Raw genomic sequence first — 57,671 nt, 5'->3', positions numbered from 1 at the left:
CATCCTCTTCAACAGAAACGATACCATCCTTAACTTTTTTGTAAGGTGTTTCGATGAATCCTAATGTATTGATCTTCGCATGTACACAAAGAGAAGAAATCAAACCAATGTTTGGTCCCTCTGGTGTTTCAATTGTACACAACCTACCGTAGTGGGTATAGTGAACGTCACGCACCTCAAAACCTGCTCTCTCACGTGAAAGACCACCCGGACCTAAGGCTGACAGACGACGCTTGTGCGTAATCTCTGCCAGAGGATTGGTTTGGTCCATGAACTGCGACAACTGGTTTGTTCCAAAGAATGAATTAATCACCGACGATAAAGTACGGGCATTAATCAGGTCTGTAGGTGTGAAAACCTCATTGTCACGGATGTTCATCCGCTCACGGATTGTACGGGCCATACGCGCCAGACCTACACCAAACTGAGCATATAACTGCTCACCTACTGTACGTACACGACGGTTTGACAAGTGGTCAATATCATCGACCTCTTCTTTGGAGTTGATCAGTTTAATCAGGTATTTAACAATCGCAATGATATCCGCTTTTGTCAATACTTTTACGTGATCAGGCGTATCCATTTTCAACTTACGGTTGATTCTGTAACGTCCTACATCTCCAAGGTCATAACGTTTGTCCGAGAAGAACAGACGCTCAATGATACCTCTTGCAGTTTCCTCATCAGGTGGTTCTGCGTTACGCAAAGCACGGTAGATGTTCTCCACAGCCTCTTTTTCAGAGTTTGAAGTATCTTTTTGTAATGTATTATATATAATTGTATAATCAGCCTGGCTTGCACCGTCATCTTTAGACAAGATAATCGTTTTCACACCAGCATCAATGATCATATCAATGTGCTCATCTTCTAAAACAGTATCCCTGTCAAGGATCACCTCGTTACGGTCAATAGATACAACCTCACCAGTGTCCTCATCCACAAAATCTTCTACCCATTTTCTGAGTACCCTTGCAGCAAGTTTACGTCCGATATATTTTTTCAAACCAGATTTGCTCACCTTTACTTCATCAGCAAGGTCGAACAGCTCCAGAATGTCTTTATCAGAATCGTAACCAATTGCACGAAGCAGTGTCGTTACCGGGAACTTTTTCTTACGGTCAATGTAGGCATACATGACGTTATTTACGTCAGTTGCAAACTCAATCCATGATCCTTTGAAAGGAATTACACGGGCAGAGTAAAGCTTGGTACCGTTAGTGTGACGGCTCTGGCCGAAAAACACACCTGGTGACCTGTGTAGTTGAGAAACAATTACACGCTCAGCGCCATTGATCACGAAAGTACCTTTAGGAGTCATATATGGAATAGTTCCCAGATATACATCCTGAATAATAGTTTCAAAATCTTCGTGTTCCGCATCATTACAAGACAATTTCAACTTTGCCTTTAAGGGAACACTATAAGTTAACCCACGGTCGATACACTCAGGTATATCATAACGCGGCGGGTCAATAAAATAATCAAGGAATTCCAGAACGAAAATGTTCCGGGAGTCGGTGATTGGAAAGTTTTCAGCAAATACTTTAAACAAGCCTTCAGTGTGACGGTTGTCTGATGTAGTTTCTATCTGGAAAAATTCTCTGAATGATTGCAACTGTACATCAAGAAAATCTGGGTAATCTATGATGTGCTTACTACGTGCAAAATTTACTCTTTGGTCGACTTTATTTGCCAAGGTACTAAAGTTAAATTTAGTTTAAGAATAAACTATTTGTTTGGTTTGCCGTGAACATCCCACCAACCAAACTTAGATGAAATGTATATAAACAGGTATAGACTCCGACTGTACAGTCGGAGTCTATGTTTGAAGTTATATTAAAATTAAGTGATTACTTAATCTCAACTACAGCTCCAGCTTCTTCTAATTGAGTTTTCAAAGCATTAGCTTCGTCTTTAGAAACACCAGCTTTAACTTCTTTTGGTGCACCATCAACTAAATCTTTAGCTTCTTTCAAACCTAATCCAGTTAAGTCTTTAACCAACTTAACAACTGCTAATTTAGAACCACCAGCTTCTTTCAGGATTACATCAAAAGTTGATTTTTCTTCAGCTGCAGGAGCAGCATCACCAGCAGGACCTGCAACAGCAACTGCAGCAGCAGCTGGTTCGATACCATACTCGTCTTTAAGGATTTGAGCTAATTCGTTAACTTCTTTAACTGTTAAGTTTACCAATTGCTCAGCAAACGCTTTTAAATCTGCCATTTTATAGAGTTTTAAATATTTTACGTAAATGAATTTATTAATATAGAACTTTTAAGGTGTTCCTTAACCTTCTCTTTCCTGAAGAGTTTTAACAATTCCTGCGATTTTACCACCACTTGATTTAAGGGCAGAAATAACATTTTTAGCTGGTGATTGTAACAAGCCAACGATGTCTCCAATAAGCTCTTCTCTTGATTTCAAGCTTACTAATGCATCTAAATGATTATCTCCAACAAAGATCGCTGTGTCAATAAATGCTGCTTTTAATACTGGTTTATCAGAACCTGCTTTTCTAAGGGCTTTGATCAGCTTAGCCGGACCATTACCTGTTTTGGAAAATAAGATCGCTGACTGGCCTTTTAAAGCTGCGAAAATATCTGAGTTATCGCCTTCCAATCCTTCGATCGCTTTTCTGATCAAAGTATTTTTAGCAACCTGCATTTCAATACCGCTTTCGAAACATTTGCGACGGATGTTGTTAACTTTCTCAACAGATAAGCTTGATGTGTCGGCAATATAGAAATTACCAAATTCCTGCATCTTCTCTTGAAGAGCCGAAACTACTTCGTTTTTTTCTTCTCTGTTCATAATTAGATACCCGCTACTGATTTAGTTTCGATTGCAATTCCAGGGCTCATTGTAGAAGACACGTGAATGCTTTTAAAATAAGTTCCTTTTGCAGCAGATGGTTTAAGCTTAGAAATTACCTGAAGTACTTCTAATGCATTTTCATATATTTTTTCCGCTGGGAATGATACTTTTCCTACTGAAGCATGAATGATACCACTTTTGTCAACTTTAAAATCAATTTTACCGCCTTTTACGTCAGTAACTGCTTTTCCAACTTCGTTGGTAACAGTTCCTGATTTAGGGTTTGGCATCAGGTTACGTGGACCTAAAACGCGGCCCAGTTTACCTACTTTTGCCATACAAGCAGGAGTAGTGATAATAATGTCAACATCAGTCCATCCACCTTCAATCTTGGCTACATATTCGTCTAAACCTACGAAATCTGCACCTGCTGCTTTAGCTTCTTCTTCCTTGTCAGGATTACAGAGAACCAATACACGTACAGTTTTACCTGTACCGTGTGGTAAAGTAGCGATACCACGAACCATTTGATTCGCTTTACGCGGATCAACACCCAAAGATACGTCGATATCAACCGAAGCATCAAATTTGGTAGTTGTGATTTCTTTTACCAAAGCAGCCGCATCCTTTAAAGAATACGTTTTACCGATTTCTAGTTTAGCATGTGCCTTTTTTTGATTTTTTGTTAATTTAGCCACTGTTGTAAACTGTTTTTTGTTAATTAATTTGTCCAGGGTGCATCGCCGCTAACGGTGATTCCCATACTGCGTGCTGTACCGGCAACCATACTCATTGCCGATTCGATAGTGAAAGCATTTAAATCAGTCATTTTATCTTCAGCAATTGACTTAACCTGATCCCAAGTCACCGAACCAACTTTCTTACGGTTGGGCTCAGCAGAACCACTCGCTAATTTAGTAGCATCCTTTAACTGGATAGCAACCGGAGGGGTTTTGATGATAAATTCGAAAGACTTGTCAGCATAAACAGTAATTACAACGGGTAATACTTTACCAGGCTTATCTTGGGTACGAGCATTGAATTGCTTGCAAAACTCCATAATGTTCACCCCTTTAGCACCTAACGCAGGTCCTACCGGTGGCGATGGATTTGCAGCTCCACCCTTGATTTGTAATTTAACAAGCGCACTGACTTCTTTTGCCATTTTCTGTTTTGTTAATTGTAATACTCAATGTTAAAATGTTGGAAGCATGTAACATTTAAGATCTTTATAATAGTATTCTATTCTTTTTCTACCTGCATATAGTTCAGTTCCAGCGGAGTCTTACGTCCAAAGATCTTCACCATAACTTTCAGTTTCTTTTTCTCTTCGTTCACTTCTTCAATCACCCCGGTAAATCCGTTGAAAGGCCCGTCCATTACTTTGACGTTCTCTCCAACATAATAAGCCACGTTCATGGTTTCACCCTGCTGACTCATTTCATCTACCTTACCAAGGATACGGTTAACCTCTGCCTGACGCATAGGAACCGGATTGCCTCCTTTATCACCTAAGAAACCGATAACACTGTTTACATTCTTAATAATGTGTTCCAGCTCACCATCCAATGTCGCTTCAATCAAAACGTATCCAGGATAAAAATTGCGTTCTTTTGCAATCTTCTTTCCTTCTTTCATTTGGTAGTATTTTTCCATTGGGATCAATACCTGAGGAACGAGATGAGAAAAACCTAAACGACTGATTTCAGAATCAATGTATTGTTTTACTTTCTTCTCTTTTCCGCTTACCGCCCTAACTACATACCATTTTAGCTGATCGTTCATTTAGCAATATTAATTAGAAAGTGATTTATAAAAAGTATCCAAAACAAACATAGACCCTTTGTCCATTGCAAAGATAACTATTGCAATAATCAAAGAAGCTACCAGTACCAGCACAGCAGAGCTTTGCAGCTCTCCCCATGTAGGCCAGGTAACCTTCTGGGTCATTTCCTCATATGATTCTTTAATAAATTGAACTACGCTAGCCATATATAAGTTTTTGCACGGGAACAAGGATTCGAACCCTGATCAAAGGTTTTGGAGACCTCTATTCTACCGTTGAACTATTCCCGTGTATATGATCAACCCGAAGGTTAATACAGACATTTTTAGAACAAAGTACCCAGGCATAATCCCGGGTACTTTGTAGTATTATTCATTTCAATCCCCGGAGGGTTTGAAATTATTTTACAATTTCAGTTACCTGACCAGCTCCTACTGTTCTACCACCTTCACGGATAGCGAAACGAAGACCTTTTTCCATTGCGATTGCGTTGATCAATTTAACATTGATAGTAACGTTATCACCTGGCATTACCATTTCAGTTCCTTCAGCAAGGGTGATTTCACCTGTTACGTCTGTGGTACGGAAATAGAATTGTGGACGGTATTTGTTAAAGAATGGAGTGTGACGTCCACCTTCTGCTTTTGATAATACATAGATCTCAGCTTTGAAATCTGTGTGAGGAGTTACTGAACCTGGTTTACAGATTACCATACCACGACGGATATCAGTTTTCTCAATACCACGTAACAACAGACCTACGTTATCACCAGCTTCACCATAATCAAGGATCTTACGGAACATCTCAACACCTGTTACAGTTGATTTAAGATTTTCAGCACCCATACCCAGGATCTCAACAGGATCACCAGAGTTGATTACACCACGCTCGATACGACCAGTTGCAACAGTACCACGACCAGTGATCGAGAATACGTCCTCAACAGGCATCAGGAATGGAAGGTCAGTCAAACGTGGAGGAATTGGAATGTAGCTATCTACAGCATCCATTAATTCCATGATTTTAGCAACCCATTTAGCATCACCGTTCAGACCACCTAAGGCAGAACCTTGAATAACTGGAATGTCATCACCTGGGAAATCATAGAAAGATAATAATTCACGAACTTCCATCTCTACTAACTCAAGTAATTCAGGATCGTCAACCATATCCACTTTGTTCATGAAAACAACCAGTGAAGGTACACCTACCTGACGAGCCAATAGAATGTGCTCACGAGTTTGTGGCATAGGACCGTCTGTAGCAGCTACAACGATAATCGCTCCATCCATTTGTGCAGCTCCAGTAACCATGTTTTTCACGTAATCCGCGTGACCTGGACAGTCAACGTGTGCGTAGTGACGGTTAGCTGTTGAATACTCAACGTGTGCAGTGTTAATCGTGATACCTCTTTCTTTTTCCTCTGGTGCAGAGTCAATTGAATCAAATGAACGCGCCTCAGATAAACCAGCATCAGATAACACTTTAGTGATAGCTGCTGTTAAGGTTGTTTTACCGTGGTCAACGTGACCGATTGTGCCGATGTTTAAGTGCGGCTTGCTGCGGTCAAACTTTTCTTTTGCCATGTTTTTATACTTATTAGTAGGTTAACTTTTATTTTTAATTATTGTTATAATACAATTTCAATACAAAAAACCTTGTTGATTCTGTCCATACTAACAGAGTTAACAAAGCCTCGTTTATTTTTATTCCTGAGCCAACGATGGGACTTGAACCCATGACCTCTTCCTTACCAAGGAAGTGCTCTACCGCTGAGCTACGTCGGCTTTTTATTCGCTTCACAATCCCATACCGGTCCGGCATTTTAACTGTGACCATTCTGCCGACTGCCCTTTGAACGAAGAGCGAAAGACGAGGTTCGAACTCGCGACCTATAGCTTGGAAGGCTATCGCTCTACCAACTGAGCTACTTTCGCTATTATAATGTGGGGGGAGAAGGATTCGAACCTTCGAAGTCTTGCGACAACAGAGTTACAGTCTGTCCCATTTGGCCACTCTGGTATCCCCCCATTCTAATAAACCGTCTCATCACAGATGCAGGTTTAAAAGAGCCTCCTATCGGGATCGAACCAATGACCTACTGATTACAAGTCAGTTGCTCTACCAGCTGAGCTAAGGAGGCTTTTATTATTTTTTACTAAACATTCACAGAACAAACCAGCTCTTTAAGGGTTAACCCCTGTTCCGAATTGGAATGCAAATCTACAAGAATAATTGTTACTTGCAAAACTATTTTCAAAAAAAAACCAGCAGTTAAGTTGCCGCTGGTTTTTTCCTCAAAAGTTCTGAAAATAGTACCCTAATAATCAGTCACTTCATTCGCATTCAGCAAAGCCTTATGCTCTGAAAGTTTTGCTCTTGTTTTATCTTTATGTTTAGTGATTTGTTTTTTTAGCGATTCAATAGATAAATCTGTCGCCTCTTCAAAGCTCTTGCATTGTTCCTTTGCAAACAATACCCCACCCGGGACACTCAGTTTTATCTCACTTATTTTATTAGCCTCATCTTCTACATTCTCTAATTTCAAATAGACTTCACCATTTATAATCTGATCGTGGAACTGCTCCAGTTTGTCAACTTTCTTCTGAATAAAATCTAACAATTTGTGGTCTGCATTGAAATGGATCGATTGAACTGTAATTTTCATGTTTTCCTCCTTTTTTATGCCTTTGGATGGGCTTGTTTATATATTGTTTTTAATCTTTCAATAGCATTGTGGGTGTATACCTGTGTGGCCGCCAGACTGGCATGCCCAAGCAACTCCTTTATCGCATTCAGGTCTGCCCCCCTGTTCAGCAGACTTGTGGCATAGGAATGCCGCAATACGTGGGGGCTTTTTTTGTCCTGTGTAGAAATATACGTCAAATAACTCTTTACAATCTTATAAATAAACAGCGGATAAACAGCCGTTCCTTTATTAGTAACGAACAAGTCTTCAATTTTGTTATCAAAATTTTGTGATGCTTTGAAGTCAATATACGTTTTTAGCTGAAGTACAAGCTGTTTGGTCACCGGAATTATTCTTTCTTTTTTCCTTTTTCCCAAAACCCTGATGGTTTCTTCATAAAAATCAATGTCAGATTCCTTCAGACCCAGGAGCTCTGCAAGCCGCATCCCTGTGCCAAAGAGAACTTCGATCACCAGCTTGTCCCGCTGTGAGGGAAAACTCTCATCAAAGAACTCTCCTGAGTCCAGCAGGTGATCCAGCTTCTCTTCATCAACAAATACAGGTAAGCGGGCAGGAACTTTTGGTGCTTTGATCATGGTCATCGGACTGCCGGTAATGATTTTGCGGCGGTGCAGGTACTTATAAAAGCTCCTCAGACTGGATAATTTTCTTCCAATAGAACTGGCACCGATCTGCTCATCCATCAGACGCACGATATAATCCCGAATATGGATATGTTTAGCCGCTTCGGGCTGCAGTTCGAAAGTATGTTCAAGAAAGTCTGTAAAATGCAGGAGGTCCGTTCTGTAGGCAAGTACGGTATGTGGAGAATAGCGCTTCTCGTGCTCGATATATATTAAAAAGGATTCTACTGACATGCATCAAAAATTGTTAACCCCTGAGGTCAATGTACACAAAATGTATATATAAAAAAAGCGCCGGAGGATATTTCCTTCGGCGCTTAATATATTTAAAATAAAATATCTGACAGGATTAAATTTTTCCTTCCAGGTGCATATTTTCTTTATAAATCGCGTGTTTAACTAATGTACGACGAGCAACAGATTTTTTCTCGTATGCCTGACGGCTACGTAGTTCTCTCAACACACCAGTTTTCTCAAATTTCTTTTTGAAACGTTTTAAGGCTTTATCTAGTGATTCGCCGTCTTTAATATTAATGATGATCATAACGTTAAAATACCTCCTCTCGTTGTTTTTAGGACTGCAAAGGTAATACATTAATTTGATTATCAGCATTAAAATTAAAAAAAGCCTTTAATTGAAAAATCCGGTGTACTTTTTCAGCGCACCGGATTGGTAATTATATTTGGTTAGAATATTCGTTTATAGCTGAACGGCAACTATCCGTTCAATATCTCTCTGGCAATCACAATCTTCTGTATCTCTGAAGTGCCCTCACCTATCGTACATAACTTACTGTCACGATAATACTTCTCTGCCGGGAAATCCTTGGTATATCCATATCCCCCAAAGATCTGCACCGCCTCAGTGGCTGTCCTTACGGCAACTTCAGAAGCGAAGTATTTCGCCATGGCAGATTCCTTGGTCATCTTTACACCACGGTTCTTCATATCAGCTGCCTGTCTGATCAGGAGCTCTGCCGCCTCAATCTCCGTTGCCATATCTGCCAGCTTGAAGCTGATCGCCTGGAAGCTTGAAATCGGCTGCCCAAACTGATGACGCTCCTGCGCATAGGCAAGGGCTGCATCGTAAGCACCTTTGGCAATACCCAGGGCGAGTGCTGCAATAGAAATCCTTCCGCCATCCAGCACCTTCATCGCCTGTTTAAAGCCCTCACCTTCTTTGCCCAGCAAATTGGCAACCGGCACCCGGCAATTATCAAATATCATTTCTGTAGTCTCGGATGCACGCATCCCCAGTTTATTCTCTTTTTTACCGGCGCTGAATCCAGGTGTCCCGCGTTCAACTACGATCGCAGAAATACCTTTGGAATCCCCCTTGTCGCCGGTACGTACCATCACTACGGCCAGATCACCAGACTTACCATGGGTAATCCAGTTTTTCGAGCCGTTGATCACATAGTGATCAACATCCAGTGTAGCGGTAGTCAGCATTCTAAGAGAATCAGAACCCGTGTTGGCTTCAGTAAGGCCCCAGGCGCCAATCCACTCAGCAGTCGATAGTTTAGTCAGCCACCTTTGTTTCTGTTCTTCATTACCGAAAGCAAGAATATGCCCTGTACATAAAGAATTATGTGCTGCAAGTGATAAACCAACAGATCCGCAGACCCTGGCCACTTCCACAATTACATCCACATATTCCTGGTATCCGAATCCGGAACCTCCATAAGCTTCAGGTACAAGTACCCCCATCAGGCCAAGCTTACCTAACTCTTTAAAAAGATCAACAGGGAAATGCTGTACTTCATCCCATTCCATCACATGCGGACGGATGTTCCTCTCCGCAAACTCTTTTACCATCTGGCGGATCATCTGCTGATTCTCCGAAATGCTAAAGTCATAACCTGTATCCTGAGCGAGTATATCCTGCATATTTGTGTTGTTGCTGCAATGATAGAAATTATATATGCAGCAGCAACAGTTAAATATTTGCCCTCAAAAAGAACGATATGGTATTTAGTTCAATTACCTGATCTTAATCAGCTCAAAGGCTTTTAAGGGATAAAAAATATTTCAGGGTATTTTGTCCCAATCTATGAATAAGAGGCCAGCGCGTAGTTATTGGGAGAAAATTCCCTCAGCAACTCTCTTCCATTCAGAAAATCAAGCGCGATGATAAATGAATATCCAGCCACAACTGCGCCCAGTTTTTCGATCAGGTGCGAAGCAGCAATCACCGTACCGCCGGTAGCAAGGAGATCATCATGGATCAGCACATTCTGACCAGGCAGGAAAGCATCTTCATGGATTTCCAGTGTGGCACTGCCATATTCCAGGTCGTACGAATGTTTTACGGTTTTGTAGGGAAGTTTCCCGGCCTTGCGCAGCGGCACAAAAGGCACCCCCAGGTAATTGGCCAGCGAGAGGCCAAACAGAAAACCCCGGCTTTCAATACCTGCAACTACATCCACCTTTATTTCCGACAGCTGCTCAGCAAGCGCCACAACAATAGCATTGCATAATTCTGCATCCTTTAATATAGGTGTGATATCTTTAAATACGATTCCGGGTTTAGGGAAATCGTTTACATCACGCACAATCTGTTTAATTTTTGTTTCCATCATGATCAAATGAGATATATGGGGCTAATTTTTCCACGGTTTCGTCAGAAAGTATAGCCACTTTTTTTAACTCCGCAATATTACTATAATTTCCGTGTTGTTTCCGAAATTGTATGATGGCATTGATCTGTTTATATCTCAGGTAAGGATGATATTTCAAGTCATCAAAGCCGGCCTTATTGATGTAGATGATCCGCAGGGGAGTTTTGTCCAGTACAATATGATCTTTGATTGCATTGTATCTGGCACTATCCATCTGATACACCCCGAGCAGTTGCTCCTTCGCGTAAAAGCCACCCAGGGCTTCCCTGTATTTAACAATGTTTCTCGCAAAGGCAGGGCCGATACCCTTCAGCCGGTCAAGCTCCAATGTATCAGCCGAATTCAGCGAAACAAGCAGGGGTTTAGGTTTTTCATAGGCTGAAGGCGTATATTTCCTGGACGACAGCGTATCTTCAGGAGATATCTTGATGTAAAGATTCCAGCGCTGATAGAGTTCTTCACTGACCATATACATCTTTAAAAGGTCTTCCTTCTTACGGAAGCGTCCTCCTTTAGCAGTATACCTCAGCATCACTGCCGCTTGTTTGGGAGACAGGCCAAGCTCTTGCCAGCCTTCCAAACTCGTATGGTTGGGATCAAAGTTAAATAAATGCCCCTTCCGGCTCTTCCAGCTAGGGTGTCGCTTTTCTCTTAAAGTCTTCTCTGCAAGGACTAATTTTCTGATTGCGATACTATCCGATAGCAAATCTTCGTTTTCTGGCAGAAGAACTCTAAAAAAAGAAGGTATAAGGTTGATGACAACCAAAATGGAAAGCAATACCAGCAATCCATTATATTCCCTTTTCGAAATACTGAAGTATATATTAAGCCATTTTCTCATGGCTCCGCAATGTACTGCCGATATTTAGAAATATAAATCTTATTTTTGAGGTCGAACAAAATTTCCTTTAAATTCATATATGAAGATCATAACCACCAAAGAGTTTGCAAAAGCCACCAAAATCGACAAACTGGGTGTACCGGGATTAGCGGCTCTGCTGATGGAAGTAATGAAGTTAAACGACATCAATAAAGTTTTCTCCCAGAACCAGCATTTCAATGGTTTAGAATTTGTAGATAAGATATTGGAAACGATAGGAGTATCTATAGATTTTGATGAGGACGACTTAAAAAACATACCCAAGACCGGCGCTTTTATCGCCATCGCAAACCATCCTTATGGTGGTGTCGAAGGACTGGCACTGGTTAAGTTATTATGTACGGTGAGGCCGGAAGCCAAAGTAATGGTGAACTTTATCCTGCAAAAGATTCCAAACCTCAATGAGTTTTTTGTAGCGGTCAATCCCTTCGAGAATGTGCAGCACACCTCCAGCATCAGTGGCCTTAAAGCTACCTTTGATCTTTTAAAAACGGGAACACCAATTGGTATTTTCCCTGCAGGCGAGGTTTCTACCTTTAGCCTGGACAAACAGGAGATTACTGACAGGTTGTGGCACCCGGTGGTGGGTAAATTAATTGCCAGGGCTAAAGTACCGGTAGTTCCGATTTATTTTCACGGGAACAACGGGGTGCTCTTCAATATCCTGAGCTTTATCCACCCTACCCTGCGTACTGCAAAGCTGCCTTCAGAATTCCTGAACAAACAGGGGCTGAAGATTAAAGTAAGGATAGGCAAGCCGATCAACATCGAAGATATCTCTTACCGTAACAATACCAATAAGTTACTTGATTTCCTTCGCGCACGCACCTATGCTTTAGGTACCAGCATCGAGGAAGAGAAGAAACTATTCAACCCGATCAATCTTTTCAAGATCAAGAAAAAGCCGGAACAAATTATCGAAGAAACATCAAGGATCAGTATCGCTGAAGAAATCGGGCAGCTGGAAGCGTACCGTGTATGGACGGAAAAACAATATGAAGTTTATATCACGCCTACAGCAAACATTCCTACAGTACTCAAAGAAATCGGAAGGCTGAGGGAGATCACCTTCAGGGAAGTTGGCGAGGGCACGAATAAAAAGATTGACCTCGACAATTACGATATCTATTATCACCATTTGTTTATCTGGGATAAGGAACTGCAGAATATCGTGGGAGCCTACCGTATCGGTAAGGGTGATGAGATCCTGCACATGATGGGCAAACGCGGCTTCTATCTCTCAGAGCTGTTTAAGATCAAGGAAGCCTTTTATCCGATATTAAACCAGGGTATAGAACTCGGCCGCTCCTGGATCCGGAAAGAATACCAGCAGAAGGCTTTGCCATTGTTCCTTTTATGGAAAGGGATATTGAAGTACCTGCTCGACAATCCTCAGTACAGGTATATGTTTGGTCCGGTAAGTATCAGTAATAACTTCTCCAAGTTTTCCAAATCACTGATTGTGGATTATATCACCAAGAACCACTTTGATTACGACCTGGGCCAGTATATCAAACCCAGAAATAAATTCAAGGCCGATCTTTCTGCAATTGATAAGAATCTGCTGATTGAAAGCAGCGAATCATTGAAAGACCTCGACGGACTGATTTCTGACATTGAAAATTCACACATCAAAATACCGGTGCTGTTAAGACAGTATATGAATCTGAATGCAAAAATTATTTGTTTCAATACAGATCCCAAGTTTTCAGATTGCCTTGATGGATTCCTGCTTGTAGATACAAGGAATATCCCACCAGAGATTTTGGAGAAGATAGGTAAGAACTTCTAAAAGTAAAAATCATAAAAAATCAAAAAGCCAGGACATCCACCCTGGCTTTTCGTTTATCAACTAAACCTAAACTTTATAAATACTAACCAAATATTTACATCACAAATGTAAGGTCAGTATGTTAAGAAAAAATTAAGACTGGGTTATAATACTAATCGGTTAATCTTTAATACCCGCAATTACAAATCATCGGGTTTAAATCAGCAAAAAGTCCTCGATATTTTCGGGAGAAATTACGAAGGTTTTTGTATCTGAATAATTATCAGTAAAAGTCTGAGGGAACCTCACCTTACTGTTTGCATTCCACTTAAACTCGTAAGCTAGCAACCCTTCTCCATTATCTTCAATCAGATCAATTTCCTGTTGCTGTGTTGTTCTCCAAAAATACTGTGCGGTATCGATATTACGGTAACGTAAAAACTTCATCCTTTCAGCAATAGCGTAGTTTTCCCAGAGGGCGCCGGTATCAGTTCTGGAACTAAGTGGCTTGAAATTATTGATAATTGCATTACGGATACCACAATCATAAAAATATACCTTTTTCCCTTTTTTGATTTCATTACGGACATTCCTGCTAAATGCTGGTAGTCGAAAAACCACATAGGTCTTTTCCAGCAGATCGATATACTTGTCTATTGTTTTACTATCGCTTCCAATTGTTTGAGCAAGTTCATGATAGCTGACTTCACTAGTCGCTGCTCAATGACAGCCTGTAAAATTCTTATAATCATTTCGGATTACAATCCCGCATTATTATGATATTGTAGGATTATAATCCAAAAATATTATAATATTACGGGATTTGCAACTTGCAATGGATCCACTGTACGACATTTTAATAAAAAATATTGCCAAACAAAAGGCCGGATCATCATTAAATGACCCGGCCTTTCAATTCTGTTGAGAAAACTAGAAGCTATATCTTAAACCAAACTGCATCTGATATCTTGATGCAAAGAAGTCTTTTGAATATTTGCTTGTATTCGCCTGGTTAAAGGTATATGTTGGATATGCAGTTGCAGAACCAGCGCCACCTGTAGTAGGAGACAAACCTACACTAGCCATAGAGTTGAACGTGTTTGGAGAGAAGTACTGTACCCCCCATTTTTTGTTCAGCAGGTTTGTTAGGTTTACAATATCATAGGTGAATGACAACGTATGTTTATGCGTTCCGTTGGTCACGATTCTGAAGTCCTGCGAGAAACGGAAGTCAGCCTGGTAGTTCCATGGTGTACGTGCCGCATTACGCTCAGTAAAGTTTCCTCTTCTTGTTTTTAGGTAATTGTCGCTATCAATAAAGGCATCAAACGCTGCAGCCTGAGCAGCACCTGTAGCATTTGCAGCAAAGAACCTTGCCGTTTCGCCAGCCTGCGGTATATACACCAGACTTACAGTTTGTCCTGTATTGTTAACTGTAGAGTTTACAAATCCGTAAGAGTAAGGGGTGCCCGATTGTGCACTAAAGAAAAGGGAGAAGTTGGCTACATATTTACCTGCCTGATCCCAGCTGTGTTTATAGTTCATCGTTGACACAATACGGTTACGGATATCAAAGTTTGAGTTCGCCAGTCCCGGGTTATTTGGACTCAGGGATTGGTTCAGCTGCCAGTTAGATTCCATAGAGTTACGGATACCGTTAGTTACATCTTTCGATCTGCCAAAAGTATAGGCTGCCATGATATCGAAACCACCAGGGATAGATTTTCCTACCTGACCAGTGATGCTATAGCGATAACCTTTGCTGGTGTTCGAAAGCAGGTAAGCATTTGTGTATAAAGGATTGATCTTACCCGCATTACCGGAAGTATATATTGGCTGCTGTTTCTGCGTATCGTAAATCAGGTAAGTCGGGTTATCCTTGATATTGATCTGCTGGAACATCAGGTCATTGATCACCTTGGTATAGATACCTTCAACAGTAAACCTCCATTGGTTGGCGGTTTTGTAATCAAAAGCAAGACTTGTTCTCCATGTTTTAGGCATTTTGAAATTATTGTCAATCAAATCCACCTGAGTAGCACCGGCAGCATCATTGACATTCACACCCTGTTTAGACACAAATCCAGCCTGTCCGTTTCCTGCCAGTCCGTCCGCAATAGGATCAGAACCTGCGGCGAAAGGTGTAGCACTTGATCTGTTATCATAAGCACCGTATGTTACCCCGTTGTTGTAGTAAGCATAACCTAACCAGGCAAAAGGAACACGGCCGGTAAACAGACCACTACCACCACGCATGATCAGACTCTGGTCGCCCAGTACATCAAAATTAAAACCTACACGAGGTGAGATCTGTACCTGTCCGAGGAAATCATTTTTGATATCTTTTGGTTTTGTATAGGTATAAGTAGTGCCGTAGTTAGGATCTTCAGGAGCACCCGTAGTTTTCACACTCAATGGCTGTTTGTTAGGCATATCAGCCAGGTCGAACCTGATTCCGTAAGTCAGCTTAAAACGGTCAGTCCACTGGAACTGATCTTCACCATATACACTGTACATGTTCACTTTAAACTCTGCCGGAGGATTGTTCAGAATATAATCCCTGCTATTATTTGTGTAGTTATAGTTAGTTCTTACACGATTAGGCGTTCCGGCCAGGAAAGCATCCACATTGCTGTAATTCACACGGCCATTCCATGCATTTACGAATCCGTAAGTGATGTTGTATAACTCATTGTGCGTACCAAAGGTGAAGGTATGCCTGCCTTTAGTCCAGGTCAGGTTATCCGTAAACTCAGTGGTTTTTTGTTTCATGTTGAAGATACTCGCCTCGCGGTCTGTACCCAGGAAAATTGTACCACCTGCAGAACCACCAATCTCAATCTGTGGCAGGGCCGAATTGGAAGTTGGCGTTCTGTAGTCATGGATGCTCGAGTATCCTACAACCAAACTGTTGGAAAGGTTATTTGATACCCTGCTTTTTAATTCAGCAACTGTAGAGTTTTGATTATTCGTTTGTTTGTAATCGATACCACCAAACCTGAAGTTCGCCTGGTCACGCTCTAAGTTAGTCGCCTCAGATCTGATCGTATTGTTACGTACCGTCAGCTGATTTTTATCATTGATATTCCAGTCCAGACGATTGAAAAATTTGTTGGAGTTCGAATAGATGTTGTAGTTACCATACGAGCCCGGATTAACACCATATTTGCTTTCCATCAGCTGCGTAATCGCCTGTGCCTGCGCTTCAGTAATTACTTTCATGTCCGAAGAACCTGCACCAAGGATCACCGGATCCTGACGGCGGGTGATCTCCTCGTTGGTAAAGAAGAACAGTTTATTTTTGATCAATGGTAAACCTACGCGGAAACCAGTCTGATATTCATGGAAGTCCGAAGGCATCTTAGAGTTATCACCTGTTTTGTTTCTTCCGATCAGGGATGCGTTACGGCCAAAACCATACAAAGATCCTGTTACGTCATTGGTACCGGAACGCGTCACCGCATTCACACTACCACCGGTGAAGTTACCGATCTTTACGTCGTATGGGGCCAGCAAAACCTGCACATCCTGGATCGCATCAATAGAAACAGGGTTCGTTCTTGTGCTGCTGCCCGGCATACCCGAGCTACCACTTTGTCCGCCTAAAGAGGGACTGAAACCGATTGCATCATTGTTGATCGCACCATCGATCGTTACGTTATTGTACCTGAAGTTGGTACCCATAAAGGAGTTGTCTTTGCTTACCTGTGGAGTTACACGTGTAACGTCGGTAAGGCTACGACTGGTGGTAGGCATGTTTTTGATCTGCTCTTCGCCGATCTGTGTACCTGCACCAGTTTTTAAACCGCCTCTTTTACCTTTTACAGTGACTTCAGTCAGCTGCTGACCTTCATCTAAAAGCGTAAAATCAACACGATGGTCGACACCCAAACCAAGGTTGCCCACCTCTTTTTCCTGTTTGTTGTAACCAATGTAGGTTACCGTTACCCTGTAAGGGCCACCGGGATTTAAGTTATTCAAACGGTAGTAACCATCATTACCGGTTACTGCACCAGATTTAGTACCTGTTGGAATATGTACGACCAACACACTTGCTCCGGGAACACTTAGTCCCTTCGCATCTTTTATTTTTCCGCTTACGCTGGATGTTGTTACTTGCGCTTGTACACCGAACCCTACAAAAAGCAGAGATGTCAGGAGAATACAATAGAGATTGGCTAAAATTCGTTTCATAAAGGTTGCCTCTAATTATTTTTTGTAAAATTAGAGTTGCAACGTGATCTTAATATTAAGGTTACATTAATACGCTTCCGAATTAATATTAAATTAAAATAGGATTAAAACGGCATTAAAAAATGGCCCTGCAATACAAGAAAAGGCCTGATTCCAAAATTCGATGTGTTAACATTAAATTATTACACACTACAAGTTGTGTTTCCTCAATATTAATTTTATGTTAAGAACCTCCAAAATGAACAAGTTCACCCTTAATTGTAAACAAAGTTGGGATAGAAATATTGTTTGACCGAAACCGTATCTCTTACTGCGGGTGTTCCGTAAAGAGATTCAGAGATCAATTGGGCCTCAAGAATCCATTTAGTCTGATCAGCACGTTTGCCGGGTGTCAGGTTGATGCCCTTTACATAACCGTCAACCAGTTTTGATGCAGCAAACAAACATGACGCACAATTGCGGCTGATTTCGATCTTCCCGCTGACGATATCAGAAGTTTTAAGTGTAAAGGAATTTCCCGTCATGGGTGCCCTGACATACACAATTGCACTGACACCCTGTGTAAAAACACTGCTCCAGAAGACCCTGAAGTTTCCTGTCGTAAATGTACCCGGCCCTGGATTCACATCGGCGTTTTCGGTAAAAAGATAGTGACAGGTTGCATTGGGCGGGCAAGCCGTCAGGTTTTTTTCATCAATTACAGGAACTTGATTTTCATCTTCATCCTTGGAGCAGGATAGGTTGATAAAAACCAGCAGTAAAAGGCTAAATAAAATGGTGACTTTTTGTTTCATGAGATTGTTAGTTGATTTTATAACTAAAACGCTATCAAATGATTAAACGCTACAGACTCATAAAAAAAAGCGGCCCTGCCGGAATATCCTGCAGGGCCGCTTCTGTAAGAGAATACTATTATTTTGTTACAGCACCCGGAGTGGTGTAAGGTAATGTTTGTGAATCATAACTAGCCCAGCCAGCAGTCCAGTCAGTAGTACCAAATGCACCTTTATACGCTACTCTTTCGAAGAAAGCATCTTCAGTTTTACCACCAAATGCAGCACCAGTTGCAGCAGGTGAATTTGCGATCAGTGTGAAGTTAGGAGTACCAATTCTTGCACCTGTAACCTGATCAGCAGAATATTTGTAAGCATCGGTATAAATACCAGCACCATACAGGTCAGGAGTAAATACGTTAGCACTTGCAGCCAAACGTGCTGTAATATCTACCAAAAGAGCCGCATTAGTTAACTTGATTGGGTTTGATCTTGTTATTCCGATTAAGTTATTAGCGAATACACTCGTACCATTTAAGAAATAAGTTGAAGCCTTGTCACCACCTGCTGGTAAAGCATCATCAAAGAAAACACCCTCTGTATAACCAACGAACACTGAGTTCACGATACTTTGCTGTGAATTACGACGAATCTGAGCTGCATGTTGGTAACTAGCATTTATTGAAGGCTGAGGAGCTGGAACTACTGGTCCTAAAATAGTCATGTTTGAGAAAACAGCTGATGTAAACGGAGTAGTAGCAACACCAGTTGCATTATTATCTGATTCAAATCCATTGGAACCTGAAACGTCAGCAACACCTGCTAAACGCTGAGCAATACCAAACTGGATTTTACCAGAGAATCCGTTATCAGTATCAAAATCATCATCCCATGTAGCAACAGCAAGAAGGTGTTTTGCATTTACTGAACCACCAAACCATTCAAAGGCATCATCTCCTGAACGATAAACCTCTACATAGTCAACTGTAGTTCCAGAACCAACACTACCAAAAGTTAAACCATTAATTTCATTATCCGGACCTAAAGCCACACCTGCATATTCAATACGTACATATTTCAGTACTCCAGAGTTATCAGCATTGTCAGTACCACCATGTTTAGCTTTATCAGTTGCATCCGAAATACCTTCGATTGTTACTGAAGTACCTTGGTTATTTAGAGCCTTACCCAATAAAATTAAGCCTCCCCAATCACCTTTATCACGACCACCGGCAACGATGTTAGATGTAAATACAATTGGTTTTTCCGCGGTTCCTGTTGCATTGATTTTAGAACCTCTCGTGATGATCAACGTACCTTTAGTACCACGATCACCTTTAATGATAGTTCCCGGAGCAATAGTCAGGGTAACATTGTTTGTTACAAATACATTTCCTTTTAGAAGGTAAATTTTGTCTGCTGTCCAGTTGGTAGCAGTTGTGATATCGCCGGTTACTTCAACGACACCGGTAACAGGGTTAACAATCTCACCATCGTCATCACCGTTATCACTTTTCGAACAACTTGCGAAAAACACAAGTAGACTCAAGGCAGTTGCTAATAGTTGTTTTTTCATTTTTTTGGTTTTTAGTAATGTTGTATTATTTAATTTGGAATATTAGAAGGTATAAGCGAATGCAACAGAGAAATTAGTTCCAGCTTTAAAGCTGCTTACAGTATAGTCTCCACCTGCAGGATCGTATTTTTTATTGGTATTGACATCGTAATAAAAAGTTGCTCTCTGATTTAGGATATCACCAGCATTGAATTTCAGTTCGCCTTTATTTTTAATCACCTTCATTGCCAGCTGCAAGTCGATCACATCTCTTGGAACTTCCCAGATCGAAGGATACTGTGAACCTGCCGCTACAGCAAGCCTGCGTCCTACTTTATTATAGAGAGCATTGAAAGTTAATTTATTGTCTAAGAACGAGTGTAACAAACCACCATTGATTACGTAAGGAGCTTGTCCAACCATTACACGGGTACGTTCCACATTATTCAATCCCGTATTGGCATCATTAGTAACTTTTGATTTGATTAACGACACGTTAGCATATGCGGTGGTGTTTTTCAGGAAATCCGTTTCTTTAATGAAATCAAGGCTTTTACGAACTTCGAACTCGGCACCAAATACAGTTGCTTTATCTGAATTAAAATAGCGGACAGTTCTGGTAGAAGTTGCATCGTCATTGAAAGTCTCAATGGCATTCTTAAATTTCTTATAGAAACCAGAAACTGAAATGATTTGTCCAGCCTGCGGATATAATTCGAAACGGATGTCAGCATTATCAATATTTGAACGTTGCAAATTAGGGTTACCCTGTAAGTTGGATAAGGTCTCGTAATCATAGTAAGTTGATACCGATAACTCTCTGAACTCTGGACGTGCAATCGTACGGTAGTATGATGCTCTTAAATTGATTTTGTCCGTTAGGTTATAAGTAAAGTTTGCAGAAGGCAGCACGTCAGCATAATTCTGTTTTACCTTTTCAGCAGCTGCATCCTGAGGAGTGAGATCAACATTGAATTGCTCAACCCTTACACCCCAGACTAATCTGGCCTTATCACCCAATTTATTATCAAGCATTGCATAACCAGCATTGGTTAATGAGTTAGCCACATACTGATCCAACCTGTTATAAAGCTCTTCTAATCTAAAGTTACCGCCGTTGATCAGACTTCTCGAATATAATTTATCGATGGGCAGTTGCCTGATTTGCTCACTGATATCAGAAGAAACAACTGTTGCACCCAGGAAACGAACATCAAAAGTACGGTCACGGTACAAAGCACTTAGACCTGTTTTCAAGGTAGCTTTGGAATTGAACATTGTTACCGGTAAGGAATAATTCACTGCACCAGTGTAAGAATTCTCGTTCATCCTTGAGAATAATCTCGCGTTCTCTCTTCCCAGTGTAGTAATATTGGCCGAAAAAGGAGTGCTTGGATCAGCAGATGTTGCCCTGGCATAATTTAACTTTCTCTGATCCGGCTGATCGTTCAATACATTACTGAAACTAGCCGACCAGTTTAATTTTGCATTACGCTCGCCTAACTGATGGTCTCCCTCAACTGTAGATTTTAACAGTGATTTCTGCATCAGGTCGAAAGCATAAAATTGAATATCGCTGGTTATTGCACGGTTCAAACCAGTCCTGTAGAGGAACTGATCTTCGTAAATTCTATTGTAGATGTTTTTGAATGTGATCTTGTTTTTACCAAATGTGTAAGCAAAATTAGCTAAGGCACCAATATTGGTCGAGAACTTATAGACATCATCATTGTAATCGAAATCAAAATACTGACGTTTTACATCATTATTGATCTGCTGTGCATTACGATAAGTTAACGATACCAGCGCACCAATTTTTCTATTGTTTTTAAGATCTTTTACTCTGCCAATAGTGAACTGATAGTTTTGAGTTGGTAGAGCTGTGAAATTATTAATGTTCCAGTCTCTTGGAAGTGCTCTTATAGCAGAAGCATTTTGTGTCGGCGTTAATCCATTGTTGATCCTGTTTGTACTTGGGAAGTTCGATCCCAGTTTTTTATCACCGTTATCAAAACCAAAGTAATCAGTAATATTTCTTGTGCCACTTTTAAAGTCTTTGAAAGTTGAGGCTGTATTATAACCTGTAGCTACACCAAATGAAATAAAATTCTGCTCAGGTATATCCTTGGTGACGATCTGGATCGCACCACCAGCAAAATCTCCCGGCAGATCCGGAGTAGCAGTTTTACTGATAATCAGGTTATCTACAAGATTAGACGGAACAATATCAAATGAGAAAGCTTTTCTGTTTGGTTCAGTACTTGGTAAAGTGGATCCGTCAAGCATGGCAGCATTGTACCTGTCGCTCAATCCGCGGATAACCACAAATTTATTGTCCTGAATCGTTGTTCCACTCACCCTTTTTAATACATCTGAAGTATTTTTATCCGGTGAACGTTTAATCAGCTCTGAAGATATACCATCAGAAATGGCCGCGTTATTTTTTTGTTGTGCATATAAAGCGTTAACACTTTCTTTCTTAAAAGATCCTTTAATCACAACCTCATTCAGGTTCTGATTATTAGACTCTTCAAGGATGACATTAAGTATAGTGTTTTTTCCGCCGTTAACTTCTACTTCACTGATCTCTTTTCCTGCGTAACCGATATACTGGTAAACAACAGTATATTTTCCGTTTGCAAGACCAGTGATTGAATATTTACCGTCAACATCAGTAGCCATACCTTTGGTAGAACCTTTTAGCTTGACAGTAACTCCGATAAGTGTTTCTCCTGTTTTTTTATCGCTGATTGTACCGGAGATTTTTCCAGTACCCTGCGCAAAGCCTGCTGCACTCATCAGTACGAGGAACAGCATAGTTAAAATCGCTTGTTTAAGTTGTAGTTGTGGTTTCAATTGCCTATGATTTGAATTAGGACAAAGCTATTACCACAGTGTTAACTATACGTTAGATGGAGGTTACATTTTAACGCGATTTTAATTGAACTTTAATTCCGCTTTAATTTCGCAACAATTTGCGTTTAACCACATTTTAATGCCGTTTTAATCCAATTTTTATTGCGAGTACCTGTAAAAGCCAAATCGGCCCTATTAACACAAACTTAACATTACTCAGAAATGAAGACCTTTTACCTTCTATCTTTTGTCCGATAAAAAGCCCTGCAGCGGCAAATAGCAGCACTACAGTAGAAACCAGCCAAAGAGCAGGGCCACCAGCAAGCGCCCACTTCTCAAACTGCACCACAATCAAGGATAAGGCAAAGACCAGCAGTAACATCATGTATGACAGTACTGGCGAAAGCCTGTAGTAATAGTATCCCACAAAGGCAATCAGAAAAGAAGCCCAGTTTAAAAAACCATTGTACCTGCCTAAGAATTCAAGATGAGGAAAGGGAACGGACCATGCCAGGCCAAGGATGCCAAAAAGAATCATCGGGATACATACCCAATGGATCAGCCGGTTTGAAGGATGCTGCCTGTTTGCTGCATACTCAGTAAAAAGTACATCAATCTCCCGCTGTGGTACCTTCGTCACATTCTTACGTTCCTTCTTCATGCTGCAAAAATAAACATCCGGGGCATACTTTGCGGAAAAATAAAAAAAGCGACAGAGGTCATCTGTCGCTTTATCATTTTATAGTGTTAAACCTTACTTGGCGAAAGCCACAGATCTGGTTTCCCTGATTACAGTAACTTTAATCTGACCAGGATAAGTCATCTCTGTCTGGATACGGTTAGAGATATCTGCTGCCAGCAATTCTGCCTGCTGATCGGTCACCCTTTCACTTTCTACCACAACCCTCAGTTCCCTTCCGGCCTGGATTGCAAATGTTTTCTCTACACCAGGGTAAGAGAGAGCCAGTTCTTCAAGCTCTTTCAAACGCTTGATATAACTTTCCACTACCTCACGTCTTGCTCCCGGGCGTGCACCAGAAATCGCATCACAAGCCTGAATGATCGGAGAGATCATTGAGGTCATTTCGATCTCATCATGGTGGGCACCGATAGCATTACAGATTTCCGGATGCTCTTTATATTTTTCAGCCAGCTGCATACCTAAAATTGCGTGTGGCAATTCAGGGTTATCATCAGGCACCTTACCAATATCATGTAACAGACCGGCACGTTTCGCCATTTTGGCATTCAGACCAAGCTCTGCAGCCATTGTAGCACAGAAGTTAGCTACCTCACGGGAGTGGTGCAGTAAGTTCTGTCCGTATGAAGAACGGTAACGCATACGTCCTACCATTCTGATCAGCTCAGGGTGCAGTCCGTGGATACCCAGATCAATTACTGTACGCTCACCGATTTCCACGATCTCGTCCTCAATCTGTTTTTTTGTTTTGGCAACAACCTCTTCGATACGTGCAGGGTGGATACGTCCGTCAGTTACCAGACGGTGAAGTGCCAAACGCGCAATCTCCCTTCTAACCGGGTCAAAACCCGAAAGGATAATCGCCTCCGGAGTATCATCTACAATGATCTCGATACCTGTAGCGGCTTCCAGCGCACGGATATTTCTACCCTCGCGACCAATTACACGGCCTTTGATTTCATCACTTTCAATATGAAAGATCGATACAGTATTTTCTATAGCGGCCTCAACAGCGGTACGCTGTATCGTCTGGATCACTACTTTCTTTGCTTCTTTAGTTGCTGTCAGCTTTGCTTCATCAACGATATCCTTCACCTGGATCATTGCCTGAGTTCTGGCTTCCTGTTTCATGTTCTCCACCAGCTGGTTTTTCGCTTCGTCAGCACTTAAGCCTGCGATCGTTTCCAGTTGTTTCACATGCTGGTTTTTCAGCACCTCTACTTCTTCCTGTTTTTTTACAGCGATATCAGTTTGTTTCTCCAGGTTCTTTTTGTGGTTATCCAGTTCCTGTTCCTTGCGGTTCATGTTCTCCAGACGCTGGTTTACCGACTGCTCTTTTTGTTTAATTGCATTCTCACGCTGATTTACCTGGTTGTTTTTTGCATTTACTTCCTGCTCATGTTCAGTTTTCAATTGCAGGAACTTCTCTTTAGCTTCCAGTAACCTGTCTTTTTTTAAGATTTCAGCATGTGTTTCTGCTTCTTTTAATATTTTCTTCACCTTGTGCTGTGCGGCAATTTCCTGCTGTTTGAGCAGGTTGCGCAACAGATATCTGCCTACCAATATCCCAACAACTAAGCTGGTTAAGACATATCCAATTATTGCTATTATTTCCATTTTAATTTATATATATAAAAAACCCGAATGAGCATCACATCAATTAGATGCTCATGCAAGTCTGCATCATTTAGTATCATTCGCCCAACAACAAAAAAACCGCTGTTAAACTTTTAGTCTGTGCATTGCTCTGAATACTTGTAAAATTCAAATCGTAGCTTAAAAAGCCACAATATAATACATGTATTCAAGAATCACCTACACAATGAAACTAAAAACTTAACAACGGTTAAATCTTTTTTGCTAATTGAAACAACAGAACGGCTTATTTAGTAAAGAAGTCGTTCAGTAAACTGTCCAATTCTTCAACTTTTTCAGCTACTGCAGTATCCTGGTCCTGTACTTTATTTTCTACCCTTAATACAGCCGTTGCATAGTGCAACACCGCCATAGATAGCAAATCCTGTTTATCCCTGACCGCATAATTTTCCTGATAGTCTTTTATACGCTCATTGATAATTTTGGCTGCCCGCCTTACAATTTCTTCCTCTTCCATATTCACCTTTAAAGGGTAGATACGGTCAGAAATAGTTATTTTAATCGAGATTTCTCCCATTTCTTAGCTTTGTTTCAAAATCGGTGTATTCCTTATTTTTTCAGCAACACTACACATTTATCGATTTCACGCACAAAATCGTTAATTTTTTGCTTTATATCAAGTGTCTTCTCACTTGTCCCTTCAATACTCTTCGCCAGTTTCAGCACTCTCATCTTCTCATCCAGATCAGAAATTTTTGCTTTCGAAGCATTCAGAGACAGTTTCACTGCCTCATTCTCCTGCTTCAACAACTCATTTTCTTCCTGTAAAGCATTACAGAGCTCAATTAAGCGGGCTGTTTTGTGTAATACTGAATTTAATTGTTCCGCAACCGAAGACATCTAATAAATTGATTGAATCTGTATAATTTTTCTAAAAGTAATAAATAAAATTACTTTCTGATCTCTGCTTTTGCTGTTTGTTCCAAATTAGTTATAATCTTTTGCATAACAGCATCAATTTGCTTGTCCGTTAAGGTCTGCTGTTCATCCTGAAGTGTAAAATTCAAAGCATATGATTTTTTATTCTCCGGCAGCTTATCCCCTACATATACATCAAATACCTGCACCTCTTTTAATAACTTCTTCTCTGTTTTAAAAGCAACAGCTTTCAGCGCATCAAATGTAACTGCAGTATCAACCAGCATAGAGAGGTCTCTTCTCACAGCAGGATATTTAGGAATCTCTTTACTGATGACTTTGTTCTTCCTCACGATATCCAGTAAGAGAGCCCAGTCAAAATCTGCATAAAAAACATCCTTGTCTACATCAGCCAGTTTTTTATCTGCAGCAGTTACTGCCCCAAAGCTGACAAGCGTCTGCGGCCCGCGGAAATATTTCAGTCCGTAGGCAAAATTCTCGTCGCTCAGTTCTTCAGTCTGGTAATTGGTAATTGCCAGTCTGCCCAGCACAGCATCTACTGCTGCTTTGATCTGGTAAAAAGTCACGGGACTTTGTTTTTGGCTCCATGATTCAGATGCCACGGCACCAGATAGCATCATCAGCAATCTCGGGCGTTCTACATATTTTTCATTGATCAAATGATAAGTTTTACCAAACTCATAAAACTTAACATCTGCATTCTTTCTGTTCTGATTATAGGCAACACTTTCCATTGCCGGCATCAGCAGGCTCTGGCGCATTACATTCAGGTCGATACTCAGTGCATTCAGAATCTTTACTGCTTCTTCAGGTTTCTTTGAATACCTCTCCTTGGTCAGGGAGTTACACATGATCTCCAGATAACCGTTAGCCGTCAGCATATCAGCAATCACATGCTGCGTCTGCTCTTTGTCCGGCTTATTGGTAAATGCCAGAGATGCATTTATTTTAGCAGGGATCTCAATATTATTATAGCCGTAAATACGCAGTACCTCTTCGGTAACATCACATTCACGGGTAACATCAACTTTATAACTTGGAACCTGGAGTGACAATCCTTCGGCAGTTTCAGCAGCTACTTTGATTCCGAGTGAAGTAATGATAGATCTGATTTCCTCATCGGGAATCGCTGCACCAATCAGTCCCGTAATATTTGCATAACTCACTTCCACGTCAAACGGAGCAATTGGCTGGGGATAGATATCACCTACTGCAGACGCAATTTCACCACCCGCAAGTTCCACGATCAGCAAAGCTGCACGCTTAAGTGCCGTCAGTGTCATTTCAGGGTCTGTTCCTCTTTCATAACGGAAAGAAGCATCAGTTTTCAGCGTATGACGTTTTGCCGTTTTACGTACTGATACTGCATTAAAATAGGCACTCTCTAAAAATATATTTGTAGTCTTCTCGCTTACGCCTGAGTTCTTACCGCCATACACACCTGCAATCGTTACCGGTTTCTCAGCGTCACAGATCATCAGGTCGTCTGCTGACAGCTGACGTGTGATACCATCCAGCGTTACGAAGGACGTGCCTTCCGCAACTTTCTTTACGATGATCTGCTTACCTGCAATCTCATCCGCATCAAAAGCATGCAGAGGTTGACCCAGATCATGAAGCACATAATTGGTAATATCCACAATGTTATTGATCGGACGGATACCAATTACCTTCAGTTTATCCTGCAGCCAGTCGGGAGAAGCCTTAACTGTCACACCACTGATGGCAACACTGCTGTAACGCGGACAAGCAATGGTATCCCGGATATCGACAGCAATATTTAAACTTTCATTATTCACCTGGAATGAAGAGATATCAGGCATGCTGAGCTCAATTCTAAGGTAAGCAGCCAGGTCGCGCGCCACACCAAGGTGTGAAGCTGCATCTGCCCTGTTCGGCGTCAGTCCTATTTCAAAAAGATAATCATCTTCCATCTTGAAATATTCCTTCGCAGGCATACCCGGCACAGCATCTGCATCGAGTACCATAATACCGGCATGTGAGCCACCCAAACCAATTTCATCCTCGGCACAGATCATCCCCTCAGAAACTTCGCCCCTGATTTTAGATTTATTGATCTGGAAAGGTTCACCTTCATTAGGGTATACAGTAGTTCCAACGGTAGCCACTACAACTTTCTGCCCTTCGGCAACGTTAGGCGCACCACATACAATCTGTACAGGTTCTGCAGCTCCAACATTTACTGTAGTCACTCTTAACCTGTCAGCATTGGGATGCTGTATGCAGGTTAGCACATGGCCGATCACCAATCCTTCAAGACCGCCAACAACAGGCTGTACTTTATCAAGGCTTTCTACTTCAAGACCTATATTGGTCAGTATCAGTGAAATTTCCTCTGGTGTAAGGTCTGTTTGTATGAATTGTTTCAGCCAGTTATATGATATCTTCATGTTCTAATCTCAATCTAAAATGCAAAGATATAAAATTATGCTATGCGCGATATGAATTGAATACAATCAGCAGATATTTACGCTCAGATCAATGCCTCATCTGCCAGACTCACATAGGAACCTCCGGCAACGATCAGATGATCCAGCACAAACAAATCCAGGGTTTTGCCAGCTTCAGTTAACTTCCTGGTGATCCTGATATCTTCATCGCTGGGATTCAGACTGCCCGAGGGATGGTTATGAAAAAGGATGATGTATGCTGCATTACGCTCCAGAGCGGTTTTAAAGATGATCTTGGGATCAGCAATTGTACCGGCACGCCCACCCTTGCTGATCATGGCCTTGCCGATGACACCATTTGCAGCATCCAGCATCAGGATCCAGAATTCTTCATGGTTAAGATCGCTTAGTACGGGATGCATGATCTCAAAAGCATCTTTCGCGCAGGTGATCACCGGTTTCTTCTGATCAGGCTCTTCCTTTCTCCGGCGGCCGATCTCCAGCGCAGCGGTAATGGTGACGGCCTTGGCATCACCGATACCATGAAATTTCTTGAGTTCATCGAGAGAGGCCCTTCCGAGATCAGAGAGGCTGTGATTGTAGTCTGCCAGGATACGCCGGCTTAAGGCCACGACAGACTCCCCCTCACTTCCGGAGCCTATGAGTATAGCAATCAGTTCTGCATCGCTGAGCGAGCGGCGTCCCTCCCGTATCAGTTTTTCCCGGGGCTGGTCATCCAGCGCAAAGCCCTGGATCCTGCGTTTTTGTTTAGGTTTTACCATAAACAAAAAAACGGGATCAGCCATTGGCGATCCCGTTTTCAATATCGTAAACTTACTACTATTTTAAGTTGTTAACAAATTTAGTCAACTTAGATTTGTTGTTAGCAGCTTTGTTTTTGTGAATAACATTTTTCTTAGCTAAACGATCCAGCATAGAAATTACTTTAGGCAATAACTCCTGACCAGATGTTTTATCTACAGAAGCACGTAATCTTTTAATAAAAGTACGAGTTGTTTTTGCTTGGTACCTGTTACGTAAACGTTTAGTAGCGTTTGCTCTTATTCTTTTTAAAGATGATTTATGATTTGCCATTTTCTAGTATAATAATATTTTATATAATTTGAGGTCCGGCTGAATGATATCACCTTCCTTTCCCCTTATCTTTCTGTTTTTTTCGGACTGCAAATATAGAACTTAAGTTTTTAAAATGCAAAACGATATCAGAAATAATTTAAATATTCTTAAATATTGATTCACACCCGTTTAGATATAGCGATATTTGAGCTATCAGAGGTTGAGATTGAAGATTAAGCATGTCCCGGCTATTACCTGTAAAGCGCCTGCAAGGCATCTTGCAGTGTACTTCTTCGTTATGGAAAGGATCTTAACAGGCTATTAACAGGGTGTTAACAGGGTGTTGACAGGCTCAAAAGTATCATTTGAGCCTGTCAACACCCTGTTAATAGCCCGTAGGCACGTTGTTATCAGCTTTTAAAACATAAAGAAGACCACTACAATACATCTTTCAGGCATCTGCCAGTTGTAACCTCTTCATTGGTCCTGATTCTGCTTATCAAACATATTATCAATTAAACCTTTCAATAAATGCTTAAAATGCTATTTTTGACAGCATCATATCATCAATAGTACATGAAAAAGCGTATCGCCATATTTGCCTCAGGTTCGGGTTCTAATGCCCAGAAAATCATGGAACTGTTTAAACACAGTCCGGAAGTAGAAATTGCACTGGTATTGACCAACAATCCCGAAGCATATGTACTACAGCGTGCAGATAACTTTGAGATACCTTCCCATATTTTTGACAGGAAAGAATTTTACGAAACTGAGCAGATTGTAGAGCTGCTGAAAAACCTGGATATCGACCTGATCGTGCTTGCAGGCTTCCTGTGGCTGATCCCTAAAAACCTGATCGCAGAATACCCCGGACGCATCGTCAATATCCACCCTGCCATCCTGCCCAAGTTTGGCGGCAAGGGAATGTACGGCGACCATGTACATAAAGCTGTACTGGCTGCCGGCGAAGCTGAAGGTGGGATCACCATTCATTATGTGGATGAAAACTACGACGAAGGAGAGTATATCTACCAGGCTAAATATAGAATTGACAAAGGCGATAACCTAGAAATGATAAAGTTCAAAGGACAACAACTTGAACATCAGCATTATCCGCGTGTAGTGGAAAGCATCCTGAAAAAGATACAGAAATAAGATTTTTTATACCTCAATTTCTGAATTTTATCGCTTAAAATTTATAATTTTGCGGCTCAAAAATAACACCCAATGAGTCAACAAATTAAGATCAAAAACGCTTTAATCTCAGTATATTACAAAGACGGTCTGGAACCACTTGTACGCCTGCTTGCACAGCAGGGTGTTCAGTTGTTCTCTACAGGCGGTACAGAACAGTTCATCAAAGATTTGAACTTACCTGTTACAGCTGTTGAAGACCTTACTGGTTATCCTTCGATTTTAGGCGGAAGGGTTAAAACTTTACATCCAAAAGTTTTCGGTGGTATCTTAAACCGCAGAAACCTGAATGAAGACAAGGCTCAGATCGCAGAGTATGAGATCCCTGAGATTGACCTGGTCATTGTTGATCTTTATCCTTTTGAAGAAACACTGAAAGCCGGTGGTTCTGAAGCGGAAATCATTGAAAAAATTGATATTGGTGGTATTTCCCTGATCAGGGCTGCCGCGAAAAACTTTAACGACGTAGTGATCCTCGCTTCGAAAGATGACTATTCAACCCTTCAGCAGCAGCTGGAAGACCAGAATGGTGAGACTACACTTGCACAACGTAAAGCATTTGCTAAAAAAGCATTCCACACTTCTTCGCATTACGACACTGCAATCTTCAATTACTTTAACAATGAAGAGCCGCTAAACGTATTCAAACAAAGCATCAATACTGCCAAGACTTTGCGTTACGGCGAAAACCCACATCAGCAAGGTGTTTTCTATGGCAACCTGGATGAGATGTTCAGCAAACTGAACGGTAAGGAACTTTCATATAATAACCTGGTTGACGTTGATGCAGCTGTTAGCCTGATCGATGAATTTCAGGAGCCTACCTTCGCTATTCTTAAACACACCAATGCATGTGGCCTTGCCTCAAGAGAGACCATCGCAGAGGCATGGGATGATGCACTAGCCTGTGACCCGATATCGGCCTTTGGCGGCGTATTGATCGCAAACCGTGAGATCGACCTGGCAACAGCTACAGAAATCAACAAATTATTTTTTGAAGTACTCATTGCCCCGTCTTATCAGCCGGAAGCGATTGAACTGTTCAAAGCCAAGAAAAACAGGGTGATCCTGCAACGCAATGATGTTGAGTTGAGCAAAAAACAATTCAAAACTTTGCTGAACGGTGTGATTGAGCAGGACAAAGACCTGATCATCGAAGGTCCTGAGCAGATGACTACTGTAACTGCTAAAGCGCCTACAGCTGAGGAATTAAAAGACCTGTTCTTCGCCAACAAAATCGTGAAGCATACCAAATCCAATACCATCGTGTTTGTTAAGAATAATACCTTACTTTCAAGCGGTGTTGGTCAAACTTCAAGGGTTGACGCATTGAAACAGGCAATTGTTAAAGCCAACGCTTTCAACTTTGACCTGGTAGGTTCGGTGATGGCCTCAGATGCTTTCTTCCCTTTCCCTGACTGTGTTGAAATTGCTGCTGAAGCTGGCATTACTGCGGTTCTTCAACCGGGTGGTTCGATAAAAGATACAGATTCAATCGACAAGGCAAATGAGAAAAATATCGCCATGGTAACTACCGGTGTGAGACATTTCAAGCACTAATTTTTTAAAGCGGATTACAATAAAAAGATGTAGTTTTACATTCTAATAGTATAAACAGAATTTTTATAACATAACTTATCACCTATAAATGGGTTTATTTAACTGGTTCACACAAGAGGTTGCCATAGATTTAGGCACCGCCAACACCCTGATTATACATAATGATAAAGTGGTTGTTGATGAACCTTCAATCGTTGCTTTTGACAGACAGACCAATAAAATTATAGCAATAGGCCGTCAGGCTATGCAGATGGAGGGTAAAACGCACGATAATATCCGTACGGTGAGACCTCTGAAAGATGGTGTAATTGCTGATTTTAATGCTGCTGAAGCAATGATCAAAGGTATGATCCGCATGCTCAACGGAGGTAAAGGATGGATGTTCCCTTCCCTGAGAATGGTGATCTGTATTCCTTCAGGTATTACTGAGGTTGAAAAACGTGCAGTAAGAGACTCTGCAGAGATCGCCGGTGCAAAAGAAGTTTATCTGATCCATGAGCCAATGGCTGCTGCGGTAGGTATAGGTATTGATGTGGAAGAACCGATGGGTAATATGATTATCGACATCGGTGGTGGTACTACTGAGATTGCAGTAATTGCGCTTTCAGGTATTGTGTGCGACCAGTCTATCCGCGTTGCGGGAGATAACTTTGACTCTGATATTGTAAATTATATCCGCCGTCAGCATAACATCATGATTGGTGACCGTACTGCTGAAAAAATCAAAATTGAAGTGGGCGCTGCACTGCCTGAACTCTCTGACCCGCCTGCAGATTTCGCAGTACAGGGAAGAGACCTCATGACAGGTGTACCCAAACAGATCACTGTTTCCTATACTGAAATAGCACATTGCCTGGACAAGTCTATCTCTAAAATTGAAGAAGCGATTCTGAAAGCCTTAGAGATCACGCCACCGGAGCTTTCTGCTGATATTTATCAGACAGGGATCTATCTTACCGGAGGTGGTGCATTGTTAAGAGGTCTTGATAAACGTGTGGCAGCAAAGACAAAACTTCCTGTACACGTAGCAGAAGATCCGCTCCGCGCAGTTGTCCGCGGTACCGGTATCGCCCTCAAAAACATCGGAGGCTACAAGTTTTTAATGCAATAGAACTTAAACAAAAAGATTAAAAATGTGGGTCAGTCTGAAAGCTGAACTCACATTTTTTCATAAATGATGAATTATGCGTAACCTTTGGATTTTCATAAACAGATACAACGCATTCTTCCTGTTCGTCATTTTTTTTACCATAGGCGTTATCCTCACTGTAAAAAACAACGCCTATCAGCGCAGCGTAACCTTCAACTCTACCAATGAGATTGTCGGACAGGCATATATGAGGCTGAACGTGTTCAAACGCTACATGAACCTGGGCGATGTAAATGACAGTCTTGCACTGGAAAATGCAAGGCTGAATACACAGCTGCTGGCCCTGAGAAATATTGACAGTGCCAAAGATGTACTGGTAAAGGATACGATGAACCATGTGCAGTATACCTATCTCGCTGCCCGGGTCATTAAAAACTCCATCACTTTAAGAAACAACATCATCACCATCAACAAAGGGGCGGTGGACGGCATTCAGAGTGGTATGCCTGTGATCTCTGCAGGCAAAGGGGTTGTGGGTGTCATCCGCGATGTCTCCCCACACCTGGCTACGATAGAGTCGCTGCTGAACAAGGATGCCAAAATCAGTGTGAGCATCCGCTCTACAAAAGCGCTGGGCTCGCTGGTATGGGGCGACCGCAATTCGGATTACAGAAAGGCTTTTATCAAGGATGTACCCAACCATTTCCAGGTGAAATTACGGGATACCGTGATCACCTCCGGTTTTGGCTCTTTTCCTCCGGGCATCCCGGTAGGGTTGGTCAGCAACAGGGGAATCTCTACGGGGGATAACTTCCTTACCATTGAAACCCGACTGTTTAACGATTTTAGTACATTACAGTATGTGTACGTTATTAAAGATAAATTAGCACAGGAACAGAAAGCTTTAGAATTAAAATTACCGAATGAACAGTAGAATTATCGTAGTCAATATCATCAGGTGGTTTATCCTTCTTTCCATTCAGGTGCTCCTGCTCAGGAACCTGAGTTTCTATGACCTGGCTACTCCTTTCACCTATATCTTATTTTTACTGCTCCTCCCTTTCGGCACACCAAACCTGCTGCTCTACCTGATTGCCTTTGGCACCGGTCTCACACTCGATGCCTTTTACGATACCCTCGGTGTACATACTGCCGCCTGTGTAACGCTGGTCTTTGTCAGGATACTCTTTATCTCTGTGACAGTGAGCCGTGATAACTTTGATGAACCTGAACCTTCACTCGGCAATATGGGATTCAAATGGTTTTCCCTCTATGCGCTGCTTTGTACTTTCGCACATCATATCGTACTTTTCTTATTAGAAGCTTTTAAATTAACAGAACTCTCCTATACCTTGTTAAGATGCCTGTTTAGCGGTATCTTTACCCTTTTCACTGTTATATTAATAGAATTTATCTTCTATAATAGAAAAATGCGTTAAATGGATAATCTTTTTAATAGGAAATATATCATTCAAGGCTTGTTTATCGTGGTTGCGCTGATTTTACTGGGGCAGCTTTTCTATATACAGGTGGCGAGCGACCGCTACTTTCTTTCTGCAAACAGCAATGTCCTGCGAAAGAAATATACATTCCCTGCCCGCGGGATCATCATGGACAGGAATAATAAGGTACTGGTTCAGAATGAACCGGTATACGATCTGATGGTGACGCCCAATCTGGTGAAACCTTTTGATACCATGGCGCTGTGCAACATCATCGGGATTGACATGAAGGGCTTTCACAAGCGGTTCAACAAAGCCCGCAACCAGTCCAGGTACCAGCGTTCAGTTTTTGAGAAGCAACTGTCTGTACAGACCTATGCGGCATTGCAGGAAAGACTCTCACGTTTCGTAGGGTTTGAAACTCAGAACCGCACCGTCAGGCATTATCCGGATAGCGTTGCAGGCCAGTTTTTTGGGTATGTAAAAGAAGTTACAGAAAAGGATATTGAACAAAGCAATGGCTATTATCGTCCGGGTGATTATATCGGGAAAGCCGGTGTGGAGCGTCAGTATAACGATGTGCTGCAGGGTGAGCGCGGGGTGGAAAACACGATCTATAACGCCCGGAATGTGCCTCAGGGTAGCTACCTCAACGGTAAGTTTGATACCCTGGCTACGTCAGGAGAAACGCTGGTTTCATCGCTGGATATCAGACTGCAGAAACTCGGCGAACAACTCCTGCATAACAAGGTGGGCAGTATTGTGGCCATTGAACCCAGCACGGGTGAGGTACTGGCATTTGTGAGCAGTCCGACGTATGATCCCAACCTGATGGTGGGACGGCAGCAGGGAAATAACTATATGGATATTTTTGGCTCCCCAAACCGGCCTTTTACGGTACGTCCTTTATCGGGATACTATTCACCGGGATCCTCATTTAAACCACTCGATGCGTTGATTGGCCTGCAGGAAGGGGTAATCGACCCGAATACAACATTTAACTGCCCCGGGGGTTACTGGGCCGGAAATCACCTCGTGAGATGTGAACACGTAGACGGACCTATATCGCTGCGCCGCGGACTGGCAAGGTCTTGCAACACTTATGCCTGTTATGTTTTCCAGAAACTGATGACGCAGAGCAAGTACAAGAATAAGATTGCAGCGTATGACGACTGGCAGGCGAAGGTTAGGAAGTTCGGTATCGGCTCCAAACTGGATCTGGACATGCCCTTCGAGCGTAAGGGAAGGTTATTCACATCAGAAGAGTATACCAAAAGGTTTGGAAAATACTGGGGTTATACCACGATCATCTCACTGGCTATCGGGCAGGGAGAAATGAGTGCTACGCCATTGCAGATGGCAAATATTATGGCCGTAATTGCCAACAGGGGATATTATATCAAGCCCCACCTGATTAAAGGTATTGGCGAAAAAAAGGATGTTAAGGAAGAGTACCTTGTGAAAAATTCTGTGGGGATAGACCAGCGCCATTTTGGTCCTGTGATTGATGGGATGCAGGATGCGGTAAATGCACCTTATGGTACTGCCAGGGACTCCGCTATTCCGGATATCCTGATGTGCGGCAAAACGGGTACGGTACAAAACCCGCACGGCAAAAACCACTCTGTGTTTATTGGCTTTGCCCCGCGTGATAATCCTAAGATTGCCATTGCCGTAATCGTGGAAAATGCAGGTTTTGGTAGTGCCTATGCAGCACCAATCGCAAGTTATATCACTGAAACTTATTTAACGGGTAAACTTTCGGGCAATCGCGTGGACCGTGCAGAATGGATGAAGAAACAGGTAGTACTGCCTGAAGTACCACGGCCGAAGCAAAAGTATTTGCCTAAAGACACTACAGGTAAAACCACAGCACCTGCAACAGCCCCTGCTACTACTCCTCAGTTACCCCAGGTACCAAAACCTACGGCAGCTGCTGCTGATAAAATTGTAGAAAACAAAAACATACAAAACACAAAATGAGTACACAACAAGGCGGCCGTTTCTTTTTTAACGTAGACTGGATCACAATCCTGATCTATGTGGCCTTATGTACCATCGGTTTTGTCAACATTTATGCATCCATCTATAACCCGGATACTTCTACCCTGTTCAATTTCGGAAGTAACTACGGAAAACAGCTGATCTTTATTCTGACAGCATTGGTACTGGGATTCTCTATCTTATTACTGGATGCAAAGTTCTTCAGCGTGTTTTCGCCCATTGTATACGGGATAACGATGCTGCTGCTCATGGCAGTGCTCGTCGTGGGCCGAAAAGTAGCAGGAAATCAGGCCTGGATCCCTCTGGGAAGCTTCAGGCTGCAACCCTCGGAGCTGGCTAAATTTGGTACTGCATTGCTGATTGCACGGTATGTTGGAAACTTTAATCCCAAGTTCAGGGATATTAAATCTATTTTTTTTGCCGGACTGATCATTTGTTTTCCTTTGCTGCTGATTATGCTTCAGCCTGATACGGGTTCAGCACTGGTATTCCTGGCCTTCATGTTCCCCCTCTACAGGGAAGGTTTATCGGGTTATTTCCTGCTGATCTTTCTGGGGATGATCGTTTTGTTTATTGCCGACTTCCTGGTGCCGATGTCGATACTCATCCCGATAATTGTGGTCGTGGGAGGCTTTTTTGCCTACCAAAACAAGCGAAAGCAAAAAATGATGTTCTCCATGATCATCGCTACGGTGGTTGCTATAGTCTATCTGTTTGTCGTAAAACTTGCCTACGAAAAAGTACTGGAGCCACATCAGCGTACACGTATCGAAATTATATTGGGTCTCAAGACTGACCCCAAAGGTGCGGGATATAATGTGATCCAGTCCAAGATCGCCATTGGTTCCGGACAGATCACGGGCAGGGGCTTTTTGGAAGGTACCCAAACAAAGTATGGTTATGTACCTGAGCAAAGTACGGATTTCATCTTCTCTACCATTGGCGAAGAATGGGGTTTTATAGGCTGTACCGTCGTGATTGCCCTCTATATTTTCCTGCTGCTGAGAGTTATCAACCTCGCAGAAAGACAACGCTCTACCTTCTCCAGGGTTTATGGATACTGTGTAGCCAGCATCATCTTTTTCCACGTGTTTATCAATATAGGAATGACGATTGGCATCATTCCTGTAATCGGTATTCCCCTGCCATTTATCAGTTACGGGGGATCATCTCTCTGGAGTTTCACCGTTCTGCTGTTTATCTTCCTTAAACTGGATTCAAACAGAATGGGCTTTATTTAGCAGGGAAGCGCTGGTTGAGCAGTTCATAAAACTGTTCTGCAGTTTCCTGTTTTGCCGCCCAGTTGTTTTTTACCGCATAATTGTTCTGCAGGAACGCGTCCGCTGTTTTAAAATCAGGCATCTTGTTCAGGAGGTCTATCGCTTCTGCATACGCAAGGTTGTAGCCATTAAAGAGATCTTTAATGTAACGCATTTTATCGTTCAGGCTGATCGCCTGCTTCAGATCTGTTACCGGCGTTCTTGAAGTACCGGTATTAAAATTCGGTTTTCCGGCATTGCCAGACAGGATATCGTTCAGCGTAGGTTTAGATTTGGGCTCTTCCTTTATTTCTTCTATCCGGTCCTGTACCGCATCAGCTTCCCCAACCACATCTTCTTCCTCCTCCTCCTCCTGAACATCTTCTTCAGGAGATTTTTCTTCACTGATCACTTCTTCCTGGACTATTTCCTCTTCGGGTATTTCTTGGGCTACTTCCTCATCTTTAGCTACTTCTTCATCTTTAGCTACTTCTTCAGGGGCAAAATCTTCCGCTGCAGGAATTTCTTCAATTTCAGCTTCTGCCTTGAAAGGCTCTGACACCAGGAAGGGCTCCGGACCAATCTCATCATCTTCAGGTAACTCACTTTCCAGGCTGTCCAGTTCTCTTAGTTTCTGTTTCTGGGCAATGATCTGTTCCTCTTCTTTACTGAGCGGTCTGTCAAATATTTCATCTACAGATTTCTCTTCAAACTCAAACCTGTCAGTAGAAGGTTTATCATTCAGGATAAACTCAAATGTGGAAGGTTCCTTATCAATTTTAAAGATCTCCTCCTCAATCACTGGTTTATGCGCTGGCGTTTCTGCCCCGGCATCATGCGTCTCTTCAACGACTTTTACTGGAATAACAGGCTGCTGTTCAATAATTTCCTTATCCGCACTCGCATGTTCAGGAAGCGCCTTCTGAATGGATTTACTATTTAACTTTCTAACGATCTGGACATGATCAGATAAAAAATTGGAGTTAGCCAGAAAGAGTTCAAGCTCCAATTCATTCAGCTCGGCAGGATTCTGAGCCAAGTATTGATACTGTTCATTCAACTCATTGAGTATCTGTCCTATCTTTTTAAATATGTCCTCCTGGTTCATCATAGTGGTATAACGAGAAATTTGCAGTTTTATGTTGATAAATGTACTCAAAAGTACTACAAATTAGAGTGAATAAAAAACCCAAATTATTACGCCGGAATCCCGATATTCGCAGGTCAGACACCCCCTACCACAGCGCATGTTATTTAGTGAACAAAATTATAGCAAAGGAAATTTTGGCGGCAGCATCGAGGTCATTTGTGGCTCTATGTTTTCGGGCAAAACAGAAGAACTGATCAGAAGACTGAAGCGTGCAGAGATCGCCAAACTGAAGGTGGAGATTTTTAAACCTGCTACAGATACGCGGTATGATGAAACGGCTGTAGTATCACATAACTACAACTCCATCACTGCTACTCCTGTAGACCATTCCGCAGCCATTTTATTGCTGAGGGCAGATACGCAGGTAGTTGGTATTGATGAAGCACAATTTTTTGATGAGGGACTGCCCGAAGTATGCACTACGCTTGCCAACAAAGGCTACCGGGTAATTGTGGCTGGTCTGGACATGGACTTTACGGGCAAACCCTTTGGACCTGTACCGGCATTGATGGCCATTGCAGAACTGGTCACAAAGGTTAATGCTGTATGTGTGCGCTGCGGAAACCCCGCCATGTACTCCTTCCGCCGGGTGGCCAGTGAGGCCAAGATCCTGCTTGGTGAAAAAGAAAGTTACGAACCCCGCTGCAGGGCGTGTTTCCATTTAAAAAACTAGCATATGGCACAGCAAAAAGAAGTTTGGCAAAGAGGCCCTCTCCCGGATATCACGCCCTTATTACAGCCTGTGGCCCATGCACTCCTGCAGGCCAGTGAAGAAGTAAACGAATACATGGACGGCTTTCCCTCAGCGCTGCTCTGGCAGCGGCCGGCAGGAATGGCCTCTCCCGGCTTCCACCTGCAACATCTGAGCGGAGTACTCGACAGGGTATTTACTTATGCCAGAGCTGAAGGATTAACCGCTTTTCAGTTTGAACAACTCGCAGAAGAAGGTAAAGATGCTGCACATGGATATACTACCAGCGAACTCACAGCCAGGTTTGGCAGACAGGTAGATATTGCCCTGGAACAATTAAAAAACACAGATCCTGCAATACTCACTGAGTACCGGGGTATCGGCCGCGCAGGCCTGCCTTCAACAGTTATCGGGCTCCTCGTACACGGAGCAGAACACACGATGCGCCATATAGGTCAGCTGATGGTAACAGCAGCAATCTTAAAATTAGACTTTTACAAAAAAGATTAAACAAAAGCTCTTTCTTCTGGTTTGGTAAAATAATTTATAGTATTATTTGCTGATTTTTGGTAAAAAATATAATTAGGCACGACCACAACAAACACTAATTATAACGTCATTGTTCAATTAGTTAACAAAAAAATCGGGCAAAAAGTATATTTACATGTATAGCTGTAAATTATAATCAGGAATATAAATTACTTAGTCCCACCATGGAAGGAAAGGTAAAACTAGATCTTATTGAACAACACGTGATTGACTTTGTCAGGAAACTGAGGGCTGATAAAAAATTGCGGCAGGTAGATATTGCCTATATTATTGGTGTTAAAGCATCTTTTATTGGTAATGTTGAAAACCTGAGTAATCCGGCGAAGTATAACCTGAAACATATCAATGTTTTTGCAGACCACTTTGGATTATCTCCTAAAGACTTCCTTCCTCCCGTAGCTTTGATGAGTAATGATAATAAAAAGGAAGGTGAAAAATAGCGGTTTTGCTATTCAATTCAGATTTCTTTGCAGAGTTTTATACCATTCGGCATAAAAATTTCGATAAGCGCCAATGCGCAAATCTATATCTCCTTCAAGTTTTAAGGTTTCATCAAGTGCCAGCAGCTGCCCCTGATACCATTGCTGGATATCCTCTTGTACAGGAAGTTTGGAGCTCTGTATTGAAGGATTCAGGTTCATCATTCCGAAGAGCGACATACAGGCGTCTGTGCCTACAAAACTGATAATATTTGATGCCCTTTCCCTCGCCAGCGAGATCCTGTCGATAAAATATTGCAGCACCTGCTGAGGATTCAGTCCGTTCATCCTGCAAAGCAGATTAAAATCAAAGGTCAGCACCAGAAAATGGTCATCATTCAGATAAAATGTCCTCGGGAAATCTGCCAGGGGCATCATTTCTGCCTCCCAGTCCTGCATGATCTCAACACTCGCTTTCATCTTATCTACGGTTGAATGATAGGTATTATCGGCAAGATCGCTGAGCAGACTGATGTATTTGATAGCGATGCGCTGCTGCTTACGGTCGTTGACAGGCTCGATCTCTGTTGCTGCAAATTCCCTGCAATCTACAATGATGCGGGTTGCCCATAAGGCTAAAGCTTCCATCTCGCCCCCGTTAAAGGCGTAAAAAGAAACCTTGTTGATGAAATACTGCAGCACCTCCTCCTGCTTCAGGTAACTAATGGCACAGGCAACGCTGAAATCTTCAGTATAGATGAGCCCGAACTGTCCTTTAGAGTCCATAGTGTTAGTTTTAAATTATTTATCAGGATAACAATCTAACAATGGAAAACGGCAGATTAATTTATATTTTGATTGAGCGCATTGTACCATTCCCGGTAGAAAGCACTATAGGCTTGTATCCTCTGTTTAAGATCAAATTCCTTTTTTTGTTTTTTATCCAGTTTCAATAACTGAAGGCCATATTTCTTATAAACTTGCTGCTGTGGCAGTATCCGGTTTTTTATCTCTTCATGATTTGCGATCAGCATCATCAGTACGGCAACTCCCGGGGTGATCCTGCTTTCTTCAATCACATTGATGGCTCTTTCCTTTGCCAGAGATATGCTGTCCATAAAATACTGCAACAACCTTTCAACCTCAATACCATTGAGTCTGCATACCAGATTGAAATCAAAAGTTAAGTTAAAGTGACAGTCGTCTTCAGTGCGAAGATCAGTAGCATAGTCAGTCAGGGGAAGCATTTCGGAAGACCATTCTTTCATCAATAAGACACTCTTACTGCTCTCATCGCTTGCGCTCAGTCCTGTACTCAAATGGAGCGCAGTCAGCTGTTTAATATACTTGAGGGAGATTTGCTGTATCCTTGGATCAGTGATGGTTTCTACAGGCAAATTCAACAGTTCTTTGCAGTCAATACTCACAGCGGTAGCCCATAAAAAAGGGGGCGCCATATCGCCCCCTATAAAAGCATAAAATGATACATGATCTATAAAATACTGTATCAATTCACCATATCTCAGGTTGTTAATCTTACAGGCAATCCTAAATTCTTCAGGGTAATTCAGCTTAATGCGTCTTATAGCGTTCATTTTATCAATATAAATACAATTTACCCCCTCCAGCGTCAAGTTATTCTACTTGCAGAAAAGCTCAAAAATATAATTTATATTTTTAGAAATCAACCACCCCAGGCATTACGCAGAAACCGCAGCCAGTTTCCATGCATCATATTTTGCACATCCTGCTTTGAGTACCCCCTTTTCTCCAATAGCTCAGGGATCTTTTGCAGATCGGCAATGGTTTCGATATCATACGGACATTGCTCTCTTCCAAAAGCGCCGTCCAGATCAGAGCCCACACCGATATGCAGGGTATTTCCGACAATCTGGCAGATATGGTCCAGATGATCCACCATGACTTCCAGGTTGCAGTGCATCCCTTCAGGAGTAGATGTACCGCGTACCCAATTGGGCACCATCATCCAGGCGTCCAGTGCCAGTCCGATCACCGCTCCTCTGGCGATCAACGCTTTGATCTGTTCATCACTGTACTGGCGGTTATGGTTCACCAGTGCCCGGCAGTTATTATGCGAAGCCCAGACATGGCCATTAAAATGATCCAGCGCCTCCCAGAAACTATCGTCACAAAGATGAGTTGCATCCAGAATGATATTTAAACGCTCTATCTCTCTGAGCAGCTCATGTCCTTTGGGTCCCATCAGTCCTGTTGCATCAGTACCCTGCGCATAGCGGCCAGGTCCGTAATGCGCCGGTCCAACGGCACGCAGGCCGTAGTCGTAAGCTCTTTGCAGATGATCCACCGTTACAATAGAATCGGCTCCTTCCAGACTGAGAATATAGCCAATGGGCTTCACCTCGTCAGGAACATTGCTTTCCCATAACCCGATATGTTTATTCAGGCTATCGAGGTCATGAATCTGCACCATTTCACCGGCTTCTTCCATGGCTTTATACCAGGCAACCTGTCCCTGAGTTTGTGCCCATGCCTGCTCAGGCGAATGCCATCCCGGTAAGTGATTATCAGGAGCGACATATCTCGCAATCTGCGTAGCTACTACCAGTCCCACCTGCCCTTTTCTGAGTTCAGGCAAAGACACGACCGATTTTGCACGGTCAGGTTTATCATTTAATCCTTTTTCCCTTTCATTGATGGCCGAAACAGGCAACCGCAGATCGCGGTTCCATTCCAGCGCATTCATACTTAAATCAAGGTGTGCGTCTATTGTAAACATGATCTTAAATATTAATTTTTCTTTCCCTGGCTATGATTTTCCACTCTCCCTTCAGCTGACGGTTTTCTACCACTGCAGCTGTTCCATAGAGTGCCACTGTAGGACAAATATGTATGGGCAGTCCGTACAGAATATCACCAATCGCAAAGCCATGACCTGCACCGGCATCCAGCACCAGGTGCTCTTCACTTTGGCCAACCATTGCGGCATCAGGGGCATTTAAAAAATAAACCCTGTGCTGTAAGTTATTTTCTGCTGCAACCGATTTATGTCCTAAATCAACCGTCAAAGCAGCGGGGCCATGCAATGAAATCACCCTCGTCAGCACCAGCGCAGCTGTCAGGTATTCCTGTTCTGTAAAAGCATCCTGATACCCTTTATCCCAGAGGATGAAGGTTCCGGGGCTGCATTCTATCTCTTCCAGCGCGGCATATAAAGGATAGGTTGGCGTTCCTCCGGCAACAATTACCGGTTTCGGCAGAGCTGCAGCAATGAGCTGCCCCTCTAACCACAACACCGCATCCATCACCAGCTGCCATTTTTCCTTCCTGGTTTCCAGTGAAGCGTCATGGATATGCCCATCATAAGCATGCAGGCCGCGCGCATTCACCCCTGGTTCTGCATGGATCTGCTGGTACAGCAATACTGCTTTTTCATCCGGGGCAATCCCCGTCCGGTTCATTCCCACATTCAGGTCCAGAAAAAGGTCCAGCACCAGACCTGCCGCAAGGGCAGCGGAAGCGATGGCTTTCAGGGACACAGCATTGTCACACAAACAGGAGAAATGCGTATCAGGATAGGTTTTGATCAGTTCTATGAAGCGGCTGATCTTTGGCCCTACCGGCTGATAGGCCAACAGCACATCCGCTGCCTTACAGATCGCCAGCATTTCTGCCTCGGCGATCGTAGCACATTTGAATTTGCTGATCCCTGCACCGATCATCATCGCAGAGATCTCCGGGTTTTTATGCGTTTTCACATGCGGCCGCAGCCTGCTGATATCATTGATACTGTTTTTTAGCCGTACAATATTTTCAGCAATCCTGTCGGGATAAAACACCAGCGCAGGTGAATCCAGCTCATCAGCATTGCTGATCAGGTACCAGTTCTCCTGCTCCGGGTTAGTCATTGTCGTTAAGCTCGAACAGCGCCTCGATCTCCACAGGAATATTATCCGGCAATGAACCAAAACCTACTGCACTGCGCGTTCCTATACCATTCTCTTCTCCCCAGATCTCAGCAAAAAGCTCACTGCATCCGTTAATGATAAAAGGGTGTTTTTCAAAATCCGGTGTACAGTTGACCATACCCAGAACCTTAATTACTCTTTTCACGCGGTTTAACGTTCCAAAGTTGGTTTTGATCGTCGATAACATCGTCAGTCCTACTTGTCTTGCTGCCAGTTTACCGGCATCTTTATCCATATCTGCACCAATGCGACCAATGATCAGGCTTTTATCATCCTGAACCGGACCATGTCCGGACAGGTAAAGGTATTTTCCATCCACTACATAAGGCTTGTAAACTCCAAGTGGCGCAGGTGCCGGTGGAAGGTTAAGACCTAATTTTTCAAATTGCTCATCTGCATTAAAAGTTTCCATAGTATAATATTTTAAATGATTTGGTTTAATAAAAGTACGCCTATCAGGCCAATGACGCCCACGATTGATTCCATTAATGCCCATGATTTAAAAGTATCCTTTAGCGTCAGCGTAAAATACTCTTTGAACATCCAGAAACCTGCATCGTTCACATGGGAGAACATTAAGCTCCCTGCCCCCACGGCAAGCACCATCAAATTTGGATTGGTGTGCGTGGCAACCATTAAGGGTAAAATAATTCCTGCAGTAGTGAGGCCAGCCACCGTAGCGGAGCCCACCGCAAACCTGATCACCGCAGTGATCAGCCAGCCCAGGAATAAAGGCTGCATATTCAAGTTTTTTAGTAATTCTGCGATCTGTCCGCTGACACCACTATCCACCAGCACCTGTTTGAGCGCCCCGGAGCCTCCGATGATCAGCAGGATCAGCGCGACGTCTTTGATCGATTCCGCATAGATATTCATGATACGGGAGATCGTTTTGCCCTGGAAGATTCCCAGTGTCAGGGTGGCAGTAAACAGAGAGATGATCATGACTACATCTGCATGGCCCGCCAGGGCAACCACCGCTGTCAGCTGCGGGTAACTGGCTGCGTAAAAGGAGAACACCGTCGCCAGGATCAGCAGCAATACCGGCAGCAAAGCTGTGAAAAAGCTGTTGAATGTTCCCGGTAGTTCATCCTCCGGCAGTTCTGCAGGCACGAACGACTGTAGCGGTGTCGAAGAAATATTCTTCAGCGTACGCGAGAACAGCGGTCCGCCGATCACAATTGCAGGTATAGCGATGAGCAGTCCATACATCAGGGTTAATCCCATATTTGCATTGAACTGGATCACCAGTGCCGATGGCGAAGGATGTGGCGGCAGAAATCCATGTGTTACCGAAAGCGCCGCCAGCATAGGCAATCCGATGTATAAGGGTGGCAGCTTATATTTATAGACCACAGAAAAGATCAGCGGAATCATTAATACAAATCCGATACCGTAAAACAGGGGGATGCCGATCAGGAAACCCGTGGCAACTACCCCCCATTGAATATATTTTTCCCCGCAGATGTTCATGATCACCGCAGCGATTTTCTGCGCTGCGCCGCTTTCTGCAACGAGCTTGCCCAGCATCGCCCCTATCGTAATGATGATGGCCAGGGAGCCCAGCACATCGCCAATACCTTTTTCTACTGATCCGGCAATTTTGCTCAGCGGTATACCGAGCAGGATACCTGCCAGAATGGACACGGCCAGAAAGGCCAGAAAAGCATTGATCCGCAGCACTGAGACCATCACGATCAGCAGCAGGATGCACAATAATACGAGGATCAGTGTCATAGGTTTACCACACTTGTTTCGCCTTCCACTGCTACCTTTTGTTGTTCTGCAACAGCTTTGTATTCCACACGTGCACCTTTTTTGAAGCCTTTCAGCGGAGCAGAGAACGTACCGTCGGCATTGATAGTTACCCAGGCGGTTTTTTCCCATGGTGAAGCGTACAGCGTTTCTACCTGTCCGGCATAAGGACGGTAATAGAACCGCGCTCTTTTTGACAGTGAAGGTTTATAATCGACCACCTGTCCTTTCAGCACAGCACCTTCAACGCCTACCTTCGAACCTACAGTTTTCACAAATACAGCTTCAGCAAATACAGGCTCCACATTTTCAAGCTTGATCACCACTGCGTTTGGCCAGCGGTGGTCGTCATAAATCCTTTGTGCTTTCACTACCGATACATCCAGTCCTTCGGCAGTCTGTGTAAACTTACAGCTCACATCCAGGTTAGCTTTGTACTCAATGATCTGACTATTTTGTCCGAGTACACTCACCTTCGTATTTGGCGTACTCTTTACAGAACGCAGCAGGAAGTGTCTGCGTTCAGCTTCTTTCCAGTTTGCTGCATCAGTTACAAAGGCATAAACTGTATTTTTTCCTTTTTTTGTAAACCAGATATCATCCTCTTTGGCTACTACCCAGCTGCGCACGCTATCCATACTTTCGTGATTGATAAAGTTCCACAGCGCCATTTCGCGTAAACGGTCTTCCTGCTGGATGGCCATCTCACCATTTGGTTTCGGGCCAACGTTTAACAATAATGAACCACCTTTAGCCCTTGCTTCGATCAGCAGGTTAATCAGCTGTGTGCCCGTTTTATAGCGGTCGTTCGTAGGCTGGTACTGCCAGGCTGTACCCATGGTAATCGGTGATAACCAGGGCTGCGTAATCTTGGCACCCGGTAAAGCCTGCTCAGGAGTTTTAATCGCACCACGCGTAATCAGCAGGTTTGGCTGTAACCTCCAGCAAGTTTCTTTTACCACTTCCTTAGGTTCGCCATCGATAAAAAACACATCGATCTTACCATAGTTGGTCATCAGCTCTTCACATTGCTTCTGGTTATAGTCGTTATAAGCTTTTGTAGTTTTGGCATCCATCTGCACGTTTGTTCTGCTGATCGGGATGTTATGGTTACGCAGGAAGTTGAAATCTTCCGGAGAGAAATAGAAACCTACATCCAGTCCTGCTTCCCGGGTAGCTTCTACAAACTCCTTCAGCATATCCTTTTTGTAAGGCGTTTTTGTAATATTAAAATCTGTAGTTTTTGTATCCCAGAAACAGAATCCGGCATGGTGTTTTGTGGTGAAACAAATGTATTTCATCCCCGCCATCTTTGCCAGCTCGGCAATTTCTTTGGGATTGAACTTTGAAGGGTTGAACGTTTTAGGCAATTCATTAAAATAACGGTCAACATAATCGTTGGAAGCACCTACGAGCGAGTGACTGATCACTACGCCCAGCTGGGCATCAACATTGAAGTGAATAAACAAACCGGCACCCGTATCACGGAGCCATTCTTCACGTTCTGGTTTGTTCAGGTTGTAACTGCTGCCCTCGTCATCATTTACCACGTCGTTTTGGGAGAACGAGAAGTTGTAAAAGAAGCACAAGGCTAAAGTAATGTAAACTATTTTCATTTTGTTTTTGGGTTTTTCTGCGCGGTTCTGGTGAGTAGATCAGCTTTGCAGGTTGTTAATTTTTTTTAATAATACCAATTATTTTGCAAAAACAACGGCCCTGAAGATAGCTTTTGCCCAAAAAATCATGTCTTAAATGACCTTCTGCTTTGGGTTTAAGAATGGGTTATTAATTTTAAAGCCTAACCAAAATTAATATCGCATAAAAAATTATTATCCAATATTATCCAATTACCTTCCATTATTAGTAATTATTCTTGAAAACTCCGTTTTAGCGGCATTGGGAATTTCAATATTAACATTATTTAACATTTTTATTTAAATTAGGGATTTATAGGACAGAAATATTGATCAAACCACTCACCGTGATATATTTTTAGCCCTATATATCAACAAAACAATCTAAATTTCTAACCCAATCAATAAAATTATGAAAGTAGTTCAATTTGCGGTCCCGGCAAGTAATGACTCGATAATTATTGAAGAGGATGTGCTCCCTTATTTTTACAACTATTTCCACCGCCATGACGAAATGCAGATCACACTGATCGTAAAGGGCGAGGGAACGTTGATTATTGATAACTATACACAGCGCTTTGCAGCGGGAGAAATTTACATTATCAGTGCCAACCAGCCACATATTTTCCGTTCTGATGAATCGTATTTCAACGAGATGAAGAATGGCAGTGCCCATGCGATCCATTTGTACTTTGACCCTAAAACGATTTTCAGCAACCTCATTAACCTGCCGGAGCTGGACCAGATCAGACGTTTTGTGGAGCAGATCAATTATGGCATCCAGATTCCTGACGGGAACCAGAATCAGGTAGAGATGAAGATGCGAAAGATTGTGATTACGACGGGACTACCGAGGTTACTCAACTTTATGAAGCTCCTGCATTACCTGAGCCTGAACCTGAACGAGTACACCTCGCTGTCTTCAGGAAGCAACAGTAAAACTATTCCGGTAGCGGAGAGCAACAGGATCAACAAAATATACCAGTACACCCTTGCCCATTACACAGAGGATATCTCTCTGGATATGGTTGCGGATTTCTGTCATATGACACCACAGGCATTTTGTAAATATTTTAAGAAACATACCAGCAAGACCTATATTACCTTTCTGCAGGAAATCAGGATCAATGCCGCTTGTGTGAAGATTATAAAAGGAGACGACGAAGGGATCTCCTCCGTCGCTTATGCTACGGGCTTTAACAGTGCGATCAACTTTAACAAAGTCTTCAAGAAGATCACCGGTATTGCACCGAGAGAATACCTGAAAAAATTCAGGGTGAATAATACTGAATTATATAACGCAATTTAATTGAGACCCTTCCTTATATTCTCCATGATGTCTGCCACCAGGACAGAGCGGATATCTTTGCTTTCCCTGAGTTTCAGCAGGATATGCTGAAAATTTTCTTCGTCCCTGTTCTGGCTCATCTTAAATACAGCTTCCCTTTTGCTGATCTCTATTTCAAAGGCCACGATACCATTCATCTGTCGCTGTACATTTTCTGGTAGTGCATCCAGTGATACGGGTTTTGGATTTCCCTGCTCATACCTGTCTGTCAGCCGGCGTACCGACTCCCATTTTTGTTCTTCATCCAGAATCCTGATTTTTCCGGAAACATGCACACTCATATAGTTCCATGTTGGCGCTTCGGGGAAGTTATACCAGGAGGAGGAAATATACTGATGGAGGTCCGACATAAAAGTAACCAGCACCTCAGGGTGCTGCTCAAACACCTGCCACTGGGGGTTAGCCCTGGCGATATGTCCCCAGAGCACCTCTTTTCCTGCTGCATTCACTTCCAGCTCTACCGGTATATGTGTAGCCTGGGGCGTACCCGGACCACCTGTGATTAGCGTAGCGAAACCATTGGCCTGAATAAACCTGCTGATGATCGCCTCGTCTGTTATTTTGTACTTACTTGGAATAAACATTTCTTTAGTTTTTCACCGGGTTTTTGTAGACTTCTTTACCACCAACCACAGTGCTCAATATCTTTACATCTTTAATTGTTACGGGATCGATTTTCGTGATATCCTTTTCAAGGATCACATAATCTGCCAGTTTTCCTGTTTTCAGGGAGCCTTTATGCTGCTCCTCAAAGGTCGCATATGCCGCCTGGATGGTGTATCCTTTCAAGGCTTCTTCTACTGTAATCTTTTGCTCCGGAATCCATCCCTGCGGGTTTTTGTCATCCAGCGTACGCCGCGTTACCGCAGCGTAAATTCCCAGTAAAGGTGATGCAGGAGCCACAAACCAGTCGCTGCCCAGCGTAATCTTTGCACCTGCATCCAGCAATGAGCGGAAAGCATAGGTAGTTTTAGCGCGTTCATGACCAATTACCTTCTCTGCCCAGCGCCCGTCATCAATAGCATGGTAGGGCTGTACACTGGCAATCACCCCCAGTTTGGCAAACCTCGGCAGGTCGGCCGGAAAAATATGCTGTGCATGTTCCATGCGCATCCTCCTGTCGCGGGGGCCATCAGCTTTTTCAATACGTTCATACACATTCAGCAAAGCATTGATCGAGCGGTCGCCTATCGCATGTACAAACAACTGCAGGCCGGCGCTGTCGGCAGATTTCAACCGCTTGTATAACAGGTCTTCAGAGATCACAAAAAATCCCGAGTCTGCAGGAGCATCTGTAAAAGGATGCATAAAAGCCGCCGTGTGGGAACCCAGAGAGCCATCCACAAATCCTTTTACACCACCCAGTTTCACCCATTTATCGCCCCTGCCATTTTCTTTGATGTCTTTTGCGAGGGCAGCCCAGTTTTCAAGTTCTGCTACCGCGTAGATCCTGGTGTTTAATTTTTTCTGCTCTCTTGCCCTTTTGTAAACATCGATATAGCTGCCATATCCTGTTCCGGTAAGACTGACGATAGAAGTTACACCATTAGAAGCCACATATTGCATTGCTGCCTGCAGTGCGGCATCCTTTTGCTCATTATCCGGAAGCGGGTTTACCTTATTGACAATTTCCTTGGCATTGTCCTTCAGCAGGCCTGTCACCTTGCCGTTCTTACGGATGATCTCGCCACCTTTTACATCTTTGATGTTGTCATCAACACCGGCAAGCTTCAGCGCAAGACTGTTGGCCAGCAACATATGCCCGTCCAGCCTGTTGATCCATACCGGATTATCCTTAGTGACGGAATCTATCCAGCTTTTTTCGGGCAGCTCACCACCCCAGTTCTGATGGTCCCAGCTACCACCGGTGATCCATACCCCCTTCTTCTGTGTTTTTGCAAAGTCGGCAATCCTGCGGATAAACTCCTGAGGGCTCTTTGCATCGCGCAGCTGTACAGAAGATAATTTCAGTCCCCCGTCCACAAAATGTGTATGACTATCAATAAAGCCCGGAACAATCAGGTTGGCTGTATCAGTGGTGGTGGTCTTTGTACTCTTGCCAATCCATGCTTTCACATCGCCCATACTGCCTACGGCAAGGATGGAGTCACCGCTGATCGCCATGGCTTCAGCCCAGGGATGTTCAGGATCACCTGTCCATATTTTCCCGGTCACTACTGACTCGGCCGACTGATGGGGCTTTCCGGCACAGCTGTACAGCAGCGTGCAGGCTGTGATGGCCAGCAGCGCCCTGCCTGTCATTCTGAATCTTTTCATATACTTAAAATCACATTTTCAATGAGGTCGCAGCATTCCTGTACCTGCGCCTCTGTAATTACCAATGGCGGAGAGAATCTGATCGTATGTTTATGCGTTGCTTTGCACAACAGTCCTTTTTTCATGAGCATCAGGCAAACATCCGAGGCAGATCCAAATTTCTCATCAGGAATGATATCCAGGGCGTTGAGCAAGCCTTTACCTCTCACCGCACTGATCAGGTCAGGACGTTTCAGCTGCAGGGCAGACATACGCTCACGGAAGATCTTACCCATCGCAAAAGCATTCTCTGTCAGCTTTTCATCGAGCATCACTTCCATACTGGCAATGGTCACCGCTGCCGCAATAGGGTTGCCGCCAAAAGTAGAACCATGTTCACCAGGTTTGATGCACAACATGATCTCATCGTCACACAGTACCGCTGATACCGGCATTACGCCGCCCGACAAAGCCTTGCCCACGATGAGCATATCGGCATGCACATCATCGTAATATGCCGCCAGCATCCTGCCGGTACGTCCTATTCCGGTTTGTATTTCATCGGTAATGAGCTTTACATTATATTTCTTACAAAGCTCATGCGCTTTTTTAAGGTATCCCTCTTCCGGGATCAGCACCCCCGCTTCACCCTGTATCGGCTCTACCAGAAAGGCACAGATCTCCGGGTGGTTGATCAGTTCTGTTTCCAGTGCCTGCAGGTCATTAAAAGGGATCACCTTATATCCCGGGTTTGCCGGGCCGAAGCCCTCCGTACTGGAAGGGTCTGTAGAAAAAGAAATAATTCCCGTGGTGCGGCCATGGAAGTTACGCTCCGCAGCAAGGATCATCGCGGTATTGGCTGCAATACCTTTTTTGGTATAGCCCCATTTGCGCGCCAGCTTGATGGCCGTTTCTACCGCTTCAGAACCTGCGTTCATAAACAGCGCCTTGTCGTACCCAAAAAATTTACATACAAACTTCTCGGCATCTCCCAGCCTGTCGTTATAAAAGGCACGCGAAGTAAGGGTGAGCCTTGATGCCTGGGCAGTCATGGCGCCGATAATCTTCGGGTGACAATGCCCCTGGTTGACGGCACTGTAGGCCGAGAGGAAATCGTAATAACGATTCCCCTCGATATCCCAGAGATACACACCTTCTCCTTTTGTTAACACTACCGGCAGCGGACTGTAATTGTGTGCGCCGTATTTCTGTTCCTGTGCGATTACTTCTTGCGTTCCCACTATTTCTTCTACTTTCATTCTCTTTATTTATGGTCGGGCATGCCTTAGGGCTGAGCCATTACATCAAATGTGACTGCGCCGGAGATGCCTGCCGTTAACGATTTTACTCTAATATATCCTTTTTTACCACTCTCATTTACAAAACCATAAATTCCGTTCTCCACAATATCCACAGAGTTATTAACAGCTGCAGTTGCGGTAGCACCCGTTACCGGGATAGCCGATACTGTTGCGGCCGTGACGGCTCCAAGCTGTGAAGTAGCCCATGATTTCTGCAGGTAGGCAGGTACAGTTGCCGCCGGTACAAATACACGTGCCGAGTATTTTGTTGCCGAGGCAGCCACATTACCGCTCAATACTTCAGGAGAAATAAATACGGGAACCAGCGTTGCGGCACCATTTACCGTGCGGCTAACAACAGTATATGCAATATCTGCCGCTACCCCTGCACCCGTAGTGCTGGTATATGTCAATCCGGTGCTGGTTGAAAAGTAGCTGCCCTGTGTTCCGCCCTGAGCGCTGATCACTCTGTCTACATAAGCTTTCATCGGGTAGATGCTCAGTGCATAAGTACGGTAGTTTTCACTTACACCTACTTCGTTCACATTGGTATTGCTGATCCTGAATGATACTGTTTTTACATTCGTGGCTACCGTAGCCGTGTTAAAAAGCCTGAGGCGGATGGCCGCTGCACTTGCATTGGCAGGGATTGTAACTGTTCCCCGTGTACCAAGGATCTCGTAGTCGGTACCCTCTACGGCCGTTCCCGGAACAACCGTATAGGTGATATCAACAGGCTGATTGCGCTGCGGACCAACCAGCTGCACCACGATACTGTCGCGGTCGCCACGGATAGGGATATTAGCGTTATCGCCCACAACAGAGATACCACCGATAGAGGCTCCCGCAAGTTTGGTATTCACCCCTGTTACCGGGTTGTTAAATTCTACAACGGCCGGCCCTGTGTAGGTAAGATCCCTTTTTTTGCAGGATAGAATCGTCATCGCCGCAAGGATGATATATATGGATTTATTGATCTTCATTGTATTAATATCTAGGATTTTGAACTAAATTTTTGTTGACATCCAATTCTGTCAGCGGCAGCGGTGCCAGGATTCTGTAGTCGCTGAAAGGAATGGTAGCAATTGTTGCCTTAGGAATATCCCTTCCAAGACGTGTAAGGTCAAAGAAACGGTGGCCCTCAAAGGCAAGTTCCAGTCTTCTTTCTTTCAGGATGGCTTCGATCAGCGCCGGACCAGCGGGACTGATGGCTGGTAAACCGGCCCTGTTGCGGATCACGTTCAGATCTGACACTGCCTGTGACTCATTGCCTGACCTTGCGCTGGCTTCAGCCCTGTTCAGGTACATCTCTGAAATCCTGATGATCGGCACATTGTCAAAACCGAAAGAGCCTTTACTGCCCTGAAACTTGTTTGTCTGCACTACCTGCTCCCCATCAGCCCTGGTGTAGTTAACCATGACATTGCGGCGCACATCATTCGCTTCATATTCTGCAAGCAGATTGTTTGACACCACGATATCGCCAAAACCTACGCGGGTAGTTCCGTTGAGTACCTGCTGGTAATTTGCCTGGATCGTATTGTCATTCGGATTTTGCGGAAGCTCTGCCGTAGAGGCAAACTGCAGCTCAAACATAGATTCCGGTTTTGATGCCGCAGCCCACATCGAGAGATAAGCAGCCGGGGTAGCCTGGAAAGTACCGATACCCGAGCTTAATGCCGCCGTCGCCTCAGTCACCGCAGCCGCATTTTTAGTGCCGCCCATGTACAGGTATAATCTGCTCAGTAAAGCGTGTGATGCGCCTGCAGTAGCGATATATGGTGTTCCTGCTGATGCATTTACACCTGTAGTACCAAATAAACCGATTGACTCCAGCAGGTCTTTTTCAATCTGTGCATATACTGCTGTAACCGAAGCCCTTTCAGGAAAGGTTACCTTGCTGTAGTCATCCACAGCATCCAGTACCAGCGGTACGCCGAGGCTGAAGTTATTCTGGATAAAGTTAGGGTTGTAGGCATAGATCTTTATCAGGTCGAAGTAGACCAGCGCCCTTACAAACAAGGCCTGAGCCTTTACGCTTGCTTTCTGTGCAGGCGTAGTGCCGTCATTCAGCTTATCCGCAGCAGCGAGTACGACATTGGCCTTGGTGATCACACCATAAGCAGCGTTCCAGATATTCAGGTGAGCACTCACCGCATTGATCAGCAGCGTATTTCCGCGGCAGCTGCAGGTTGCAGGGTTTACGTTTCTCACGTTATCTGCGAGCAGTTCCGGGTTGAGGGTCATCTCCCTGCCGTAGTATGTTGCTGCTCCGGGAGTAGCCGTATATCCTGCGGGGCCACGCAATCCTGCATAAGTTCCATTTAAAGCTGCCTGAACCCCCAGCAGGGTCGTCAGCGCATCATCCGCAGCCAGTGAAGTCCTTGGTGTAACTTCCAGCGTCTTGGTGCAGGAAGTAGCCATCAGCAGGGCGAGGGTAAATGCAATATATATTTTGATGTTCTTTATCATGACAATAGGTTTAAGGATTAGAATGTTGCCTGAAGACCGGCAGTGTATGATTGTCCCTGTGGTGCAAGTCCCATGTTATAGGCACCGGCAGCAAATTCCGGATCAAGACCAGTATAGTTGGTCAGTGTCCACAAGTTATAGGCCTGTACATAAACTTTAAGGTTGCTCAGTCCAACTTTGGCCACCAGCGCCTTTGGCAGGTTATAGCCAAGGTTTACCGATTTCAGCCTCAGGTATGAAGCATCAGAGTAGAAACGGTCAGTACCACCTCCGGCGCCAAATACAGAGCTCGATGTTCCCGGCTGTTGTGCACCTGCGTACAGTTTCGGCACATCGGTGATCTGTCCCGGTGTAGTCCACCTGTTGAGGGCTTCATCATACTGGTTAAAGTTGTACCTGAAGTCACTCAGCAACCAGGCTCTCGACTGATCCTGTTGTATGGTACCCACCTGATACTGGAAGAATACAGAGAGGTCGAAGCCTTTATAACTGAAGCTATTCGTGATCCCGCCATAATATTTTGGCGTTCTTGTATTGTCTTCAGAGAACTTCCTGTCCGCTGCTGTTGGTGTATACGTAATATTACCGTTCACATCATACCACATCGGCCTTCCGTCTGCCGGGTTTACCCCTGCCCAGTGCGGCACATAGATCAGACCCAGCGGCTTGCCAATCCAGAGATTGTTGGCCGGTAAATCCTGTCCTTCAACCAATAGTGATAATACTTTATTCTTGATGAACGTGATGTTGAAATCCGTGTTCCATTTAAATTCACCGGTAAGGTTCATGGTCGACAGGCCGATCTCAAAACCTTTGTTCTCCAGGGAGCCGATGTTTTCAGCAATGCTGGCAAATCCCGAAGTATTTGGCAGCGGCCTGTTCAGCAGCAGGTCTTTCGTTGTACGGATAAAGTAATCTACCGATCCCGAGATACGACCTCCAAACAAACCATAGTCGACACCAAAGTTTTTGGTCACGTTACGCTCCCATCCCACATTGGAGTTCCCCAGCTGGTTGAACACGATACCTGCCCTGCTGTTGTAAGAGGCATTGGCATTTGATGCAAATAAGGAAAGACCCGGGTAGAAGGAGATCTCACTGTTTCCTGTCTCCCCGTAACTGGCTCTCAGTTTCAGGTCGGATATAATTTTGGAATCCTTCAGGAAATCCTCCTTGTTAATCCTCCATGCTCCCGATACTGCCGGGAAAAACCCAAACTTATTATTGTCGCCGAAACGGGATGATCCGTCTCTTCTCAGTGTTCCCTGGATAATGTATTTATCATCGTAGGTATAACCCAGACGGGCAAAGGCACCTGCAGTTTTAAACTGGTTGAATACAGATGATAATATCGAAGGAGTTGTTCCTGCCAGCGTTTCGCCAAATGCAGGTATCGCCACACCATTACCTTGTGTGTTCAGCAGTCTGTAAACTTCATTCCTGTAGTTGTATCCCAATAAGGCTGTTACGCTGTGTTTCTTTTCAAAAACATGGTTGTAGGTCAGCGTTTGGTCTGTCTGCCAGTTTACGGTGTTCGATTTGTTGAACCTTACTACCCCGTTTACGGCCACCCCGCCGGCACTTCTCGGATCGTAAAACAGCTCTTCATCCGTTGTCGTATATTCCAGCGAGTACGATGACCTGAACCTCAATCCCGGAAGGATATCATAGTTGAGTGCAAAATTACCGATACCCTGATTGGTTACACCCAGGTTTTTGTTGTTCTCCAAACTGAAGAGCGGGTTATCCCATCCCGGGCGCAGTGTCGTATTGATTGAACCGTCTTCTCTGTAAATCGGATCGATCGGGTTACCCGCAAGACCGGTAATAAAGATATTGTAGTTTTGGAACGATGGAATATCAGAAGAGTTCTGCGTAACGGTACTCAGGTTTACCCTGGTTTCAAGCGAGAATTTATCCGACAGTTTATTGTCCAGGTTTACCCTGAATGTGCCTCTTTTGAAATCGTAACCTTTGAACTGATGCTCCTGATTATTGTAGGAGGTAGCGATGAAATAACGCATTTTCTCGTTCCCGCCATTTACTGACAGCTCATAGTTCTGTACTTTACCTTTTCTCGTAATTGCATCCAGCCAGTCGTACGTAGGTGCATTGGCAGCAAGACCGTTGGCCTGATCCGCGTTGTATCCACCCACCAGGTTTCCTGTGTTCACGATAGATTCGCGGCTCAGCGCTGTCCATTCAGGACCATTCAGCAGGTCGATACCTTTTACCAGGTTGGATACCCCGTAGTAAGTACTGAAGTTGATTTCCTGTTTGCCTGCTTTACC

Annotated in this window: 52 protein-coding genes and 5 tRNA genes (2 of these 57 cut by a window edge); 12 read left to right on the top strand and 45 right to left on the bottom strand. The window is 43.4% G+C overall.

The genetic code is table 11. From position 1 onward, the window contains the following. The 19 genes from rpoB to OQY15_RS08455 all read right to left on the bottom strand — a co-directional run. Positions 1-1,696 carry the beginning of a DNA-directed RNA polymerase subunit beta gene (rpoB, locus tag OQY15_RS08545; RefSeq protein ID WP_265790176.1) on the bottom strand. The gene continues 2,108 nt to the left of window position 1, outside the view, so 1,696 of the gene's 3,804 nt are visible here — the first part of the coding sequence; the start codon lies at positions 1,694-1,696; its stop codon lies off the left edge, out of view. A gap of 154 nt (positions 1,697-1,850) precedes the next feature. Then, complete coding sequence (gene rplL, locus OQY15_RS08540; protein ID WP_265790174.1) at positions 1,851-2,225, bottom strand: 50S ribosomal protein L7/L12; 375 nt, start codon at positions 2,223-2,225, stop codon at positions 1,851-1,853. Between the two features lie 63 nt (positions 2,226-2,288). Then, a complete protein-coding gene (rplJ, locus tag OQY15_RS08535; RefSeq protein ID WP_265790172.1) occupies positions 2,289-2,813 on the bottom strand; it encodes a 50S ribosomal protein L10 in 525 nt (174 codons plus the stop codon). Positions 2,814-2,815: 2 nt separating this feature from the next. Further along, on the bottom strand, positions 2,816-3,514 hold the full coding sequence (gene rplA, locus OQY15_RS08530; protein ID WP_265790170.1) for a 50S ribosomal protein L1: 699 nt from the start codon (positions 3,512-3,514) through the stop codon (positions 2,816-2,818). Positions 3,515-3,537: 23 nt separating this feature from the next. Next, positions 3,538-3,981, bottom strand: a complete 444-nt coding sequence (gene rplK, locus OQY15_RS08525) for a 50S ribosomal protein L11 (protein ID WP_037443979.1) — start codon at positions 3,979-3,981, stop codon at positions 3,538-3,540. A 77-nt stretch (positions 3,982-4,058) separates the two neighbouring features. Then, a complete protein-coding gene (gene nusG, locus OQY15_RS08520; protein ID WP_041878241.1) occupies positions 4,059-4,601 on the bottom strand; it encodes a transcription termination/antitermination protein NusG in 543 nt (180 codons plus the stop codon). 9 nt (positions 4,602-4,610) lie between these two features. Further along, positions 4,611-4,808, bottom strand: a complete 198-nt coding sequence (secE, locus tag OQY15_RS08515; RefSeq protein WP_265790162.1) for a preprotein translocase subunit SecE — start codon at positions 4,806-4,808, stop codon at positions 4,611-4,613. A 13-nt stretch (positions 4,809-4,821) separates the two neighbouring features. Next, positions 4,822-4,892 (bottom strand) — tRNA-Trp (locus OQY15_RS08510). Between the two features lie 109 nt (positions 4,893-5,001). Further along, a complete protein-coding gene (gene tuf, locus OQY15_RS08505) occupies positions 5,002-6,189 on the bottom strand; it encodes an elongation factor Tu (protein WP_230692974.1) in 1,188 nt (395 codons plus the stop codon). A 129-nt stretch (positions 6,190-6,318) separates the two neighbouring features. Further along, positions 6,319-6,390 (bottom strand) — tRNA-Thr (locus tag OQY15_RS08500). A 77-nt stretch (positions 6,391-6,467) separates the two neighbouring features. Next, a tRNA-Gly gene (locus OQY15_RS08495) sits at positions 6,468-6,540 on the bottom strand. 10 nt (positions 6,541-6,550) lie between these two features. Next, a tRNA-Tyr gene (locus tag OQY15_RS08490) sits at positions 6,551-6,633 on the bottom strand. 40 nt (positions 6,634-6,673) lie between these two features. Continuing rightward, positions 6,674-6,746 (bottom strand) — tRNA-Thr (locus tag OQY15_RS08485). 177 nt (positions 6,747-6,923) lie between these two features. Continuing rightward, positions 6,924-7,271: a ribosome-associated translation inhibitor RaiA gene (raiA, locus tag OQY15_RS08480; RefSeq protein ID WP_265790159.1), complete on the bottom strand. Its 348-nt coding sequence runs from the start codon at positions 7,269-7,271 to the stop codon at positions 6,924-6,926. A 14-nt stretch (positions 7,272-7,285) separates the two neighbouring features. Continuing rightward, positions 7,286-8,170 carry a tyrosine-type recombinase/integrase gene (locus tag OQY15_RS08475; RefSeq protein WP_265790157.1) on the bottom strand — a complete coding sequence of 295 codons (885 nt, stop codon included), beginning with the start codon at positions 8,168-8,170 and terminating at the stop codon, positions 7,286-7,288. 115 nt (positions 8,171-8,285) lie between these two features. After that, positions 8,286-8,480, bottom strand: coding sequence for a 30S ribosomal protein S21 (gene rpsU / locus OQY15_RS08470; RefSeq protein ID WP_041878250.1), 195 nt, complete (start codon positions 8,478-8,480; stop codon positions 8,286-8,288). A gap of 173 nt (positions 8,481-8,653) precedes the next feature. Further along, on the bottom strand, positions 8,654-9,826 hold the full coding sequence (locus OQY15_RS08465) for an acyl-CoA dehydrogenase family protein (RefSeq protein ID WP_265790153.1): 1,173 nt from the start codon (positions 9,824-9,826) through the stop codon (positions 8,654-8,656). Between the two features lie 161 nt (positions 9,827-9,987). Continuing rightward, the gene (locus OQY15_RS08460; protein WP_265790151.1) at positions 9,988-10,518 is read right to left on the bottom strand and encodes an adenine phosphoribosyltransferase; all 531 of its coding nucleotides are present in this window, start codon (positions 10,516-10,518) and stop codon (positions 9,988-9,990) included. Beyond that, positions 10,499-11,398, bottom strand: coding sequence for a helix-hairpin-helix domain-containing protein (locus OQY15_RS08455; RefSeq protein ID WP_265790149.1), 900 nt, complete (start codon positions 11,396-11,398; stop codon positions 10,499-10,501). The genes OQY15_RS08460 and OQY15_RS08455 overlap by 20 nt, the downstream gene beginning before the upstream one ends. Positions 11,399-11,477: 79 nt before the next feature. Here OQY15_RS08455 and OQY15_RS08450 point away from each other — a divergent pair, with 79 nt between their 5' ends. Beyond that, positions 11,478-13,229, top strand: a complete 1,752-nt coding sequence (locus OQY15_RS08450) for a lysophospholipid acyltransferase family protein (RefSeq protein ID WP_265790147.1) — start codon at positions 11,478-11,480, stop codon at positions 13,227-13,229. Positions 13,230-13,424: 195 nt separating this feature from the next. Here OQY15_RS08450 and OQY15_RS08445 read toward each other — a convergent pair whose 3' ends face one another. The 12 genes from OQY15_RS08445 to rpsT form a co-directional block, all read right to left on the bottom strand. Further along, positions 13,425-13,847, bottom strand: coding sequence for a DUF4143 domain-containing protein (locus OQY15_RS08445; protein WP_322973326.1), 423 nt, complete (start codon positions 13,845-13,847; stop codon positions 13,425-13,427). Positions 13,848-14,138: 291 nt separating this feature from the next. Next, positions 14,139-17,402 carry a TonB-dependent receptor gene (locus OQY15_RS08440; RefSeq protein ID WP_265790145.1) on the bottom strand — a complete coding sequence of 1,088 codons (3,264 nt, stop codon included), beginning with the start codon at positions 17,400-17,402 and terminating at the stop codon, positions 14,139-14,141. Between the two features lie 254 nt (positions 17,403-17,656). Beyond that, the gene (locus tag OQY15_RS08435) at positions 17,657-18,196 is read right to left on the bottom strand and encodes a hypothetical protein (protein WP_265790144.1); all 540 of its coding nucleotides are present in this window, start codon (positions 18,194-18,196) and stop codon (positions 17,657-17,659) included. Between the two features lie 118 nt (positions 18,197-18,314). Next, positions 18,315-19,751: a hypothetical protein gene (locus OQY15_RS08430; RefSeq protein ID WP_265790142.1), complete on the bottom strand. Its 1,437-nt coding sequence runs from the start codon at positions 19,749-19,751 to the stop codon at positions 18,315-18,317. A 42-nt stretch (positions 19,752-19,793) separates the two neighbouring features. Then, positions 19,794-22,586, bottom strand: coding sequence for a TonB-dependent receptor (locus OQY15_RS08425; RefSeq protein WP_265790141.1), 2,793 nt, complete (start codon positions 22,584-22,586; stop codon positions 19,794-19,796). A 136-nt stretch (positions 22,587-22,722) separates the two neighbouring features. After that, positions 22,723-23,247 (bottom strand): Mpo1-like protein, encoded by a 525-nt coding sequence (locus tag OQY15_RS08420; protein WP_265790140.1) that lies wholly within the window; start codon positions 23,245-23,247, stop codon positions 22,723-22,725. A 93-nt stretch (positions 23,248-23,340) separates the two neighbouring features. Continuing rightward, complete coding sequence (rny, locus tag OQY15_RS08415; RefSeq protein WP_265790139.1) at positions 23,341-24,903, bottom strand: ribonuclease Y; 1,563 nt, start codon at positions 24,901-24,903, stop codon at positions 23,341-23,343. A gap of 265 nt (positions 24,904-25,168) precedes the next feature. Next, the gene (locus OQY15_RS08410) at positions 25,169-25,459 is read right to left on the bottom strand and encodes a cell division protein ZapA (protein ID WP_041878266.1); all 291 of its coding nucleotides are present in this window, start codon (positions 25,457-25,459) and stop codon (positions 25,169-25,171) included. 32 nt (positions 25,460-25,491) lie between these two features. Continuing rightward, on the bottom strand, positions 25,492-25,782 hold the full coding sequence (locus tag OQY15_RS08405) for a hypothetical protein (protein WP_265790135.1): 291 nt from the start codon (positions 25,780-25,782) through the stop codon (positions 25,492-25,494). Between the two features lie 50 nt (positions 25,783-25,832). Then, positions 25,833-28,232 (bottom strand): phenylalanine--tRNA ligase subunit beta, encoded by a 2,400-nt coding sequence (pheT, locus tag OQY15_RS08400; RefSeq protein ID WP_265790133.1) that lies wholly within the window; start codon positions 28,230-28,232, stop codon positions 25,833-25,835. An 83-nt stretch (positions 28,233-28,315) separates the two neighbouring features. Further along, entirely contained in the window at positions 28,316-29,038 is a 723-nt protein-coding gene (gene radC, locus OQY15_RS08395) for a DNA repair protein RadC (protein ID WP_265790131.1), read from the bottom strand. A gap of 34 nt (positions 29,039-29,072) precedes the next feature. Beyond that, on the bottom strand, positions 29,073-29,327 hold the full coding sequence (gene rpsT / locus OQY15_RS08390) for a 30S ribosomal protein S20 (RefSeq protein ID WP_142528249.1): 255 nt from the start codon (positions 29,325-29,327) through the stop codon (positions 29,073-29,075). Between the two features lie 558 nt (positions 29,328-29,885). On the opposite strand from rpsT, the gene purN reads away from it, so the two are divergent. The 7 genes from purN (at position 29,886) to rodA (ending at position 37,840) form a co-directional block, all read left to right on the top strand. After that, positions 29,886-30,464, top strand: coding sequence for a phosphoribosylglycinamide formyltransferase (purN, locus tag OQY15_RS08385; RefSeq protein ID WP_265790126.1), 579 nt, complete (start codon positions 29,886-29,888; stop codon positions 30,462-30,464). Positions 30,465-30,536: 72 nt separating this feature from the next. Next, positions 30,537-32,063, top strand: a complete 1,527-nt coding sequence (gene purH, locus OQY15_RS08380) for a bifunctional phosphoribosylaminoimidazolecarboxamide formyltransferase/IMP cyclohydrolase (RefSeq protein WP_265790124.1) — start codon at positions 30,537-30,539, stop codon at positions 32,061-32,063. 88 nt (positions 32,064-32,151) lie between these two features. Further along, positions 32,152-33,174 carry a rod shape-determining protein gene (locus tag OQY15_RS08375; protein WP_037440490.1) on the top strand — a complete coding sequence of 341 codons (1,023 nt, stop codon included), beginning with the start codon at positions 32,152-32,154 and terminating at the stop codon, positions 33,172-33,174. A gap of 73 nt (positions 33,175-33,247) precedes the next feature. After that, positions 33,248-34,087: a rod shape-determining protein MreC gene (gene mreC, locus OQY15_RS08370; RefSeq protein WP_265790115.1), complete on the top strand. Its 840-nt coding sequence runs from the start codon at positions 33,248-33,250 to the stop codon at positions 34,085-34,087. Then, positions 34,077-34,592, top strand: coding sequence for a rod shape-determining protein MreD (locus tag OQY15_RS08365; RefSeq protein ID WP_265790112.1), 516 nt, complete (start codon positions 34,077-34,079; stop codon positions 34,590-34,592). Before mreC ends, OQY15_RS08365 begins: the two co-directional genes overlap by 11 nt. Next, positions 34,593-36,578 (top strand): penicillin-binding protein 2, encoded by a 1,986-nt coding sequence (gene mrdA, locus OQY15_RS08360; RefSeq protein WP_265790110.1) that lies wholly within the window; start codon positions 34,593-34,595, stop codon positions 36,576-36,578. It begins immediately after the preceding gene. After that, entirely contained in the window at positions 36,575-37,840 is a 1,266-nt protein-coding gene (gene rodA, locus OQY15_RS08355) for a rod shape-determining protein RodA (protein ID WP_265790108.1), read from the top strand. Before mrdA ends, rodA begins: the two co-directional genes overlap by 4 nt. Here the strand turns inward: rodA and OQY15_RS08350 are convergent. Then, entirely contained in the window at positions 37,833-38,969 is a 1,137-nt protein-coding gene (locus OQY15_RS08350) for a hypothetical protein (protein ID WP_265790106.1), read from the bottom strand. The genes rodA and OQY15_RS08350 overlap by 8 nt on opposite strands. A 136-nt stretch (positions 38,970-39,105) precedes the next feature. Here OQY15_RS08350 and OQY15_RS08345 point away from each other — a divergent pair, with 136 nt between their 5' ends. The 3 genes from OQY15_RS08345 (at position 39,106) to OQY15_RS08335 (ending at position 40,688) form a co-directional block, all read left to right on the top strand. After that, positions 39,106-39,681, top strand: coding sequence for a thymidine kinase (locus OQY15_RS08345; protein ID WP_265790104.1), 576 nt, complete (start codon positions 39,106-39,108; stop codon positions 39,679-39,681). A 3-nt stretch (positions 39,682-39,684) separates the two neighbouring features. Further along, a complete protein-coding gene (locus tag OQY15_RS08340) occupies positions 39,685-40,209 on the top strand; it encodes a DinB family protein (RefSeq protein ID WP_265790101.1) in 525 nt (174 codons plus the stop codon). Between the two features lie 203 nt (positions 40,210-40,412). After that, positions 40,413-40,688, top strand: coding sequence for a helix-turn-helix transcriptional regulator (locus OQY15_RS08335; protein ID WP_265790099.1), 276 nt, complete (start codon positions 40,413-40,415; stop codon positions 40,686-40,688). A 12-nt stretch (positions 40,689-40,700) separates the two neighbouring features. Here OQY15_RS08335 and OQY15_RS08330 read toward each other — a convergent pair whose 3' ends face one another. From OQY15_RS08330 to OQY15_RS08300, 7 genes are all read right to left on the bottom strand, one after another. Then, positions 40,701-41,453 (bottom strand): hypothetical protein, encoded by a 753-nt coding sequence (locus OQY15_RS08330; RefSeq protein ID WP_265790097.1) that lies wholly within the window; start codon positions 41,451-41,453, stop codon positions 40,701-40,703. A gap of 56 nt (positions 41,454-41,509) precedes the next feature. After that, complete coding sequence (locus OQY15_RS08325) at positions 41,510-42,262, bottom strand: hypothetical protein (protein ID WP_265790090.1); 753 nt, start codon at positions 42,260-42,262, stop codon at positions 41,510-41,512. Positions 42,263-42,351: 89 nt separating this feature from the next. Continuing rightward, a complete protein-coding gene (locus OQY15_RS08320; protein WP_265790071.1) occupies positions 42,352-43,425 on the bottom strand; it encodes a membrane dipeptidase in 1,074 nt (357 codons plus the stop codon). A gap of 4 nt (positions 43,426-43,429) precedes the next feature. Further along, the gene (locus tag OQY15_RS08315) at positions 43,430-44,554 is read right to left on the bottom strand and encodes a D-TA family PLP-dependent enzyme (RefSeq protein ID WP_265790069.1); all 1,125 of its coding nucleotides are present in this window, start codon (positions 44,552-44,554) and stop codon (positions 43,430-43,432) included. Further along, positions 44,547-45,026 (bottom strand): RidA family protein, encoded by a 480-nt coding sequence (locus OQY15_RS08310; RefSeq protein ID WP_265790067.1) that lies wholly within the window; start codon positions 45,024-45,026, stop codon positions 44,547-44,549. The genes OQY15_RS08315 and OQY15_RS08310 overlap by 8 nt, the downstream gene beginning before the upstream one ends. Before the next feature lie 11 nt (positions 45,027-45,037). Continuing rightward, a complete protein-coding gene (locus OQY15_RS08305; RefSeq protein WP_265790065.1) occupies positions 45,038-46,351 on the bottom strand; it encodes a gluconate:H+ symporter in 1,314 nt (437 codons plus the stop codon). Beyond that, the gene (locus tag OQY15_RS08300) at positions 46,348-47,985 is read right to left on the bottom strand and encodes an alpha-L-fucosidase (protein ID WP_265790062.1); all 1,638 of its coding nucleotides are present in this window, start codon (positions 47,983-47,985) and stop codon (positions 46,348-46,350) included. Before OQY15_RS08300 ends, OQY15_RS08305 begins: the two co-directional genes overlap by 4 nt. 430 nt (positions 47,986-48,415) lie before the next feature. Between OQY15_RS08300 and OQY15_RS08295 the strand changes: the two genes are divergently transcribed. Then, on the top strand, positions 48,416-49,312 hold the full coding sequence (locus tag OQY15_RS08295; protein WP_265790060.1) for an AraC family transcriptional regulator: 897 nt from the start codon (positions 48,416-48,418) through the stop codon (positions 49,310-49,312). On the opposite strand, the gene OQY15_RS08290 is transcribed toward OQY15_RS08295, so the two are convergent. The 6 genes in view from OQY15_RS08290 to OQY15_RS08265 are tightly spaced (at most 26 nt apart) and all read right to left on the bottom strand, a layout consistent with a single transcriptional unit that may run on beyond the window. Continuing rightward, positions 49,309-49,935 (bottom strand): FMN-binding negative transcriptional regulator, encoded by a 627-nt coding sequence (locus OQY15_RS08290; RefSeq protein WP_265790058.1) that lies wholly within the window; start codon positions 49,933-49,935, stop codon positions 49,309-49,311. The two genes, OQY15_RS08295 and OQY15_RS08290, sit on opposite strands and share 4 nt — an antisense overlap. 4 nt (positions 49,936-49,939) lie before the next feature. Then, the gene (locus tag OQY15_RS08285; RefSeq protein WP_265790056.1) at positions 49,940-51,628 is read right to left on the bottom strand and encodes an amidohydrolase; all 1,689 of its coding nucleotides are present in this window, start codon (positions 51,626-51,628) and stop codon (positions 49,940-49,942) included. Continuing rightward, positions 51,625-52,866 (bottom strand): ornithine--oxo-acid transaminase, encoded by a 1,242-nt coding sequence (gene rocD, locus OQY15_RS08280; protein ID WP_322973318.1) that lies wholly within the window; start codon positions 52,864-52,866, stop codon positions 51,625-51,627. Before rocD ends, OQY15_RS08285 begins: the two co-directional genes overlap by 4 nt. A 26-nt stretch (positions 52,867-52,892) precedes the next feature. Beyond that, on the bottom strand, positions 52,893-53,891 hold the full coding sequence (locus OQY15_RS08275; RefSeq protein ID WP_265790054.1) for a hypothetical protein: 999 nt from the start codon (positions 53,889-53,891) through the stop codon (positions 52,893-52,895). Between the two features lie 4 nt (positions 53,892-53,895). Then, on the bottom strand, positions 53,896-55,380 hold the full coding sequence (locus OQY15_RS08270) for a RagB/SusD family nutrient uptake outer membrane protein (RefSeq protein WP_265790052.1): 1,485 nt from the start codon (positions 55,378-55,380) through the stop codon (positions 53,896-53,898). Between the two features lie 17 nt (positions 55,381-55,397). Next, positions 55,398-57,671 carry the 3' portion of a TonB-dependent receptor gene (locus OQY15_RS08265; RefSeq protein WP_265790050.1) on the bottom strand. It continues 723 nt past the right edge of the window, so 2,274 of the gene's 2,997 nt are visible here — the last part of the coding sequence; its start codon lies off the right edge, out of view; it ends in the stop codon at positions 55,398-55,400.

Source organism: Pedobacter sp. MC2016-15, assembly GCF_026239695.1.
In the GTDB taxonomy this organism is placed as follows: Bacteria; Bacteroidota; Bacteroidia; order Sphingobacteriales; family Sphingobacteriaceae; genus Pedobacter.
Note: the sequence above shows the minus strand (reverse complement) of the source record. Positions and strands in the feature narration are given on the sequence as shown.

Excerpts from the sequence above, each read along its gene's own strand:
- OQY15_RS08305 (WP_265790065.1), bottom strand. The coding sequence starts at position 46,351 with ATGACACTGATCCTCGTATTATTGTGCATCCTGCTGCTGATCGTGATG.
- OQY15_RS08325 (WP_265790090.1), bottom strand. The coding sequence starts at position 42,262 with ATGAACGCTATAAGACGCATTAAGCTGAATTACCCTGAAGAATTTAGG.
- secE (WP_265790162.1), bottom strand. The coding sequence starts at position 4,808 with ATGGCTAGCGTAGTTCAATTTATTAAAGAATCATATGAGGAAATGACC.
- OQY15_RS08430 (WP_265790142.1), bottom strand. The coding sequence starts at position 19,751 with ATGAAAAAACAACTATTAGCAACTGCCTTGAGTCTACTTGTGTTTTTC.
- rplK (WP_037443979.1), bottom strand. The coding sequence starts at position 3,981 with ATGGCAAAAGAAGTCAGTGCGCTTGTTAAATTACAAATCAAGGGTGGA.
- OQY15_RS08450 (WP_265790147.1), top strand. The coding sequence starts at position 11,478 with ATGAAGATCATAACCACCAAAGAGTTTGCAAAAGCCACCAAAATCGAC.
- OQY15_RS08435 (WP_265790144.1), bottom strand. The coding sequence starts at position 18,196 with ATGAAACAAAAAGTCACCATTTTATTTAGCCTTTTACTGCTGGTTTTT.
- rpsU (WP_041878250.1), bottom strand. The coding sequence starts at position 8,480 with ATGATCATCATTAATATTAAAGACGGCGAATCACTAGATAAAGCCTTA.
- pheT (WP_265790133.1), bottom strand. The coding sequence starts at position 28,232 with ATGAAGATATCATATAACTGGCTGAAACAATTCATACAAACAGACCTT.
- OQY15_RS08365 (WP_265790112.1), top strand. The coding sequence starts at position 34,077 with ATGAACAGTAGAATTATCGTAGTCAATATCATCAGGTGGTTTATCCTT.
- OQY15_RS08375 (WP_037440490.1), top strand. The coding sequence starts at position 32,152 with ATGGGTTTATTTAACTGGTTCACACAAGAGGTTGCCATAGATTTAGGC.
- OQY15_RS08340 (WP_265790101.1), top strand. The coding sequence starts at position 39,685 with ATGGCACAGCAAAAAGAAGTTTGGCAAAGAGGCCCTCTCCCGGATATC.
- OQY15_RS08350 (WP_265790106.1), bottom strand. The coding sequence starts at position 38,969 with ATGATGAACCAGGAGGACATATTTAAAAAGATAGGACAGATACTCAAT.
- raiA (WP_265790159.1), bottom strand. The coding sequence starts at position 7,271 with ATGAAAATTACAGTTCAATCGATCCATTTCAATGCAGACCACAAATTG.
- purH (WP_265790124.1), top strand. The coding sequence starts at position 30,537 with ATGAGTCAACAAATTAAGATCAAAAACGCTTTAATCTCAGTATATTAC.
- OQY15_RS08460 (WP_265790151.1), bottom strand. The coding sequence starts at position 10,518 with ATGATGGAAACAAAAATTAAACAGATTGTGCGTGATGTAAACGATTTC.
- OQY15_RS08420 (WP_265790140.1), bottom strand. The coding sequence starts at position 23,247 with ATGAAGAAGGAACGTAAGAATGTGACGAAGGTACCACAGCGGGAGATT.
- rodA (WP_265790108.1), top strand. The coding sequence starts at position 36,575 with ATGAGTACACAACAAGGCGGCCGTTTCTTTTTTAACGTAGACTGGATC.
- rplJ (WP_265790172.1), bottom strand. The coding sequence starts at position 2,813 with ATGAACAGAGAAGAAAAAAACGAAGTAGTTTCGGCTCTTCAAGAGAAG.
- OQY15_RS08320 (WP_265790071.1), bottom strand. The coding sequence starts at position 43,425 with ATGTTTACAATAGACGCACACCTTGATTTAAGTATGAATGCGCTGGAA.
- OQY15_RS08290 (WP_265790058.1), bottom strand. The coding sequence starts at position 49,935 with ATGTTTATTCCAAGTAAGTACAAAATAACAGACGAGGCGATCATCAGC.
- OQY15_RS08275 (WP_265790054.1), bottom strand. The coding sequence starts at position 53,891 with ATGAAGATCAATAAATCCATATATATCATCCTTGCGGCGATGACGATT.
- OQY15_RS08345 (WP_265790104.1), top strand. The coding sequence starts at position 39,106 with ATGTTATTTAGTGAACAAAATTATAGCAAAGGAAATTTTGGCGGCAGC.
- OQY15_RS08410 (WP_041878266.1), bottom strand. The coding sequence starts at position 25,459 with ATGGGAGAAATCTCGATTAAAATAACTATTTCTGACCGTATCTACCCT.
- rny (WP_265790139.1), bottom strand. The coding sequence starts at position 24,903 with ATGGAAATAATAGCAATAATTGGATATGTCTTAACCAGCTTAGTTGTT.
- OQY15_RS08285 (WP_265790056.1), bottom strand. The coding sequence starts at position 51,628 with ATGAAAAGATTCAGAATGACAGGCAGGGCGCTGCTGGCCATCACAGCC.
- rpsT (WP_142528249.1), bottom strand. The coding sequence starts at position 29,327 with ATGGCAAATCATAAATCATCTTTAAAAAGAATAAGAGCAAACGCTACT.
- OQY15_RS08310 (WP_265790067.1), bottom strand. The coding sequence starts at position 45,026 with ATGGAAACTTTTAATGCAGATGAGCAATTTGAAAAATTAGGTCTTAAC.
- purN (WP_265790126.1), top strand. The coding sequence starts at position 29,886 with ATGAAAAAGCGTATCGCCATATTTGCCTCAGGTTCGGGTTCTAATGCC.
- OQY15_RS08300 (WP_265790062.1), bottom strand. The coding sequence starts at position 47,985 with ATGAAAATAGTTTACATTACTTTAGCCTTGTGCTTCTTTTACAACTTC.
- OQY15_RS08330 (WP_265790097.1), bottom strand. The coding sequence starts at position 41,453 with ATGGACTCTAAAGGACAGTTCGGGCTCATCTATACTGAAGATTTCAGC.
- rocD (WP_322973318.1), bottom strand. The coding sequence starts at position 52,866 with ATGAAAGTAGAAGAAATAGTGGGAACGCAAGAAGTAATCGCACAGGAA.
- OQY15_RS08440 (WP_265790145.1), bottom strand. The coding sequence starts at position 17,402 with ATGAAACGAATTTTAGCCAATCTCTATTGTATTCTCCTGACATCTCTG.
- rplL (WP_265790174.1), bottom strand. The coding sequence starts at position 2,225 with ATGGCAGATTTAAAAGCGTTTGCTGAGCAATTGGTAAACTTAACAGTT.
- tuf (WP_230692974.1), bottom strand. The coding sequence starts at position 6,189 with ATGGCAAAAGAAAAGTTTGACCGCAGCAAGCCGCACTTAAACATCGGC.
- radC (WP_265790131.1), bottom strand. The coding sequence starts at position 29,038 with ATGGCTGATCCCGTTTTTTTGTTTATGGTAAAACCTAAACAAAAACGC.
- OQY15_RS08295 (WP_265790060.1), top strand. The coding sequence starts at position 48,416 with ATGAAAGTAGTTCAATTTGCGGTCCCGGCAAGTAATGACTCGATAATT.
- nusG (WP_041878241.1), bottom strand. The coding sequence starts at position 4,601 with ATGAACGATCAGCTAAAATGGTATGTAGTTAGGGCGGTAAGCGGAAAA.
- OQY15_RS08335 (WP_265790099.1), top strand. The coding sequence starts at position 40,413 with ATGGAAGGAAAGGTAAAACTAGATCTTATTGAACAACACGTGATTGAC.
- OQY15_RS08455 (WP_265790149.1), bottom strand. The coding sequence starts at position 11,398 with ATGAGAAAATGGCTTAATATATACTTCAGTATTTCGAAAAGGGAATAT.
- OQY15_RS08405 (WP_265790135.1), bottom strand. The coding sequence starts at position 25,782 with ATGTCTTCGGTTGCGGAACAATTAAATTCAGTATTACACAAAACAGCC.
- OQY15_RS08315 (WP_265790069.1), bottom strand. The coding sequence starts at position 44,554 with ATGACTAACCCGGAGCAGGAGAACTGGTACCTGATCAGCAATGCTGAT.
- OQY15_RS08270 (WP_265790052.1), bottom strand. The coding sequence starts at position 55,380 with ATGATAAAGAACATCAAAATATATATTGCATTTACCCTCGCCCTGCTG.
- mreC (WP_265790115.1), top strand. The coding sequence starts at position 33,248 with ATGCGTAACCTTTGGATTTTCATAAACAGATACAACGCATTCTTCCTG.
- OQY15_RS08465 (WP_265790153.1), bottom strand. The coding sequence starts at position 9,826 with ATGCAGGATATACTCGCTCAGGATACAGGTTATGACTTTAGCATTTCG.
- OQY15_RS08475 (WP_265790157.1), bottom strand. The coding sequence starts at position 8,170 with ATGTCAGTAGAATCCTTTTTAATATATATCGAGCACGAGAAGCGCTAT.
- mrdA (WP_265790110.1), top strand. The coding sequence starts at position 34,593 with ATGGATAATCTTTTTAATAGGAAATATATCATTCAAGGCTTGTTTATC.